The organism is Streptomyces hawaiiensis, from assembly GCF_004803895.1.
Classification (GTDB): domain Bacteria; phylum Actinomycetota; class Actinomycetes; order Streptomycetales; family Streptomycetaceae; genus Streptomyces; species Streptomyces hawaiiensis.
In genome coordinates this window covers 6,990,334-7,048,004 of sequence record NZ_CP021978.1, presented here as the reverse complement: position 1 = coordinate 7,048,004, position 57,671 = coordinate 6,990,334, and the positions used below count along the sequence as shown (strand labels likewise).

Genomic DNA, 57,671 nt, shown 5'->3' with positions numbered 1-57,671 from the left:
TCCACGCCCCCGCCCTGGACGGCTCCCGCCGGGTCACCCTGGACGAGGAGCCGCTGGGCGTCGCCACCCACACCGACGACGTCGCCGAGATCCTGCGCCTGGCCGACCTCTACGTGACCGATGTCGCGGACAGCGACCTCGTCGAATGGCAGGGCGGCGGCCCGGACGACTGGCCGGGCCTTTCGGAGCACCACGAGGCGTGAGTGCTCCTACGTCACCGGTCGTACCCTGCGTACGGCACCCTCAAATCAAGCTCTGCACCCGGCCCCGGGGGCTTCAACCGCCCCCGGGGCCGGGCACATTCTCGTCACAAGGGGCCCGCCGGCACGGGGGCGGCGGGCCCCGGTACGGGGGTGAAGCCATGAGCGACGGTACGGCGGTCCGGCTGGAGCCGCACGAGATCGCGCTGCTGGGGGAAGGCCCGCGGGCCGCCGTAACCGTCGCCGTGGTCGACCTGTATCTGCGGGGCCTGGTGGCGGCTGACCTGCCGGGGACGATCCGGGCGGATGCCGTGGACGACGCGTCGGCGCAGGAGCAGCCCGCTCCGCTGGCGGTCGCGGTGCGCGCCTGCCTGCGCAAGCCCGCCGCCCCCAAGGACCTGGTGAAGGATCCGGCCGTCCGGCTCGCGGTGGCCCTCATGCGCATTCCGCTCGCGGAGGCGGGGCTGCTGCGCTATCCCCTGCTCGGGCCGACCCGCGCCGCCCGCCGGCACGTCCGCGGCCTGCGGCAGGACCACCCCCTGCCGGCGAGCAGGCACGGTCTGACCGACGGCGAACGGCTGCTGCTGGTCGCCCTGCACGGCGAGGCGGCCCTGCGGCTGCTGGTGCCCCGCTTCGCCCTGCGGGCGGGTCTGGTCCGCCGGGCCGAGGTGGGCGGCAGGAGCCTGCTCAAGAACTCACCGCCCGGCAGGGGCGGCGGGGGCGGGGCTCACCACTACTGCGGCGCAGGCGGGGGCGGCTGCGGAGGCGGCGGGAGCTGACCCCGTGCGGGAGTGAGAGCGGTCATCCGCGGGGACGCGGTACGGACATGCGCGAGGGGCGGCCCGTCCCCAGGGACGGGCCGCCCCTCTGCTCCCCCGCGCGTCAGACCTTCAGCGTCCTGATCGAGGTCGGGGTGTGGCCGGGTTCGGTGGCGATCTCCTCGAACTCCACGACGTTGCCGATGTCGTTGGTCGTCGACATGGAGATGTTGGTGACGCGCTCCAGGATCGCCTCGACGACGACCGGGACCCGGTACCGTGCGGCGAGCTTCTTGGCCTGCTCGAAGGCGTCGCCCAGCTCGGCGGGGTCGGTCACCCGGATCGCCTTGCAGCCGAGGCCCTCGGCGACCTTGACGTGGTCGACGCCGTAGACGCCGAGCTCGGGCGAGTTGAGGTTCTCGAACTCCAGGTTGACCTGGAAGTCGATCTCGAACGCCCGCTGCGCCTGCCGGATCAGCCCCAGGTAGGAGTTGTTCACCAGGACGTGGACGTACGGGATCCTGTGCTGCGCGCCGACGGCCAGTTCCTCCAGCATGAACTGGAAGTCGTAGTCGCCCGAGAGCGCGACGACGGATGCCTCCGGGTCGGCCTTGGCGACGCCGAGCGCGGCCGGGATGGTCCAGCCGAGCGGGCCGGCCTGACCGCAGTTGATCCAGTGCCGGGGCCGGTAGACGTGCAGCATCTGCGCGCCGGCGATCTGCGAGAGGCCGATGGTGGAGACGTACCGGGTCTCCGGGCCGAAGGCCTTGTTCATCTCCTCGTAGACGCGCTGGGGTTTGATCGGGATGTCGTCGAAGTGCGTGCGGCGCTGGAGGGTCGCCTTGCGTTCCTGTGCGGCGGCGGCCCACTCGGAGCGGTCGGGGAGCCTGCCGGCGGCCTTCAGTTCCTTGGCGACCTCGACGAACAGTTCCAGGGCGGCCTTGGCGTCGGAGGCGATGCCGTAGTCCGGGGCGAAGATCTTGCCGATCTGGGTGGGCTCGATGTCGACGTGGACGAACTTCCGGCCGGCCGTGTAGACGTCGAGCTTGCCGGTGTGGCGGTTGGCCCAGCGGTTGCCGATGCCGAGGACGAAGTCGGACTCCAGGAACGTCGCGTTGCCGTAGCGGTGCGAGGTCTGCAGGCCCACCATGCCGGCGTTCAGCTCGTGGTCGTCGGGCAGCAGGCCCCAGCCCATCAGGGTCGGGACGACGGGGGTGCCGGTCAGTTCGGCGAACTCGACGAGGAGTTCGGCGGCGTCGGCGTTGATGATGCCGCCGCCGGCGACGATCAGGGGCCGCTCGGACGCGTTCAGCATCCCGATCGCCTTCTCGATCTGGGCGCGGGACGCGACGGGCTTGTAGACCGGGAGCGGCTCGTAGGTCTCCGGGTCGAACTCGATCTCCGTCAGCTGCACGTCGATCGGCAGGTCGATGAGGACCGGGCCGGGGCGGCCGGAGCGCATCAGGTGGAAGGCCTGCTGGAAGACGCCCGGGACCTGCGCGGCCTCCAGCACGGTCACGGCCATCTTGGTGACCGGCTTGGCGATGGAGGCGATGTCGACGGCCTGGAAGTCCTCCTTGTGGATCACGGCGGTCGGGGCCTGGCCCGTGATGCACAGGATCGGGATGGAGTCGCCGATCGCGGAGTACAGACCCGTGATCATGTCGGTGCCGGCCGGGCCGGAGGTACCGATGCAGACGCCGATGTTGCCCGGGCGGGTACGGGTGTAGCCCTCGGCCATGTGCGAGGCGCCCTCGACGTGCCGGGCGAGGGTGTGGGCGATGCCGCCGGAGGCTTTGAGCGCCGCGTAGAACGGGTTGATCGCCGCGCCGGGGACACCGAACGCGTCAGTGACGCCCTCGCGCTTGAGGATCTCAACTGCCGCGCGGGCAGCGGTCATTCGAGCCATCGAGTTACTCCTGCTTCGGCTGTCGGATTCGCACTCCCGTCGCGCCCCGCGGTGAGCTCTTCCGTATTGTGGAAATTGTTTTCTACTATCTGGAATGAATGTATGTGGGGTGGGTGAAGGGCGTCAAGAGACGGCAAGCGCCGGACAGGGCGGGGTCCGAGAGAGCACGATGGGCACGCCGTCCCTACGCGACACGGTTCTGGAGTGGCCATGGCCGAGACCGTTCCGGTGCGCTGCCCGGCCTGCCACCGCGAGCACCGCTACACGGCTCCCGCGTACCCCTGCGTGTGCGGCGCGCCGGTCGCACCGCCACTGGACCGCGACGGCTCGGCGACGCCCGTCGCGCACCGGGTCTGGCAGGACGACTGGGTGACGGTGCGGTGCGGGTCCTGCGGGCGACGCGGCGAGTGGCCGCGCCCGGAGGTGGGGTGCGCGTGCGGGGTGGTGCTGCGGGTGGCGGTGGTGGAGGGCCCGCGCACCGGCGGGGGTCAGGACGCGGCGGCCGGTGGGACGTCGCCCCCCGAGAGCAGGATGACCGGCCAGGACACGGCAGGCGGCCAGGGCAGGACGTCCGGCCAGGAGGCGCCGGCAGGCCAGGACAACACCTGCGAGCAGGACACGGCAGCGGACCAGGACGGCACCCACGACCAGCGCGCCGCCGCCGGCCTCGACCCCACGACCGGCCCGCGCGAGACCGCCGCCGCTCCCGCCGATGCCACTGCCCCCACCGGCATCGCCTCCGCCTCCGCCAAGCCGCCCTTCCGGTCCGTCACCATCCGCACCGCCCTCGACGCCGTCACCGCCACCGCGCTGTATCTGCGCTGGCTCGGCTACCGGGGTGTCCGCCGGGCGGACCAGCGGCCCCCGTCCGGCATCGGACTGGCCGCCCGCGGCGTCCTCGCACAGGTCGACCCGGCCGTGCGCCCGGCGACCCTGCGGGACGTGGAGTGCCTGTGGCTGACGGCCATGACCGAGTCCGCGGAATGCCTCTACTTCTCCCTCACCGGATACGCGGCCGACGCCCGGGCCCGCGCCGACGCCCTGGGCGTCCCGCTGTTCGTCCTGGACCTCACCGGCACACCGAGGCCGGTGAACACCCCGGCCGAGGCGCTGGCCTCCGGCGGCTCCGAGGACCGGGCACCCTGACCTCCGGCTGCACCGCACCGCATACTCACCGCATGCGCATCCGCCCCGCCGCCCCCGCCGAACTCCCGGCCCTCCAGGACATCGAACGGGCCGCCGGGGCCCCCTTCCGCGACCTCGGCATGCCGGAGATCGCCGACGACGAGCCGCCCGCGCTCGACGTCCTGGAGCGCTACCGCCGGGCGGGCCGCTGCTGGGTCGCGGCGGACGAGCGGGACCGGCCGGCCGCCTATCTCCTCGCCGAACCCGTGGACGGCGCCCTGCACATCGAGCAGGTCTCGGTCCACCCGCGCGCCGCACGCCGGGGCGTGGGCCGCGCCCTCCTGGCCCACGCCGCCGACCACGCCCGCGAGGAGGGCCTGACCGCCCTGACGTTGACCACCTTCACGGAGGTCCCGTGGAACGCCCCCTACTACGCCCGCCTCGGCTTCCGGCCCCTCCCCGAGGCGGATCTCACGCCCGGCCTGCGCGAGATCCTCGCGACGGAGGCCGCGCACGGCCTGGACCGCCGGCCTCGGGTGTGCATGCGAAAGCGTTTGTGAACGGGCTTCCGCCGCTGCGACGATGCGCCCCATGGGCGACACAGACCCCGGCGCGCTCACACTGCGCCGAGCCGACCCGGCCGACTGGACCGCACCGGCCGGGACGGACCCGATCGCGACCGGGGGCGACCAGGCCCGACGAGCGAGCATCCGGCGCTGGTGCGCAGCGGGCCTCGTCACGCTGGCAGAGGGGGCCCCGGCCCCGTCGGCTACGCCGTACTGGAATACACCTTCTTCGAGCAGGGCTTCCTCACCCTGCTGACCGTCGCACCCTGCGCCCGCCGGCAGGGAGTGGCCACCCGGCTCGTCACCGCCGTCGAGGCCGAGTGCGCCACTCCCAAGCTGTTCACGTCGGCCAACGTCTCCAACCAGCCCATGCAGCGACTGCTGCTGGCAGCGGGCTGGCAACCGGCGGGCCTGGTGCACGGGCTGGACGAAGGCGATCCCGAACTCTTTTACCTCTGCCCGCCGGAGAAGCGCTCCCGCAGCTCCACCTTGCGCACCTTTCCGGACACCGTCATCGGGAAGGAGTCCAGGATCCGCACGCCGCTCGGGACCTTGTAGTGCGCCAACCGCCCCTCGCAGTAGGCTCGGAGCTCCTGCAGGGTCGGCGGGTCGGCCGGGTCGCGGGGGATGACGCAGGCCAGGACCTCCTCGCCGTAGCGCTCGTGCGGGACGCCGACGACCTGGACGTCCTGGATCTTGGGGTGGCCGTAGAGGAACTCCTCGATCTCGCGGGGGTAGATGTTCTCCCCGCCCCGGATGATCATGTCCTTGATGCGGCCGACGATCTCGACGTAGCCGTCCTCGCGCATCACGGCGAGGTCGCCCGTGTGCATCCAGCGGCCGGCGTCGACGGCCTCGGCGGTCTTCTCCGGCTCGTTCCAGTAGCCGAGCATCACGCTGTAGCCGCGCGTGCACAACTCGCCCGCCGTGCCGCGCGGCCGGGTGACTCCCGTGGCCGGGTCGACGATCTTCACCTCGATGTGCGGCAGGACCCGGCCGACCGTGCCCGTGCGGTGCTCCAGGTCGTCGTCCCTGCGGGTCTGCAGCGACACCGGGGACGTCTCGGTCATGCCGTAGCAGATGGAGACCTCCGCCATGTGCATCTCGGCGACCACCCGCTTCATCACCTCCACCGGGCAGGGTGAGCCGGCCATGATGCCGGTGCGCAGGGAGGAGAGGTCGTAGGAGGCGAAGTCGGGGAGGTTCAGCTCCGCGATGAACATGGTCGGGACGCCGTAGAGGGAGGTGCAGCGCTCCCGCTGGACCGCGTCCAGGGTGGCCTTCGGGTCGAAGGACGGGGCGGGGATGACCATGCAGGCGCCGTGCGAGGTGGCGGCCAGATTGCCCATGACCATGCCGAAGCAGTGGTAGAAGGGCACCGGGATGCAGATCCGGTCCTGCTCCGAGTAGGCGACCAGCTCACCCACGAAGTAGCCGTTGTTGAGGATGTTGTGGTGGGAGAGGGTCGCGCCCTTCGGGAAGCCCGTCGTGCCCGACGTGTACTGGATGTTGATGGGGTCGTCGCAGGAGAGTTCGTCGTACGTCGCGTCGGGGGTCGCCCGCCCGAGCAGCGTCTCCCAGCTCGGGTCGCCGAAGTAGACCACCTCCCGCAACTCGGGGCAGCCCCCGCGCACTTGACCGACCATCGCACGGTAGTCGCTCGTCTTGTGGCTGAGGGAGGCGAACAGCAGGGACACGCCGGCCTGCTTCAGGACGTACTCCACCTCGTGGGTGCGGTACGCCGGGTTGATGTTCACCATGATCGCGCCGATGCGGGCGGTGGCGTACTGGACGAGCACCCACTCGGGGCAGTTGACCGCCCAGACGCCCACCCGGTCGCCCTGGGCGATACCGGAGGCGTGCAGGGCGGAGGCGAGCTCGTCGACCGCCGCGCCGAACTGGGCGTACGTCCAGCGCCGGCCGGACGGCACGTCGACCAGTGCCTCGCGGTCCGGCCAGGCGGCCACCGCCCGGTCCAGGTTGGCCCCGATGGTGTCGCCGAGCAGCGCCGCCTCGCCGGTTCCATGGCTGTACGAGCTCACCGGAAGTCCTCCTCGCGGTACTCGGCGTCCGACCCGGCCGCCGTGGCCTCACGCAGCTCGATCCGGCGGATCTTGCCGGAGACGGTCTTGGGCAGGTCGCCGAACTCCAGGCGGCGGATGCGCTTGTAGGGGGCCAGCACCTCGCGGGAGTGCTCGAACAGGACCTTGGCGGTGTCGGGGCCCGGCTCCCAGCCCTCGGCCAGCACGACGTAGGCCTTGGGGACGGAGAGCCGCAGCTCGTCCGGGGCGGGCACGACCGCCGCCTCGGCCACCGCTTCGTGCTCCAGCAGCGCGCTCTCCAGCTCGAAGGGACTGATCTTGTAGTCGGAGGCCTTGAAGACGTCGTCACTTCGCCCGATATAGGTCAGATATCCCTCTTCATCCCTGGAGGCGACGTCCCCTGTGCGGTAGTAGCCTCCGGCCATCGCCTCCGCCGTCCGGTCGGCGTCGCCGTGGTAGCCGGTCATCAGGCCGACGGGGCGGTCCGACAGATCGAGCGCGATCTCGCCCTCGGCCGCGCCCGGCGCGCCGGAGACGGGGTCGAGGAGTTCGACGCGGTATCCGGGGCTCGGCCGGCCCATCGAGCCGGTCTTGAGCGGCTGGCCGGGGCTGTTGGCGACCTGGACGGCCGTCTCGGTCTGGCCGAAACCGTCGCGGATGGTGATGTCCCAGGCGCGGCGGACCTGCTCGATGACCTCCGGGTTGAGCGGCTCGCCGGCCGCGACGACCTCGCGGGGCGGGGTGCGCAGCTGCGCCAGGTCGGCCTGGATGAGCATGCGCCACACGGTCGGCGGGGCGCAGAAGGTGGTGACGCCCGCCCGGTCCATCTCGGTCATGAGACGGACGGCGTCGAAACGCGTGTAGTTGTGCAGGAAGACGGTCGCCTCGGCGTTCCACGGGGCGAAGAGATTGGACCAGGCGTGCTTGGCCCAGCCGGGTGAGGAGATGTTCAGGTGCACGTCGCCGGGTTTCAGGCCGATCCAGTACATGGTCGACAGATGGCCGATCGGGTACGACGTGTGGGTGTGCTCCACGAGCTTGGGCCGGGCGGTGGTGCCCGAGGTGAAGTAGAGCATCAGCGGGTCGTCCGCCCGGGTCGGGCCGTCGGGAACGAAGCTCGCGGAGGCGCCGTAGGCGTCGTCCAGTGGCAGCCAGCCGTCCGGTACCGCACCGGCGGCGCCTGCGGCGATGCGTGTGTAGTCGCCGGGGACCTCGGCGAACTTGCCGGTGTCCTCGGGGCGCGCGATGACGTGCCGGACCCGGCCTCGCGCCACGCGGTCGCGCAGGTCGGCGGGGCCGAGCAGCGGGGTGGCCGGGATGACCACCGCGCGCAGCTTCATCGCGGCGAGGGCGGTGATCCACAGTTCGGCCTGGTTGCCGAGCATGACGAGGACGCGGTCCTCGGCGCGCACGCCCCGGGCGCGCAGCCAGGTGGCGAACTGCGCCGACCTTACCGACATTTCCCCGAAGGACAGCTGGGTCTCGCGGCCGTCCTCCTCGACGAGGTGCAGGGCGGTGCGGGCGTTGCCGTCGGCGACCTCGTCGAACCAGTCGAGCGCCCAGTTGAAGTACTCGGGGCGGGGCCAGCGGAAGCCCTCGTAGGCCGTCGGGTAGTCCTCGCGGTGTTCCAGCAGGAAATCCCGCGCGTCGCGGAACAGCTCCGTCGCCGATGTCATCTGTCCTCCTGGGTACCGGACCATTGCCGGACGGCTCTGAGCCATCGTGTAATCCGTGATGCAGGTCTCACTACCCCCGAACGGGGGGTGCGCCCGCACAGGAGCCGTAGCGAAGGGGCGAATCAGGTGACGGCAGACGCGTCCGACGAGGTCGAGATACGCAACGCGCTGCTGCGTCTGCGGCGGGGCACCGGCCTTCCGGTCGCCTTCGGCGGCTTGATGGAGGCCGGGCAGCAGATGCGCATCAGCGAACTGAGCGGCACGGCGACGCATGCCCTGCGTTCGCTGGTGGTGACGTCCGGAACCGGTCTGGGCGGCAAGACGGTGGCGTTGTCCCGGCCGTGCGTGGTGACGGACTACTCGGCGTCGCGGCAGATCAGCCACGAGTACGACGCCCCCGTGGCCGTGGAGGGGCTGCGCTCGGTGCTGGCCGTGCCGGTGGTGGTGCGGCACCGGGTGCGCGGGGTGCTGTACGGGGCGCTGCGCACGGCGCTGCCGCTGGGCGGGCGGATGCTGGACACGGCCGTCGAGGCGGCGCGGGACGTGGAGCGGGCGCTGGTCGTCCGGGACGAGGCCCGCACACTCGTCGCCGGGGCCGGTGCCGGGGTGGGGCCGGGGTGGGAGCAGGTGCGGGAGGCGCACGCGGCCCTGCGGGCGCTGGCCCCGAGGATCACGGACCCGGAGCTGCGCGCGGAGCTGCTCGGCGCGTGTGCGCTGCTGACGGCCGGAACGGGCCCCTCGGCCCGGGTCCGGCTCGCGCCGCGCGAGGTGGACGTGCTGGCGTGCGTGGCGGCGGGGGCGACGAACGCGGTCGCCGCGCAGCGGCTGGGCGTGACGCCCGAGACCGTCAAGGGGTACCTGCGGTCGGCCATGCGGAAGCTGCGGGCCCGCACCCGTGGCGAGGCCGTGGTCGCCGCGCGCCGGGCGGGGTGGTTGCCATAGGTTTGTGGTGCTTTCTGACGCGCTTGTTCGTTCGAGCTGCCGAGGGGTTCCCGACGGGGCGCCGGCCTCGTGTTCCGCCGCATTCGGGAGTCCGATGAATTCGCCCGCCGACACCTGTTGTTATTTCCCTCACCACGCCGTCCCTCCGAAATTCAAAGAGCTGTTGCCTAATATTGGCCAGGACACGACACAGGGAGGGGAGCGGTGACCGTTCGACGGGACTTCCAGGAGCCTCCCAGGAGCCGCCCCGACCTGGTCATCGGCCGGGAGGATCTGTTCGCATCGGCGCGTGAGCAGCTCGGCCGAGGGGGCAGCGTGCTGCTTCACGGCCCCGCCGGAATTGGAAAGTCGACGGTCCTGCGGGCGCTGGCGGCGGATTACGGCGGTGCGGGCCGGACGGTGTTGCGCTGCTCGGCGACCGAGTCCGAATCCCACCTGCCCTTCCTGGCGCTGGCCGACCTGTTCGGACTGGTCCTGGAAGACGTGTCCGGTGCGCTGCCCGGCGCCCAGCGCACCGCCCTGGAGTCGGCGCTCACCGGCCGCGGCGAGTCCACGCTCCAGCGCGACGGGCTCGCACTGCGCCTGGCGGTGCTGTCGGCGCTGCGCGCCCTCGCCGCGAAGGGCCCGGTGCTGGTGGTCGCCGACGATCTCCAGTGGCTGGATGCCGCCAGTGCGGAACTGCTCGGCTTCGCGGCCCGCCGGCTGGGTGACACGCCCGTGCAGATGCTGTGCGCGGTACGGACCGAGGGCCAGGAGTACGACCGTCACCTGCCGGCGTCTCCGCCCGACACGCTCGCCGTCCGGCTGGGCCCGCTGACCCGTACGCAGGTCTCGGCGCTGCTCGACCACCGCGGCTACACGCCCCTGTCCCGCTCCACGGTCCGCGACATCCACCGCACCAGCGGCGGCAACCCGCTCTTCGCGCTGGAGCTGGGCCGGGCCCTGGCCGAGAGCCCGGCCCGGCCGCGGCCCGGTGAGCCGCTGCCCGTGCCCACGTCGCTGCGGGCCCTGGTGCTGAGCCGGCTGGAGATGCTGTCCGACGAGGCGCGCCGCACCCTCCTCGTCGCCAGCGCCGGCGCCCGTCCCACGCTGGCGCTGCTGCACGCGGCCGGGCGGGAGCACGCCGAGGCCGAGACGGCCCAGGCGGCGGCGCTGGGCCTGCTGGCCACGGACCCCGAGGCACCGGCCCTGCGGTTCGCGCACCCGCTGATCTCGGCCGCGCTCTACGCCGAGGCCCCGGCGCAGGAGCGGCGGGCCGTGCACGCCGCGCTGTCCACGGCGGCCTCCGACCCGATCGAGCGGGCCCGGCACCTGGCCCTGGCTACCACCGGCACCGACCCGGACGTCGCTGCCAGGCTGGCCGAGGCCGGTGCGCTGGCCCGGGACCGCGGAGCCCCCTCCGTGGCCGCCTCGCTCGGGCTGCTCGCCGCGCGGCACACCCCGGTGGACAGCACCCCGGGTCCCGACGAGCGGCGTCTGCAGGCCGCGGAGGACGCGATCACCGCCGGCGAGGCCGATCTCGCCCGGGACATCGCCCGCGACGTACTGACGCGTGCCACCGTGCCCGCCGAGCGGGTGCGGGCGTGGATGGTCGTCATCGAGGCGGCCGGGCAGGCCCTCGGCGAGGTCGACGCGGTCTTCCCGCAGGTCCTGGCCGACGCGGGCGACGACCCGAGCCTCCTCGGCCTGGTCCACTACCAGCTGGCGTGGCGCGGCCTGGTCGTCGAGGGCGACTTCGCCGAGGCCCGCCAGGAGGCCGCGCACGCGGCGGAGCTGGCCGCCCGGGGCGGGGACCGGCGCACCGAGCTGATGGCGCTGTCGTTCCAGGCCTCCACCGAGACCCTGATGGGCCACCCGGACGCCCCCGTGACCGTCAAACGGGCCCTGAGGGAACCCCAGGACCCCTATGTGGCCTGCCACCACAACGGCGCCGGGTCGGCCCGGTTCCGCTGGCTGATCATGAGCGACCAGCTGCCGGAGGCGCGGGCGACCATCACCGCGCTGCTGCGCGAGGTGCGCCGGCGCGGCATGGTCGAGAGCGAGGTGCACTTCCTGCGCTTCCTCGCCGACACGGAACTGCGCTCCGGGCACTGCGGCCGGGCCCTGGACCTGGCCCGCGAGAGCCTGCGGCTGGCCCGGGACTCCGGGATCGGCGAGGGCGCCTCGGCCATGCTCGCCTCGCTCGCGGAGGCCTCGGCCGGGGACGTCGACCGGGCCCTGGCCCTCGCCCGGGAGGCGGCGGACCACGCCGAGGTCGACGGCGACCAGATGTACCTGTCCCGGGCCCTCGCGGCGCTGGGCTACGCCCAGTTGGTGGCCGGCGACCCGGCCGCCACCGTCCGTTCGCTGCGCCGGGTGCGGGAGCTGGAGCTGGGCCTCGGCATCAACGACCCCGGGCGCGGGCGCTGGCACGGCGACCTCGCCGAGGCCCTGGTCCGCATCGGCGAGCCGGGCGAGGCCCAGGACGTCATCGACACGACCCGGGCGCACGCGCTGCGGCTGGGCCGGCAGAGCGTGCTGGCCGTCCTCGACCGGGCTGAGGCGCTGGTGCGGGCGGCACGCGGCGAACACGAGGCCGCCGTCGTCCGGTTGACGTCCGTGCAGGACCGGCTCGGCCGGCTCGGGTACGGCCTGGAGGAGGCCCGGGCCGCCTTCGCGCTGGCCCGCCTGCGCACCCAGGCCGCCGCCTTCCCGCGCACCGGCGCCAGGCCCCTGCCGGGACCGGCGTCGTACGACGAGGCCGCCCGGCTGTTCCGGCGCTGCCGCGCGCTGCCCTGGCTGCGGCAGGTCGACGCGGCCGCCACGGCCGGTCCCACGGCGGTGGAACCGGCCCCCGCCGCACCGGCCGCCGCCCTCGACGCTCTGGATGGCCTCGCCGCGATGGAGCGTCAGGTCGCCTCGCTGGTGATGGAGGGCGCGACCAACCGGGAGATCGCGGCGCGCCTGTTCATCAGCGTCAAGACCGTCGAGGCGACCCTCACCCGGGTCTACCGCAAGCTCGGCATCCGCTCCCGGGTGGACATCGTCCGGCTGGCCGCGGGCCGCCGCACGACCTGACCCCACCTGGGTTTACGGGGCCCGACCGAGGGTTATCCCTGCCCAACTCCCCTAGGGGGTTCCCTCATTGGGGGCCTCGCCCGCCGGGCTCTAGCTTGGGGGCGTGCCGCTCGCCGGACACACGGAGATCCGAACAACGACGTGAGGGTCCCCGTGCACGACCACCCGCGCGACCCCCCACCGGCAACTCCCCAAGGAGACCCATGTTCGGGCTCAACGCTGCCAAGAAGGCCGCCGCCGTCGTCGCGGCGACCGCTGCCGCCGCCACGACCGCGCTGCTCGCCGCCCCCACGGCCGTCGCCGCGCCCCAGCCGATCGTCGGCGGTACCACGACCACGACGTCCGCGTACCCGTTCGTCATGCAGATCACGGACGCCTCGCAGAACCAGTTCTGCGGCGGCACGCTGGTCTCGCCCACGAAGGTCGTCACCGCCGCGCACTGCATGGTCGGGGAGACCACCAGCAGTGTGCGCGTCGTCGGTGGCCGCACCTACCTCAACGGCACCAACGGCACGGTCGCCAGAGTCAGCAAGATATGGATCCACCCGAGCTACACCGACGCCACCAACGGCGAAGACGTGGCGGTGCTGACGCTGTCGACGTCGATGCCGTACACCACGGCGAAGTACGTCTCCTCCTCCCAGACCTCGGTGTACGCGGCCGGCACCACCGCCCGCATCCTCGGCTGGGGCACCACCTCCTCGAACGGCAGCAGCTCCAACCAGCTGCGCACCGCGACCGTACCGACCGTGTCCGACTCCAGTTGCGCGGGCTCCTACGGCTCCGACTTCGTGCAGAGCGACATGGTGTGCGCCGGAAAGACCACCGGCGGCGTGGACACCTGCCAGGGCGACAGCGGCGGCCCCCTGCTCATCGGGGGCGTCCTGGCAGGCATCACTTCCTGGGGCGAAGGCTGCGCCCAGGCCGGTTACCCGGGTGTCTACACCCGGCTGACCACCTTCTCCAACCTGGTCACGACGCAGGTCAACTCGTGATCGGGCACTAACTCCTGAGTAACCCTCAGGTGAAAGACCAGGGGGCGTTGCGGGCCTCCACGAGCGGCCCGCAACGCCCCCTCTCCATGCCGTGAGGCTGCGTTCTAGGTCCGTACGGCACCGAACCCGATGTCGTACGACGACTGCGGGTGCATGACGCGCAGCATCCGCTCGCCCTCGGCGGTGACGTCGTCCCTCTCGCTCCGGGTGAGCCGGTCGAAGGGCTCGATCACGAGCGCGTCCTCCTCCAGTCGCCACAGCCCCGCGAGGAAGCCGTCGACGAGGAGCGTGCGGTAGGCCAGGTTCCCTTTCCAGGAACGGCCCCGGTGCTCGGGCGGGACGACGCGGGTGCGGTCGGCGTGCGAGAGCAGCAGGTTGTCGAACTCGGGGAGGAAGCGCGGCGGCGCCGGGGTGTCCGGGTCGGGGCGGGGGGCGTCCGGCAGGTCGAAGAGTTCGACGCCGTTCACGTCCCGGAAGGTCACGAGCTGCGGGCGGAGGCGTTCGAAGGCCTCGCGCAGGCGGGTCATTCCGGCCCAGGCCTGCATGTCCCGCACGGAGGCCGGGCCGAAGGCGGCGAGGTAGCGCAGGACGACCGCGTCGGGCGTGGGGGCCGGTTCCGCGGACCGGCCGAGCCAGTGCTCGGCGGTCGTGAGACTGACCTGCCCGCTCCGCCCCCACAGACCGCGCGGCGTCACCTGCACGAGCGGGAGACGGCAGCGGGCCGCCACGGCCAGGGCCTGCGGATCGGCGTCGGGCCACTCCTGGAGCAGGGCTTCGCGCAGTTGCCTCATGGTGCGGGGCTCGGTCTCGACGAGGTCGCGGGCGAGCACGGTGAGCCGGTCCAGGTCGACGCCGGCGAGTCCCTTGCGGAAGGTGACCAGTTCCCGGTCCCGGGCGGGCTGCACCAGCGGCCGCAGGGTGAGGCAGTCGTCCGCGGTGTGGGTGTGGATGGTGGAGCGCATCGTGACGATCCGCACGGCCTCGCGGTCCGCCATCAGCCGGGACAGCGCCTCGGGGGTGAACCCGTCCAGGCGGGCGGCGAGCGCGTAGTACGGAGGTTTGACGTTCTGCGCCTGGAGTCCGAGCAGGTGCTCGACCGCCGCCGCGACGGACAGCCGGGCGGGGCGCAGGAGCAGCTGCCGGTCGAGGGTCGCGCGGTTGAGCGCACGCGTGCCGAGCAGGGGTGCCGTGCCGGTGACGCTCCGCTTGGTGTTCGTCATGTGAGGCACGGTAGCGGGGCTTGCGGACAGGTTCTGTCCGCGACTGCGGGCTACCGCGGCCCTCCCCCGCCCGACGACCGCTCCCGTCGGGGAACGCCAGGACTCCGCAGTACGGGAACAGGCCGGGCCGCACGGGCACAGCAGAAAGGTGACCCGGCGGATCGCGTACCGGACGGAGCCGAGCCGTCCGCCGATCTCGCGGGTTCCGGTCCGGACGAGGCGGGCGAGTGCCTCGGACACCGGTGAACCGCCGCGGACACCGACTCCTGCGCGGGTGAGCCCCCGCAGGTCCTGCGGGACGTCGGAGAAGACCGCGATGAGCGTCTCGTGGCGCGCGGACTCGACGGGCACACCCGCCGGCCACAGGAAGGGCATACCGGGATCGTGGCCTCCGGGCTCCTCGCCCAGCGCGCGTCGTTCTGCCGGGTCGAGCGTGATCCCGGCGGGTTCCGCCTGGTTCAGGACGGTGATGCGGCCCGCGACACCCACGTCGAGGACGTTGGCATAGAGAGTGTCCCCGCCGGTACCGGCATGCGCGACGCTCACGCGCAATCGGTCGGTCAGGTGCAGCACGGCGCCGTCCGTGACGCGGCCGGCCTCGGCGGACACCGCGAAGTCGACCGGTGCCGACAGTTCGTCGACACCGTCGCCCAGGCTCCGCAACCGCAGCGAAGCAGCGAGATCGCGGACGTGGCCGCGGAGTTCGGCGAGATCGCCGGGATCCAGGGCGCGGCGGGTCCGGTAGAGCGGCAGGCCCGTCGAGTCGTACAGCATGTACGTGGGGCCGGCGAGTGCCACGGTGGCGATGTCGGTCGGGTGCTCGGCGGCGTCGGACCGCACGCCGATGCCGGGCAGCTCTGCGAGACCGGCGACGACCGGTTCCGTGGGGATCCCGTCGACCGCGGTGACCCGCACGTCGAGATCACGGCCCGCACTTCGCCACGGGTGGGCCATGGAACCGTCCGGTACCGGCCGGCCGTCGACCGGGTCCAGCAGGGCTGCGTCCCCGACCAGATGGGTGACCCGCACGACCGGCGCGACCGACTCTTCGGGAGCGCTTCCCGCGCGAGAGAGCAGGAACTGGTCCCCGGCCCTGATCCCGTGGAGCCGTGCACCGTCGAGCCACGCCTGGCCGGTGCCGAGGTCCGTTCGTACCGGGTGGGGCCGCTCCGTACGGCGCACGTCGAGCGTGAAGGGGATCCGGTCGACGGGCCCTTCCGCCTCGGGCCGCTGGAGCGGGGCCATGGCGAGGACCTCGTGACGGACACGGTCCATGACGGCCTGCCAGGTCGTGTGCGGGTCCGCCCGCAGCGCCGCGATCAGTGCGGCGGTGAACAGGCCGTGCGGCCCGCCGAAGTCGAACGAGTAGTCCTCGTGGGCGCGCTGGTGCGAGCCGCGCGCGACGAGTCGTACGGTGTGCGGGTTGGCGTCGAACCAGTCCGCATGGGGGTGCTCGTCGCGCAGCCGCCGGAACTCCGCCCGCGCGCTGTCCCAGCGGCGGGCCACAGCGGCCTTCGGCCACTTTGCGTCCCACCCGCGGACCCGCATCCCGTCGCGCACCGCCTCGCGCGCCATCCGGGCGCTGAAGCAACAGTCCAGAACGGTGGTCACGTCGGGTGTGCGCAGCGTCAGGCGCCATTGCAGGCTGCTCAGTTCCTCCGCGAGGATTCCGCGGAAGTCGTCCGCGTCCGTCCGAGCCACGTCCGTCGGCAGGATGAACCGCAACTCACCGGGTATCCCGGGAGTCGCGGTGGTGGAGCGGCTGCCGTGGCCGGCGTAGAACACCACGACGCTGTCACCCGGCTTCGTCACCCGGAGGGTCGGGCGGGTGGCGGGAGGGACGACGGTACCGACTCGATTCCTCCCGCTGCATCACCAATGCCGAAAGGGAACTCCGGTCAGCCGCCGTCCTCGGGGTCCACGACGAGGACGACCTGGCTGGCGGACGGCACCCAGTGCGGCGGCGGGGCGGCGGGGCCGAACCGTTCCCGGCGGGCCGCCAGAGCGTCGAACTCGGCTGCCAGCACGGCTCCGAGCGGAGCGTGGGCTTCGAATGCCCGGGCCACTTCGCGCGCCGCCGAGTCGATCGCCTCATACGTCTCGGGCGTCGACGTCTCCTCCGTGCCGCCGGCCGCGGAGACGTGCTGTGCGGTGTCCAGCGCCCGCAACGCCGTCAGAACATGTGACTCCAGGCGTTCGAGGTCGGCCCCGTGCACCAACTCCGCTGCCTTCGGCCACACTTGCGCGACTGCGGGAACGAGTGGTCCCCAGTCCTCCACGTTGCCCCCCATGACTCCGAGAAGACTCCCGATACGCGGACCGGATGACTCACGGCCCCCCTAGTACTCCAGCCGTAGTTCGTGATCTTCATGCCTGCGCGGCTTGTCGTCGGTAGTGGCTGGCCTGAGATCGGGCCTGGTGGCGGCGTCGCCAGTGGGACCAGCTGAGCCGGTGGGCTGTGTCGTGGACGGGTCGGATGACGACAGTGATGAACAGTCGCTGGATTTCGTTGCAGGTGAGCGGTATGAGGGCGTCTGGTGCGGGGTGGCGGGCGTGTTCGTCGGCGCGCACGACTGCGAGGAAGGCGTGGGCGAGCATGGCGAGGGTGACCCAGCGGGACCAGGACGCGTAGCGGCGGACCTGGTGCTCGTCCAGTCCGGCCAGACCCTTGCCGGACTGGAACGTCTCTTCCACTCGCCATCTTGATCCAGCGACTCGTACCAGCGTGGCCAGCGGCACTGGCGCGGGTGAGTAGCAGCGGTAGTAGGCGAGTTCGCCGGTGGTGCGATTGCGGCGGATCAGCAGCTGGCGGCTGCCTGTGGCGGGGTCGGGCAGGTCGATGGCGGCCCAGTCGTAGAAGCGGTGCCCCTTCGCCCCCGCTCCTGCGGACAGCTTCTGCCAGGCTCGCTTGGGCAGCTTCTTGACGAGGGTGTCCGCGCGGAACTTCCCGGCTCCGGTGGTGACTTCATGGGAGCAGGCCACGGCCAGCACGTAGCCGGTGCCGCGCCTCCAGCGCGGCACGCAGTGTCGGGTTGCCGCCGTAGACCTCGTCCCCCGCGACCCACGACGCGTGGTGGCCGGCCTCAAGGAACCGGGTGATCATGCGGGTGGCCAGCTCCGGTTTGGTCGCGAACCCGGCTTCCTCGCCCAGCCCGGCGGCCCGGCAGCGATCGGGGTCGGCCGTCCAGGAGCGCGGGATGTACAGTTCCCGGGCCACCGCCGCATGCCCGCGCCGACCGGCGTAGACCAGGTAGACCGCGACCTGCGAATTCTCAATCCTGCCCGCGGTACCGGTGTATTGCCGCTGGACGCCGACCGTGCGCGTGCCCTTCTTCACGTCCCCGGTCTCGTCGACCACCAGCACCGCCTGGTCGTCGCGTAGATGCTCCACCACGTACTCGCGCACGTCGTCGCGTACCTGGTCGGCGTCCCAGTTGCACGGCCCAGCAAGTGCTGCATGCCGTCCGGGGTGGTCTCTCCGGCCCACTCGGCGATGGTCCAGCAGTTCTTGCGCGGCAGGTCCGACAGCAGCCCGAGCGCCAACTGCCGGACATGACGCCGGGGTTCGACCCGTGCGAACCGTCCCGATATCCGGTCCATCAGGTCCTCGAATGCCTCCTGCCAGCGGGCAGGGTCTACGCTGTGCCCTACGGCCACCGCATGATCGTTTGTCTTCACACACCGATGATCAACAGTGGCCGCACCCTTGCCCGAACAGGCCCCCCACCAGCAAGATCACAATCTATCGTCGAGTCCCCGCCGGCCATTCCGCTTCGAGGATGCTGAACATCTCGGAGTCCCGCCAGCCGTCCCGGATCAACGCAGTGTGCCGATGCCGCCCCTCGTACGTCATGCCGAGCTTGCCCAGCAACCGAGACGACGCGAGATTGCGGGGGTCACAGGTCGCGTAGATCCGGTGGAGTCCCAATTCCCCGAACCCGCGCGACAGAAGCTCTTGTCCGATCGCCGTGCCCACGCCACGCCCCCAGGCCCTCGGGTGCACGATGTAGGCGATTTCACCCTGCCGATGGCGACGGCTACGAATGTGCAGCTCACCCATGCCGACGAGTTCGTTCTCGAAGCGAGCAATGTAGACGAACCTCTGCTGATGGGCGTGCGACCAGGCTTCGACGGCGGCTTGCACGAACGCGCGCGTCTGGTCCTCGGTGTTCGGCCCCCAAGGCTGGTAGCGACAAGCCTCCTCAAGGCTGGCCCAGGAGTGCACTGCTTGCCAGTCGTTGAGCGCGAGCTTGCGCAAAGTCACCATGGATTGGCTCACAAGCGGATCTTGCCAGATCTCGCAGGGGCACGAGCCCGGACTTCGGTATCCCGCCACCGCCGTCAGACCGAGCCCCACAGACCGGCGTCACCTTGCGCCAAGTCACGATCTACGGCTGGAGTACTAGGCATCATAAGGCGCGGGTCGGCCGCCTCGGAGGACAAGTGCACAGGTACCGAACCGCGGTCGCGGCCACGGTGCAGGAGTGCCCCTGAGTACCCGGCCTCATCGGGCTTGAGTAGTCGCTCGGATATCCCACCGCAGGTCAGCACGACAAGGTCGTTCTGGGCGACCCGATCCGAATACGCCCGACGAATGGCGCCCAGAGGCAAGAGGCGGGGAAATCCGATGAGCAACGCAGCCGAGCAGATGCACATGCGGGCACATCCGTTGGTGCAGCGTTTTCTGTCACTGGAACTCGACCCGGATCACTGCGCGGTTTTCGGGAGCGGCCCCATGCTGGCGCATGGACTCAAGATGTCGCTCGGGGACCTCGATATCGTCGCCCGAGGGCCTGCCTGGCAGAAGGCCTGCAAGGACGGTGCCCTCGGTGTCTCCACAATCGGTGGAGACCCTGTGGCTGCCTTTTGGGGCGGCAGAGTAGAAGTGTTCAACGTCTGGTTCCCCCAGGATGTCTCAACGGATGACCTGATCGACGCAGCCGACGTGGTCGCCGGAATCCGCTTCGTCCAGCTCCGGCACGTGCTCGCGTACAAGCGCCGGCTCCGACGGCCGAAGGACGTCCCGGACATCGCCGCACTGGAGCAGGCTCTCGGCGCACCTGCGCACGCCGGCAGCCCGCAGGCGGCCTGAGCGCGGCTCCACGCGGATCCGAAACCCGAGCGGGTCGTTAGGCCCGCGGCCCCCCGGGTACTCAGCAGTACATTCCCGGAACCCGCACCACCCGCACCACTCGGGAGATCCGATGCTCCGACGTCCACCCCCGCCGCATCTCACCGCACCCCATGAGTGACAGCACCGGACGGGCGGTGGAGGGCATGGAACGAGGCGCGGACCCGGCGCGGGCGGCTCTGATCGTGATCGACATGATCAATACGTACGACCACGAGGACGCCGAGCTCCTCGTGCCGTCCGTCGAGGGGATCGTGCCGGTCCTGACCGAGCTGCTCGGCCGGGCCCGCGAGGCGGACGTTCCCGTGATCTACGTGAACGACAACTTCGGGCTGTGGCGCTCGCACCACGGAGAGCTGCTGGACGCGGCCCTGTCCCAGCCGAACGCCCACCTGATCGAGCCCATCCGGCCCGACGACCGGTCGCTCTTCGTCATGAAGGCGCGCCATTCGGTCTTCTTCGAGACGCCCCTGTCCTACCTCCTGTGGAGCCTGGGCGTCGGGCACGTGGTGCTGACCGGCCAGGTCACCGAGCAGTGCGTCCTCTACTCCGCGCTGGACGCGCACATCCGCCATCTGGAGGTGACGGTGCCGAAGGACGCCGTCGCCTCCATCCATCCCCACCTGGCGTCCGCCGCCCTGGAGATGATGGAACGCAACATGGGTGCCCGGATCACCACGGCGAAGGAGACCGAGTTCGAGCCCCGGGGGAAGTGAGACCTGTCTTTACTCCCCCGCCATTACCTGACTAAGGTCAGACAATGACGAGGAAGCAGGTAGAGCAGGTACGGCGCTTCAACCGGACGGTCGCCGAGCGGGTGGGGGTGCTGAACGACCACTATCTGGGCGGGGCGCGCCCCTACGGCCAGGCCCGGCTGCTCTGGCAGATCGGCGACGGCGGCACGCACGACGTGCGCGGCGTACGGGAGCGGCTCGGTCTCGACTCCGGGTATGTGAGCCGGCTGCTGCGGGCACTCGAACGCGACGGTCTCGTGGCCGTCGAGCCCCACCCCCGCGACCGGCGGGTACGCACTGTGCGGCTGAGCGAGGCCGGGCAGCGCGAGCGGGCCTTCCTCGACGACCGCAGCGACGCACTGGCCGCCTCGCTCCTCGACCCGCTCGACGCCCGGCAGCGGGAGCGGCTGACCTCCGCCATGGCCGAGGTCGAGCGGCTGCTGACCGCCTCGATGGTCTCCCTGGAAGAACTCGACCCCGATCACCCGGACGCCGCGCACTGCCTGCGGTCCTACGCCGCCGAGCTGCGCGAGCTCTTCGACGGCGGTTTCGACCCCGGCAACAGCCTGTTGCCCGACCCGGGCGGGCTGCGCGCGCCGCGCGGGCTGTTCCTCGTCGCCCGCTTGCACGGCGAACCGGTGGGCTGCGCCGGGCTCAAGCTGCCGGCCGGGGCCCCCGCGGAGATCAAGCGGTTGTGGGTCTCCCCCGGGACCAGGGGACTCGGCCTGGCCCGACGCCTGCTGTCCGAACTGGAGGCACGCGCCGCCCGGCACGGCAGCGACCGGGTGCGGCTCGACACCAACCGAGCCCTGAAGGCGGCCACCCGCCTGTACCGCGCCACCGGCTACACCGAGGTTCCCGCCTTCAACGACGAGCCTTATGCACACCACTGGTTCGAGAAGCGGCTTTGAATCCTCCCCTTCCTGAAGGGAGGGGATTCCTGGCTCAGGCTGCCTCCTGGAGCAGCGCTCCAGGAGGTCTGAGCCTTTCTGCCCTGTCCGGCGTGGGGGAGGTCGTGCGCGTCGGAGGTGGTGGTCGCGATCTGTTTCACACCCCAGTCGACACCGAGCACAAGACCGGTTGAAGGCAGCGGCTGTATGACCGGCCACCCCCACCCCCAGCTGCGTCATCCCGCCTTCTCCTAGCCCCGGCCCCGGCCGAAATCACGTCCCGACCCCTGCAAAGGAACATACGCACGACCGCCGCATACCCGTACCCCGATCCCCAGGCCACCACCCCGACCTGCGACAGCTGGCACGCACGTTCGCACCAGCACGCAAACACAGGACCGCGATACGGGCCTACCGCGTCCCGAACGGGTTGCGTCGACGTTCCGCGTCGTAATCACCGAATGCGATTCCTCTCCGGCGTGAACACCGGGACACCCTCGCGACAAACAGGTGAACCGGCGCTCGTCGACTCAGCCGCAGCGGCGGCCGGAGTTGATGCAGCGGACGGCCTGCTTCATCAGCCGCTCGGGCATCGCGTTGATGAAGTCGCCGTGATCGGTGACGGGCTTGTGCAGCGACTCGGGGAAGCTGTCCACGGCGAAGGCGGTGCTGCCGGCCAGGCCGCTGTAGGTCAGGCGCTGTACGAGCTGCGGCACCGCCTTGAATCCGGCCGGGCACCTGCCCCGTGAGTCGGCGAAGGCGACATGACTGCGGTGGTTGGCGCTGTCGGTGTTCCGGCCGTCCCAGCAGCTCTGGAACCGTTCGGTGCGGACCAACTCGCTGCCGGCCGGGCAGATCGGGTACTTGTCCTTGAGCTGAACGCGGTTCTCGAAGCCGGTGCAGGACCAGGCCGCGTTGGCGTTGGCGCCGCCGTTCGCGTTGGCCTTGGCGTCACCGGTGATGATGCGCAGGAAGCGCGGCATCGCGACCACCTTGGCGGTGGGGCTGCCGACGAAGGCGAGGCCCACGGACGTAGGGGTGAGGATCTTGCCGATGTTCCCCTCGGCTCCACCGCCGGGACTGCCCGCGTCCGCCTCCTCGACTCCGCCACGGTCGCGCAGCACCGGCCAGTAGTAGGTCGACCGGTCGCCGTTGGTGCATGTGGTGGCGGCCGCGGCGAGGGTGTCGTCGGTGGTGAAGGCGTCGACGCCTATGGCACCGACGTAGTCGTGGGTGTGGTGGGCCCCGTTGCCCACCCCTGGGGCGACGATCACGTTGTCGGAGTTGTGCCGGCCCTCCGCGTTGACTCCGCAGCGGGTCTTGAAGGCACCCTTGGAGGCGTTGCGGTTGTTGCGCGGTGGGGCCGGCACGTTGGGGGCGACCTTGGTGATGTCCACGAAGTCCTCGGGCACCGGGCCGTTGCCGGCAGCCGGCGACGGGCTCGCTCCTTGCCCCTGCCCGGCACCGTTCAGTGTGCATGCGGCCAGGCTGCTCAGGCCCTGCGGCCGGGGTGCGCCCGTGCGGCTGATCGCGATGGCGATGCGGTCGACCGTGGCGGTCCGCTTGTCCTTGAGGGGGCCGAGAATGGCGTTGCGCGCGAAGTCCGGACCGCCCTGACCGCGCGTGGCGGCCAGCCGGTTGCCGGCCTCGGTGATCTGCGACTCCAGCAGTCGCAGATTGCGGTCGACCTCCGCACGCGCCTGATCGGGCACGTCCGGCAGCCGGTCGGCCACGGAGGGGCAGGAGAGGGGCGAGGCCGCGCGGGTGGTGGCCCGGGGGGCGTCGGTGGCGTTGGCCTGCATGTTGACCAACGCGAGTCCGACACCGCCCGCGGCCAGCCCGGCGACGAGGACGATCGCGTTGCGACGCTTCCGGTCGCGCCTGTGTCCCTGGTTCATGGTGGCCTTTCCGTTCATGTGTCAGGTGTGACCACCGTGGCCGCTGGGACGAAGATCGACCACCGGTTCCGACCGGGCGTCACCGTCGCGTAAGAACTGGCCCCTGCCGCATCGATTCCAGGTCTTACGGAGTCATGACGGACGGCCGCGCTCCCGTGGGACGACACCGATGGGCGCCTAGCGTGCCCGTATGCGCGTACTGGTCACCGGCGGTGCCGGGTTCATCGGGTCCCATGTGGTCGCCACCCTGCGGGAGCGGGGGCACGAGGCAATCGTGTTCGACGTGCGGGAGGATCCCGCAGCCGACGTGCGGGACCGCGCGGCGGTAGGCCGTGCCCTGGCCGGTGTGGACGCCGTGTGCCACCAGGCCGCGATGGTCGGGCTCGGCGACGGGGTCGCCGACGCGGCGGACTACGTCTCGCACAACGACCTGGGGACGGCCGTGCTGCTCGCGGCCATGGCGGAGGCGGGCGTACGGACCCTCGCGCTCGCCGGGTCGATGGTCGTGTACGGGGAAGGACGGTACGCGTGTGCGCGGCACGGGGTGGTGAGGCCCGGGCCGCGGGCCGTGGCCGCGCTCGACGCGGGCCGGTTCGAGCCCCCCTGCCCGGTGTGCGGGGAGGACCTCTCCCCCGGGCTGGTCCGCGAGGACGCCCCGGCCGATCCGCGCAACGTGTACGCGTCGACCAAGCTCGCCCAGGAGCATCTGGCCGCCGCCTGGGCCCGCTGCACCGGCGGGTCGGCGGTGTCGCTGCGCTACCACAACGTGTACGGGCCCGGCATGCCCCGGGACACCCCCTACGCCGGTGTCGCCTCCTTCTTCCGTTCGGCGCTCGCCCGGGGCGAGGCGCCACGGGTGTTCGAGGACGGGGGGCAGCGCAGGGACTTCGTGCACGTCCGGGACGTGGCGGCGGCCAACGCCGTGGCACTGGAGGCGCAGTCCGCCCCGGGTGTGCTCACCGCGTACAACACCGGCAGCGGTGACCCGCACACCGTCGGCGGGATGGCGCGGGCGCTGGCCGCCGCGTACGGCGGGCCCGAGCCGGTCGTCACGGGTGAGTACCGGCTCGGGGACGTACGGCACATCACCGCGGACTCCTCGCGGCTGCGGGCGGAGCTGGGGTGGAAGCCGGAGGTCGGCTTCGAGGAGGGCATGGCGCAGTTCGCGCGGGCCGGGATGCGCGGAGGGTAGGCGGCGCTGCCCGGGATGCCCCTGGACGCCGCCACGGGCCGGGATGCGCGGAGCGCAGGCGGCACTGCCCGGATGCCCCTGGACGGCCCCGTCGGTGGTCGCGGCTGGAACCGGAACTCGCGGGTGACGGCCTCGGCGGTCGGGGTGGAGAGTCGGTGCCCGGCGTGCGGCCCGGTGTGCGGCGCGGCTCCCGGGCTCTGGTGCCCCCGTGGGTCGCCGGCTGCGCCCCGGCCTCATGAACCGGTGGTACTGCCCGTCCTCATGAAGCGGCGGCGGGCAGTACCACCTCGAAGCGGCAGCCCCCGGGGATGTTGCGTACGCCGGCCCGGCCCTGGTGGGCCTCCACGATGCCGCGCACGATGGCGAGGCCCAGGCCCGCCCCCGCCGGGGGCGTCCGGGCGTGCGTGCCGCGCCAGCCGGTGTCGAAGACGCGCGGGAGATCCTCCTCGGGGATGCCGCCGCAGCCGTCCGTCACCGACAGGACGACGCCCTCGGGGGAACGCTCGGCTGCGATCGCGACCGTGCCGTCGGCCGGGGTCCGGCGGATCGCGTTGACCAGCAGGTTGCCCAGCACCCGGCTCATCTCCTTGCCGTCCACCTCCACCGGGACCGGCTCGATACGGCCGCCCACCAGCCGCACCCCGTACTCGCGGGCGAGGGGGTCGACGCCGGCGAGGGCGTCGCCGACCAGGTCGTACAGGGAGATCCGGGTGGGCGTCAGGGCCAGGGCCCCGGCATGGATGCGGGAGAGCTCGAAGAGGTCGCCGACCATGTCGTTGAGGCGTTCGACCTCGGTCCGCATCTGCCTGAGATAGCGGTTCGGGTCGGCGGCGACGCCGTCCTCCAGGGCCTCGGACATGGCGCGCAGACCGGCCAGCGGGGTCCGCAGGTCGTGCGAGATCCAGGCGACGAGTTCACGGCGGGAGGCCTCCAGGGCGCGTTCCCGCTCCCGGGACTCGGCCAGTCTGGCGCTGGTGGCCGCCAGCTCGCGGCTCACCGCGGCGAGTTCGGCGGTGGCCGGCCCGTCGGGTGCGGCGAAGCCCCCGCCGTCGCCGAAGGAGCGCGCGGCCACGGCGAGTTCACGGCTGCGGGCGACGACCCAGCGGCCCAGCAGCAGGGCGGTGGCAAGGGAGACCACGGCCGCCATGGCGACGACGGTGGTCACGACGGTCAGGTCGTGCGGCGACAGGAACATCGCCCAGGCGACGGCGAGCGTGCCCGCGAGCATCGCGACGACGCCGACCGCCGCCACCACCGCGAGCGAGACGGTCAGCGAACGGCGCCGGATCAGGCGCAGTACACCCGCTCCGGCCAGCCCCGACACGCCGGCACCGGCGAAGGCGTACAGGGCGATCAGGAGGTTGTCGCGCACGGTCAGTCGTCCCCTTCACCGGGCTCGAAGCGGTAGCCCACGCCCCAGACGGTCTGGATCAGGCGGGGCCGGGCCGGGTCGTCCTCGACCTTGCCGCGCAGGCGGCGGACGTGGACCGTGACGGTCGACAGGTCACCGAAGTCCCATCCCCACACCTCCCGCATCAGGTCCTCGCGGCCGAACGCCCGCCCCGGGTGCCGCAGGAAGAAGGAGAGCAGGTCGAACTCCCTCAGGGTGAGGGCGAGTTCGGTGCCGTTCTTGGTGGCCCGGCGGGCCGTCGGTTCGACGGTCAGACCGGCCGCTCCCAGCCGGTCCCCCGTGGTGGCGGGGCGGCTGCGGCGCAGCACCGACTCGACGCGCAGGACGAGTTCGCGGGGGCTGAAGGGCTTGGTGACGTAGTCGTCGGCGCCGACCTCCAGGCCCAGGATGCGGTCGTCCTCGTCGCCGCGGGCGGTGAGCATGATGACGGGCACGGGGCCCTGGGCGCGGATCCGCCGGCACACCTCCAGGCCGTCCATGCCGGGCAGCATCAGGTCGAGCACGACCAGGTCCGGCCGGCGCTCGGCGGCGCGGGCGAGGGCGGTCGGCCCGTCGTCGGCACGGTCGACGGCGTACCCGGCGCGGTCCAGATACCCGGCGACGACCTCGGCGACGGTCGGATCGTCGTCGACGACCAGGATCCTGGGGGGCCCGCCCACGGTCCTGAGGGGCTCGTACGGCTGCTGCTGCATGCCTCCAGCCTGGCATCGCGCCGCCGCCGGCGGGGGCCCGGGCACCCCTCTGGCCTCCGACGTCCGCGTTTCGTAAGGAGCGATGGTCCGGTATGCCCGATTCGCGTTCGTAGGGTGAAACCGTGACGACGACACCTTCGGACGTCGACGTGGTGCTGCCCTGCCTGAACGAGGCCGAGGCCCTTCCCTGGGTGCTCGAACGGATTCCGCCGGGCTGGCGCGCACTCGTCGTCGACAACGGTTCCACGGATGGCTCGGCTCAAGTCGCCCGCGCGTGGGGCGCGACCGTGCTGCACGAGCCACGGCGGGGCTTCGGCGCGGCCTGCCACGCGGGGCTGACGGCCGCCACCGCCGACGTGGTGTGCTTCTGCGACTGCGACGCCTCCCTCGACCCTGCGCTCCTGGCCCCCTTCGTGCGCGAGGTGCGCGAGGGCACGGCCGACCTGGTGCTCGGGCGGCGGCGTCCGCAGGGGCGCGGCGCGTGGCCGCCGCATGCCCGGGCCGGCAATCTCGCGCTCGCGCGGATGCTGCGCCGCCGCACCGGGCTGCGCCTGCACGACCTCGGTCCACTGCGGGCCGCCCGCCGGGAGCCGCTGCTCGCCCTCGGCCTCAGCGACCGGCGCAGCGGCTACCCGCTCCAGATGGTCGTCCGTGCGGCCGACGCCGGGTGGCGGATCGCCGAGCACGACGTGCCGTATCTGCCGCGCACCGGAGCCTCGAAGGTGACGGGCACCTGGCGCGGTACCTGGCAGGCCGTCCGGGACATGAGCCGCGTGCTGGCCGAAACGCCCGCGCATGAAGGGGGAACCCTCCGTTGACCACGCTCCTCGTCATCGCCAAGGAGCCGCGACCGGGGCGGGTGAAGACGCGGCTCACGCCGCCTTTCACGCCCGGGCAGGCAGCCGAACTGGCCGAAGCCGCCCTCGCGGACACGCTGCACGCCGTGGCCGCCACACCCGCCACCCGGCGCGTCCTCGTGCTCGACGGTGCCCCCGGTCCCTGGCTGCCGCCCGGTTTCGACGTCGTGGCGCAGTGCGCGGGCGGTCTGGACGAGCGGCTGGCGGAGGCCTTCGCACGCTGCTCGGGCCCCGCCCTGCTCGTCGGCATGGACACCCCGCAGGTGACCCCGGAGCTGCTCACCGTGGACTTCGCCGGCTGCGACGCCTGGTTCGGCCCGGCGGAGGACGGCGGTTTCTGGGCCCTGGGCCTGGCGTGTCCGGACCCCGCCCTGCTGCGGGGTGTGCCCATGTCGACGCCGGTGACGGGAGCCGTTCAGCGGGAGCGGCTGGTCGCCGCGGGCCTGCGCGTACGCGACCTGCCGCCGCTGCGGGACGTCGACACCGCCGCCGACGCGCACGCCGTCGCCGCGCTGGCACCGCGGGGGCGCTTCGCGGCCCGGCTGGCCCGCTGCACGGCGGCCGGGGGGCCTGTCACCGGGCCGGTCTCGCGCCCGGTCGGTCCCCGATGAGCGCCCCACCCGCCACCGCCCTTGCCTGGGCCGCCGCCGACCCCTACGACGCCGCCCTGCGCGCCGGCCGCGGCCCGCTGTTCCTGCGGCGCGCCGACGGCTGGCTGCTGCCGCTGGAGGTGGAGCGCTGGTGCGCCCGGGCCGACCCGGTCGACCGGGACGTCCTGGACCGCTGTGAGGGGGCCGTGCTGGACGTGGGGTGCGGGCCGGGGCGGCTGGTCGCGGAGCTCGCCGCCCGGGGGCGGCCCGCCCTCGGGATCGACGTCAGCGAGGCCGCGGTGGAGCACACCCTGCGGCTCGGGGGTCAGGCGCTGCGGCGGTCGGTCTTCGAGCCGCTGCCGGGCGAGGGCCGCTGGGACACCGTCCTGCTCATGGACGGCAACATCGGCATCGGGGGTGATCCGCGCGCCCTGCTGGAGCGGGTCGCCGAACTCCTGCGGCCGGGCGGTCTGCTGATCGCCGAGACCGCGCCCGCGGACGTCGACGAACGCGTGCGCGTCCACATCACCGACGCCCACGCCACCACCGGCGATCCCTTCCCCTGGGCGCGGCTCGGCACCCGCGCGCTGCTCCACAACGCGCGGGGCTGGGAGCCGGCCGGTCAGTGGACGGCCGGCGGACGGCGCTTCGCCGCCCTGCGCAGCCGCACCACCAACAGCAGCGCCGAGCCTGCGAAGAGGGCCGCGGTGATCAGCAGCCAGCGCGCCAGGAACACGTCGGCGGGCAGGCCGGTGGCGGACCGGTAGCGCTGCTCGACCATGCCGCTGATCAGCGGGAACCACACGAGGAGCAGCAGCCCGGAGAGGGCTGCCGGTACGCGCGCGTACGGCACCCACTCCCGGCGGCGGACCGCGCCGAGCCCCCGTACCACCGCCCGGTCCGCCGCCGCGTACAACGGCAGCAGCACGAGGTCGTGCAGCAGCGCCGCGCCCACGACCCACAGCGCCACGCCGAACCAGTCCCCGGCGAGCAGGCGCACTCCCGCGTAGGCCGCGAGGGCGAACGAGCAGGACAGCAGCAGCAGTTGCAGGGGGCTGCCGATGACGAAGCGTCCTCGCATCACAGGTCTCCGAACGTCATCCGGGCCACCCACTTGGTGTTCAGCACACCGGGCGCCGCGGGCACGATGATCCGCGCCGGGTAGCCGTGGTCGGGGGACAGCTCCTCGCCGTTGACGTACAGGGCGAGCAGGGAACGCGGGTCGGCCACCTGGTTGGCGCGCAGGGCGGCCTTCCGGAAGGCGCCGCGGGGCTGGAGGGATTCGACGAACACGTCCGGTGGGTCGTCCTCGTACCCGACGAGGGCCGCGAGGTCGCGCAGTCGCACCCCGCGCCACCACTGGTCCGGTGTGGACCAGCCCTCCACGCACGCGATGGGCAGCGACGCGCTGTACGAGGGGAGGCCGGCGAGCTGGGCGCGGCTGAGGCGGACCGTGCCGGTGCGCCCCGTCACGACGAGCCGCCACGTGTCTTCGGCCGCTTGCGCCGTGTCGATCCCGGCGTACGCGGCGGTCTTGTTGATCTGGAAGCCGTTCGGGCCGCTGCCGGGTTCGCCGCCGCCGTGCGGGGCGAGGAGGGCGGTGCGCCGCAGCGGGCCGCCGAAGTTCTGCCCCACGGTCGTGGCGAACAGCAGCAGCGAGCCGCCCCCGACGAACCACAGGGCGCCCCGCCGGGAGACGGTCGGCTCGGCGGGGCGCGGGGACACCAGGTCGTTCTTCTCCTCCCGCAGCCGCCGCAGGTTGCGCAGTGCCGTGGGCGTCTTCAGCAGCGCGTGGGCCACGAAGGCGGCGAAGAACACCCAGGCGCCGTAGAAGTGCAGGGGGTAGAACGAGCCCGGGAAGACGTAGTCGAGCTGGACGTTGAGGACGCCGGTCACGAACTCGAACAGCCCGCCGCCCACGAGCAGGAGCAGCGAGATCCGCTCCAGCGCGTGGGTGAGCGAGCGGGCGGGGGGCAGGGTGAACAGTCTCGGCACGACGGACCACAGCTTGGCCAGCAGGACGGGGATCAGGGCGATGCCGAGGGTGACGTGGACGCCCTGGTTGAGCCGGTACAGCCAGTGCGGGTTCGTCGGCCAGGCGAACAGGTAGAAGCCGAGGATCCCCTTGTCCGGGGTCTTGTCGTTGACCGGCGACAGGTCCGGGTTGTAGGCGGCGTACGAGAGGAGTCCCGTCACGAACAGCACTGTGATGCCGCCGAGCAGGACGAGGCCCAGCACCGAGGTGAACCAGGGGCCGCGCAGTGGGCTGCGCCAGAAGCCGGGGGATGTGGGGAGCCGCGGGTCGCGTGGGTCGTCTCGCATGAGCCGACGGTAGGCCGGGGCGGCCCCGTGAAAGGGTGCGCGACCCATGACGAAACGCTGACATCAGGCCCGGTCGGCGGCCGGCGACCCGCCGCGCGGCCTAGCGTGCCGGTGTGATCCGCACCCCGCCCTCCGCCCCACCGTCCCGAGGCCCGCGCCGCGACCTGTACGCCGCCGGGGCCGCCGTACTGCTCGTGACGGCGTCCGTGCTGGTCGGCCGCCACATCGAGGAGACCAGCCGGACGCTGTTCGTCGACTGGCCCCCGCTGCTGGCGTCCTGGGGACCGCATCTGGGCCCCGGCACCCCGGCCGCCGTCCTGGTGGCGATCGCCACCGTCGCCCACGGCCCCGCGCTGGCGGCCCGTCTCCCCTGGCGTGCCCTGCTCCCGGCCGCCTGGGGCACCGCCATGGCATGGATCTTCTCCCTCGCCCTGGTCGACGGCTGGCACCGGGGCATCGCGCGCAGGCTCACCACCCGCTACGAGTACCTCCAGGTCATCGACCGCTTCGACGACATCCCGGCAGCGCTGCGGGACTTCACCCAGCACATCCTGCTCGACTCCCCCGACAACTGGCCCGCCCACATCGCCGGGCACCCGCCCGCCGCCACCCTCACCTTCGTGCTGCTCGACCGGATCGGGCTGCGGGGCGGGGGGTGGGCGGGGATGTGGTGCATCACCGTCGGGGCGACCGCCTGCGTGGCCGTGCTGGTCACGATCCGCGCCCTGGCCGACGAGGCACTCGCCCGCCGGGCGGCCCCGTTCCTGGTCCTGGCCCCGGCGGCCGTGTGGATGGGCACCTCGGCGGACGCGTACTTCGCGGCGGTGGCGGCGTGGGCGGTGGCCCTGCTGGCTCTGGCGGTCACCCGGAAATCCCTGGGGTGGGCGGGCGCGTCCGGGCTGCTTCTCGGCCTGACCTGCTACTTGTCGTACGGCCTCACGCTGGTGGCACTGATCGCGGCGGCGGTGCTGGTGCTCGGCCGCCACGGGGTCCGGGAGCGCCCGGCCCTGATCGCGCCGTTGCTCGCCGGACTGACCGTGGTCCCCACGATGTTCACGCTCGCGGGCTTCGACTGGTGGGAGGCCTACCACCTGCTGGTCACGCGCTACGGCCAGGGTGCGGGCGGCATCCGCCCCTACGGCTACTGGGTATGGGCCAACCTGGCCTGCACGGTGCTCGTCACGGGACTGGCGACGGCGGCGGGGCTGCGGCGGACGGGCGCCGTGCTGCTCCGGCGTCGCACCGGGCCCCGGGCCGGCGTCCGCCTCGCGTTCCTCGTGTCCGCCGCGCTCCTCGCCCTGCTGGTGGCCGACCTGTCCGGCATGAGCAAGGCGGAGACGGAACGCATCTGGCTCCCCTTCGCCCTGTGGCTGCTCCCGGCATGCGCGTTCCTCACCCGCCCTCGCATCTGGCTCACCGCCCAGGCGCTGCTCGCCCTGTTCCTCAACCATCTGCTGCTCACCGGGTGGTGACCGCTGCCGGGAACAGGTCCCGTCGGCCGGGCGTCAAGCGGCGGGAACGGCCGTGACCGTCGCGCCGTGGTCGTCGTCCGGGGCGGGGCGCAGACGGGCGGTGATCTGCTTCCCGTGGCCGAGGGACGCGACGGAGACCTCGCTGCTGACCGCGTGCACGACGTGCATGCCGTGGCCGCCGAAGCGCTGCCCGTCGCGCTTCCTGACCACCGGCTGTTCGGTGGAGGTGTCCCACACGGTGATGGCCAGTCCGTCGCCGGACAGCTGAAGGATCATCCCGCAGGGGCCGGGAGCGTGCCGGATCGCGTTGGTGACCATTTCGCTGACGACCAGTTCGGCGTCGATCGCCAGCGGGGCCGGCACGGGTGTGCGGCCGGTACACGGTACGTGCGCCAGGAACGCGTGCAGCGCCCGGCGCGCCTCGACGGCGCACGCCGCGCCGTCGGCCCAGACCGCGCCGCAGCGCAGGGTGGCCTGCTCGTCCGCGCCCGGCCCATCTGCCGCCTGCTTCATAAGCGGGATGACCATAGGGGGCTCTTTCGTTGTTGTTCGTGTTGCTGAGTGGCCTTTCGGTCGTTCGTTTACCCCGGCACGGACCGCGCATACTGCCGGCGGCCCACCGTTGTGATGTGCTCTGCGCCGCACTCGCGTAGCGGCGTTCTCCGCGCCGGAGGACCGTCGGGCCGTGGGGCGCAAGCGGTGATGTCCGTACTGCGCCGAGCTGCTCAGTTCTTCGCCACGAGGTCCTTGAGCGCGATGTTGAGCGCGAGGACGTTCACGCGGGGTTCGCCCATGAAGCCCAGGGTGCGGCCCTCGGTGTGCAGGTCGACGAGCCGTTGGACCCGGGCGACGGAGAGGTGATTGCGTTCGGCGACCCGGTGGACCTGGAGGCCGGCGTACCGCGGGGAGATGTCGGGGTCGAGGCCGGAGCCGGAGGAGGTGACGGCGTCGGCGGGGACGTCGGCGGGGTTCACCTCGTAGTCGGCGGTCGAGTTGTCCTTCACCACCTTGGCCTTGGCCGCGAGCACCGATTTGACCAGCTTCTCGTTGTCGGCGGAGAGGTTGGTGGCGCCGGACAGGATCAGCTTGTACCGCGTGTTGACGAAGTTCTCGCCCAGGCCGTTCGCGGGGCGCGGTTGGAAGTAGTCCGGGCTGTACCCCTGTTGCCCGATCAGGGACGAGCCGACGACCCTGCCGTCCGCCCCGACCTCGGAGCCGTTCGCCTTGCCGGGGAACAGCCCCTGGGCGACGCCGGTGATGACCAGTGGGTAGAGGACGCCCGTCACCAGGGTCAGCACGAGCAGGGCACGCAGGCCCGCCCCGAGCAGCCGGGCGGTGTTCCTGACGGAGTTGTTCATGGCTGTCAGCCGATCCCGGGGATGAGCGAGACGATCAGGTCGATGAGCTTGATGCCGAGGAAGGGGGCGATCAGGCCGCCGAGGCCGTAGACCGTGAGGTTGCGGCGGAGCAGCTTGTCTGCGCTGAGCGGCCGGTAGCGCACGCCCTTCAGGGACAGCGGCACCAGGGCGACGATGATCAGCGCGTTGAAGACGACGGCCGACAGGATCGCGGAGTCGGGCGAGGACAGGCCCATGATGTTGAGTTTGTCCAGGCCCGGGTGGACCGCCGCGAACAGCGCCGGGATGATCGCGAAGTACTTGGCGACGTCGTTGGCGATGGAGAACGTCGTCAACGCGCCCCGGGTGATGAGGAGTTGCTTGCCGATCTCGACGATCTCGATGAGTTTGGTGGGGTCGGAGTCGAGGTCGACCATGTTGCCGGCCTCCTTCGCGGCCGACGTGCCGGTGTTCATGGCCACGCCGACGTCCGCCTGGGCCAGTGCCGGGGCGTCGTTGGTGCCGTCGCCGGTCATCGCGACGAGTTTGCCGCCCGCCTGCTCGCGCTTGATGAGGGCCATCTTGTCCTCGGGCGTGGCCTCGGCGAGGAAGTCGTCGACACCGGCCTCCTCGGCGATGGCCCTGGCCGTCAGCGGGTTGTCGCCGGTGATCATGACGGTCCTGATGCCCATGCGGCGCAGTTCCCCGAACCGCTCCCGCATGCCGTCCTTGACGACGTCCTTGAGGTGGACGACGCCGAGCACCCGAGCGCCCTCCGCGTCCTCGACGGCGACCAGCAGCGGGGTGCCGCCCGCCTCGGAGATCCGGGCGGCGAGCCCCTCGGCGTCCTCGGCGACGGTGCCGCCCCGCCCCTCGACCCAGGCGACGACCGACGCCGTGGCGCCCTTGCGGACCTTGCGGCCGCCGGCGTCGACACCGGACATCCGGGTCTGCGCGGTGAAGGCGATCCATTCGGCGCCGACGGGCTCGCGCTCGCGCAGCCCGTGCTTCTCCGTGGCCAGGACGACGACGGAACGGCCCTCGGGCGTCTGGTCGGCCAGCGACGACAGCTGGGCCGCGTCGGCGAGTTCGGCCTCGCTCACGCCGTGCACCGGAACGAACCCGGCGGCCTGCCGGTTGCCGAGGGTGATGGTGCCGGTCTTGTCGAGCAGCAGCGTCGACACGTCGCCCGCCGCCTCGACCGCCCGCCCGGACATGGCCAGCACGTTGCGCTGCACCAGCCGGTCCATGCCCGCGATGCCGATCGCCGACAGCAGCGCGCCGATGGTCGTCGGTATCAGGCACACCAGGAGCGCCACCAGCACGACCATCGTCAGCCGCGTGCCGGCGTAGTCGGCGAGGGACGGCAGGGTGGCGCAGGCGAGCAGGAAGACGATCGTCAGCGAGGCGAGCAGGATGTTCAGCGCGATCTCGTTGGGGGTCTTCTGCCGTGCGGCGCCCTCGACGAGGCCGATCATCCGGTCGATGAAGGTCTCGCCCGGCTTGGTCGTGATGCGGACGACGATCCGGTCGGACAGCACCTTCGTACCGCCGGTGACGGCCGAACGGTCGCCGCCGGACTCGCGGATGACCGGGGCCGACTCGCCGGTGATGGCCGACTCGTCGACGGACGCCACCCCCTCGACGACGTCCCCGTCGCCGGGGATGACGTCGCCCGCCTCGCAGACGACCAGGTCGCCGATTCTCAGCTCGGTACCGGGGACGAGCGTGCCGTCCACCTTGCGGGCCACGCTGTCCGTCTTGGCCTTGCGCAGGGTGTCGGCCTGGGCCTTGCCGCGGCCCTCGGCGACCGCCTCCGCCAGGTTGGCGAAGATCACGGTCAGCCACAGCCAGGCGCTGATCGCCCAGCCGAACCAGTCGCCCGGGTCTTCGAAGGAGAACACGGTCGTCAGGACCGAGCCGACCCACACCACGAACATCACGGGCGAGGTGACCATCACCCGCGGGTCGAGCTTGCGGAAGGCGTCCGGCAGGGACCTGATCAGCTGCCGGGGGTCGAACAGGCCCGCTCCGACGCGGGTCTCGGGGGCCTTGTGCCGCGTCGGCGTGTCCGGGCGGGGCACCAGGGCGGGAGTGGACATGGAGTCCTCGTGGGGTTCGGTGCGGGTGGTCATGACGCCAGCCCCTCGGCGAGGGGGCCCAGCGCGAGGGCCGGGAAGTACGTCAGACCGGTGATGATCAGCACGGCGCCGACCAGCAGGCCGGTGAAGAGCGGCTTCTCGGTGCGCAGGGTGCCCGCGGTGACCGGGACCGGCCGCTGCCCGGCGAGCGAGCCGGCCAGGGCCAGGACGAAGACCATGGGCAGGAAGCGGCCGAGCAGCATCGCGAGTGCGGTCATGGTGTTGAACCAGTCGGTGTTCGCGTTCAGGCCGGCGAAGGCCGAGCCGTTGTTGTTGGCGGCGGAGGTGAAGGCGTAGAGGACCTCGGAGAAGCCGTGCGCGCCCGGGTTCAGCATCGAGTGGGGCAGGGTCGGCAGAGCCATGGACGCCGCGGTGAAGACCAGTACCAGGGCCGGGGTGATCAGGAGGTAGCAGGCGGCGAGCTTCATCTCCCGGGCGCCGATCTTCTTGCCCAGATACTCGGGTGTGCGGCCGACCATGAGACCGGCGATGAACACCGCGATGACCGCCAGTATCAGCATGCCGTAGAGGCCGGAGCCGGTGCCGCCGGGGGCGATCTCGCCCAGCATCATCGAGAGCATGGCGAGGCCGCCGCCGAGGCCCGTGAAGGAGGAGTGGAAGGAGTCGACGGCGCCGGTCGAGGTGAGGGTCGTCGACACCGCGAAGATCGAGGACGCCCCGACGCCGAAACGGACCTCCTTGCCCTCCATCGCCCCGCCCGCGGCCTGCGGGGCCGGGCCGTGGTGGGCGAACTCCGTCCACATCATCAGGGCCACGAAACCCAGCCAGATCGTGAACATCGTGGCGAGGATCGCGAGGCCCTGCCTCACGTCGCCGACCAGCACGCCGAACGTGCGGGTCAGTGAGAACGGGATGACCAGGATCAGGAAGATCTCGAAGAGGTTGGTGAAAGGCGTCGGGTTCTCGAAGGGGTGGGCGGAATTGGCGTTGAAGTAGCCGCCGCCGTTGGTGCCCAGCTCCTTGATGGCCTCCTGCGAGGCGACCGCGCCGCCGTTCCACTGCTGGGAGCCGCCCATGAACTGACCGACCTCATGGATCCCGGAGAAGTTCTGGATCACCCCACAGGCGACCAGCACGACGGCGGCGACCGCCGCGGCCGGCACCAGGATCCGCACGGTGCCGCGCACCAGGTCGCACCAGAAGTTCCCGAGGTCGCCGGTGCGAGCGCGGGCGAAGCCCCGGACGAGGGCCACCGCGACGGCCATGCCGACGGCCGCGGAGAGGAAGTTCTGCACGGCGAGCCCGGCCGTCTGCACGACGTGCCCCATGGTCTGCTCGCCGTAGTACGACTGCCAGTCGGTGTTGGTCACGAACGACACGGCTGTGTTGAACGACTGCGCCGGGTCGAGCGACGCGAAGCCGAGCGAGCCGGGCAGGACGCCCTGGAGCCGCATGAGCAGATAGAGGAACAGCACGCCGACGACCGAGAAGGCGAGGACACCGCGCAGATACGCGGTCCAGGTCATCTCGGTGTCGGGGTCGGCGCCGATGGCCCGGTAGATCCACCTCTCCGCCCGCAGGTGCTGCTTCGACGAGTACACCCGGGCCATGTAGGTGCCGGCGGGGACGTACGCGAGCGCCAGTGCCGCGGTGAGGGCGAGCAGCTGGAGGACGCCGGCGAGGACGGGGCCCATCTCAGAACCTCTCCGGGAAGATCAGGGCGAGGACGAGATAGCCCAGCAGGGCGACGGCCACGACCAGGCCGGTGATGTTCTCCGCGGTCACAGCTTCGTCACCCCCTTGGCGACGAGGGCCACCAGCGTGAAACCCGCGAGCACGGTGACGACGAAGGCCGCATCGGCCATCGCGAACTCCTGGAGTGAGGTGTGGGGAAACGGACGCTTCGAGGAAAGCGCCCGGATGGCCGGATCGGATCGTCCGTTGACGGGTCCCTTACGGCGGTGGCCGCGGCTTTGACGGCACCTTGACGCGACGGGCCGCTGCGGGCGGATCGCTCGCCGGCACGGGCGACGATCCCGGCCGTGACGGCGGGGAGAGCGGGGTCACAGCCAGGGCGAGGGCAAGGTCACAGCCGTTCCCTCTGCTGCTCGTTCGTTAACGTGGCCTAACATCCGGGCATGACGGTCCTGCCTGACGACGGGCTTGAGCTGGCCGGCGAGTTCCCTGATGTGCCCCATGAGCAGTGGCAGCGCCTTGTGGCGGGCGTGCTGCGCAAATCGGGCAAGGACGTCGAGGGAGCCGAGGCCGAGGAAGCCCTGTCCACCGCGCTGGAGGACGGGTTGCGTACCCGCCCCCTCTACACCGCCCGCGACTCCGCGCCCGAGCCGGGTTTCCCCGGTTTCGCCCCCTTTGTACGCGGCGGCCGCGCCGAGGGGAACACGGTCGGCGGCTGGGACGTACGGCAACGGCACTCCGCGGCCGACCGTGACGCGGTGCTCGGGGACCTGGAGAACGGCGTCACCTCCCTCTGGCTGACGGTCGGGGAAGGCGGCATCGCGGTGCCGGACCTCGGCCGGGTCCTCGACGGCGTGTATCTCGATCTGGCGCCCGTCGTCCTCGACGCGGGGCGCGAGGCCGAGTCCGCCGCGCGGGAGTTGCTGCGGGTCTACGAGGAGCGGGGTGTCGCCCGGGACGCGGCGCGCGGCAATCTGGGCGCGGATCCGCTCGGGCACGAGGCCCGCACCGGGCAGCGGTGCGACACCGCGCCGGCGGCGGAGCTCGCGCGGCTGTGTGCCGGGGAGTACCCGGGGCTGCGGGCGCTGACCGTGGACGCACTGCCGTATCACGAGGCCGGCGGTTCGGCCGCCCAGGAGCTGGGCTGCTCGCTGGCCACCGGGGTGGCGTATCTGCGGGAGCTGACCGGGGCCGGGCTGGATGTCGAACAGGCCTGTGGGCAGCTGGAGTTCCGGTACGCGGCGACCGCCGACCAGTTCCTGACGATCGCCAAGCTGCGGGCCGCGCGCCGGCTGTGGGCCCGGGTGGCCGAGGTCTGCGGGGCTTCGCGCGCGGGGGCGCAGCTCCAGCACGTCGTCACCTCGCCGGTGATGATGACGCGCCGCGACCCGTGGGTGAACATGCTGCGCACCACCATCGCCACGCTGGCCGCCGGTGCGGGCGGGGCCGACGCGGTCACCGTGCTGCCCTTCGACCACGCCCTCGGCCTGCCGGACGCGTTCGCGCGCCGGATCGCCCGCAACACCTCCACGATCCTCATCGAGGAATCGCACCTGTCCCGGGTGATCGACCCGGCGGGCGGCTCCTGGTATGTGGAGCGGCTCACCGACGAACTCGCCCACGCGGGCTGGGAGTTCTTCCAGCGGATCGAGAGGGTCGGCGGCCAGGCGGCCGCCCTGCGTTCCGGGGATCTCGCGCGGGACCTGGCCGAGACATGGCAGGCCCGCACCGGCAGGCTCGCCAAGCGGCGCGAACCCGTCACCGGGGTCAGCGAGTTCCCGTTCCTCGCGGAGAAGCCGGTCGTCCGCGCGAGCGCGCCCGAGACCCGCTCCGGAGGGCTGCCGCGCGTACGCCGTGACGAGGCGTACGAGACGCTGCGCGCCCGCTCCGACGCCCACCTCGCCGCGACCGGCTCCCGGCCCCGGATCCACCTCGCCGCGCTCGGCCCGGCCGCCGCGCACACCGCACGCCTCACCTTCGCCTCCAATCTCTTCCAGGCGGGCGGCATCGAGCCGGTCACCGAGGGCACCTTCGCCGAGAGCGGCGCGACGGAGGCCGTGCTGTGCTCCAGCGACGCGCTGTACGCGGAGCAGGCCGAGGCCACCGTCCAGGCCCTGAAGGCCGCCGGCGCACGGCATGTGTTCCTCGCGGGCCGTCCCGGGGAGTATCCCGGTGTCGACGCGTACGTCTTCGCGGGCTGCGACGCCGTGGCCGTGCTGTCCGCGACCCTCGACCGCATGGGAGTGTCCTGATGTCCGCCCCTTCCGGCCCCTCCGTCCCCGACTTCTCCGGGATCGAGCTGGGCACCCCGGCCCCCGACGGCGGCGCCGACGAGTGGCGTACGGCGGTCAAGAACGCGTCCGGCGGGGACGACCTGCTCTGGGAGACTCCGGAGGGCATCGCCGTCAAGCCGCTCTACACCGGCCGTGACCTGGAGGGCCTGGACTTCCTGGACACGTACCCGGGCGCGGCGCCGTATCTGCGCGGCCCGTACCCGACGATGTACGCCAACCAGCCCTGGACCATCCGTCAGTACGCCGGGTTCTCGACGGCCGAGGAGTCCAACGCCTTCTACCGGCGCAACCTCGCGGCCGGCCAGAAGGGCCTGTCGGTCGCCTTCGACCTGCCCACGCACCGGGGCTACGACAGCGACCACCCGCGCGTGACCGGTGACGTCGGCATGGCGGGCGTGGCGATCGACTCGATCTACGACATGCGGCAGCTGTTCGACGGGATCCCGCTGGACAAGATGACGGTGTCGATGACGATGAACGGCGCCGTGCTGCCGGTGCTGGCGCTGTACATCGTGGCGGCGGAGGAGCAGGGCGTGCCGCCGGAGAAGCTGGCGGGGACCATCCAGAACGACATCCTCAAGGAGTTCATGGTCCGCAACACCTACATCTATCCGCCGAAGCCGTCGATGCGGATCATCTCCGACATCTTCGCCTTCACCTCGCAGCGGATGCCCCGCTACAACTCCATCTCCATCTCCGGCTATCACATCCAGGAGGCGGGTGCGACGGCCGACCTGGAGCTGGCGTACACACTCGCGGACGGCGTGGAGTACATCCGGGCGGGCCGCGAGGCCGGCCTGGACGTGGACGCGTTCGCGCCCCGGCTGTCGTTCTTCTGGGCGATCGGCATGAACTTCTTCATGGAGGTCGCCAAGCTGCGGGCGGCGCGCCTGCTGTGGGCGAAGCTGGTGAGGCAGTTCGACCCGCAGAACGCCAAGTCCCTGTCCCTGCGCACCCATTCGCAGACCTCGGGCTGGTCCCTGACCGCGCAGGACGTCTTCAACAACGTGACGCGCACCTGCGTCGAGGCCATGGCGGCGACGCAGGGGCACACGCAGTCGCTGCACACCAACGCCCTCGACGAGGCGCTCGCCCTGCCCACCGACTTCTCGGCCCGCATCGCCCGCAACACGCAGCTGCTGCTCCAGCAGGAGTCCGGCACGACCCGCGTGATCGACCCGTGGGGCGGCAGCGCGTACGTGGAGAAGCTGACGTACGACCTGGCCCGGCGGGCCTGGCAGCACATCGAGGAGGTCGAGGCCGCGGGCGGCATGGCCAAGGCCATCGACGCGGGCATCCCCAAGCTGCGCATCGAGGAGGCCGCGGCCCGCACACAGGCCCGGATCGACTCGGGCCGCCAGCCCGTCATCGGCGTGAACAAGTACCGGGTGGAGACCGACGAGCAGATCGACGTGCTGAAGGTCGACAACTCCTCCGTGCGGGCGCAGCAGATCGAGAAGCTGCGGCGGCTGCGCGCCGAGCGGGACGAGCGGGCCTGCCAGGACGCGCTGGACGCGCTGACCCGGGCCGCCGGCGGCGCGGGCAACCTGCTGGAGCTGGCGGTGCACGCGGCCCGCGCGAAGGCCACGGTCGGGGAGATCTCCGACGCCCTGGAGAAGGTGTACGGCCGGCACGCGAGCCAGATCCGTACGATCTCCGGTGTGTACCGCAACGAAGCAGGCGAGTCCCCGTCCGTGGACCGCACCCGCGCGCTGGTGGACGCCTTCGACGAGGCCGAGGGCCGCCGCCCGCGCATCCTGGTCGCGAAGATGGGCCAGGACGGCCACGACCGCGGCCAGAAGGTGATCGCCACCGCCTTCGCCGACCTCGGCTTCGACGTGGACGTCGGCCCGCTGTTCCAGACGCCCGCCGAGGTGGCCCGGCAGGCCGTCGAGGCGGACGTGCACATCGTCGGCGTCTCCTCGCTCGCGGCCGGTCACCTCACCCTCGTCCCGGCGCTGCGCGAGGCGCTGGCCGAGGAGGGGCGCGAGGACATCATGATCGTGGTCGGCGGCGTGATCCCGCCGCAGGACGTGCCCACCCTCCTGGAGATGGGCGCGGCGGCCGTCTTCCCGCCCGGGACGGTGATCCCGGACGCGGCGTACGACCTGGTGCGGCGACTGTCGGACGGCCTCGGGCACGACCTGTGATCGATGTCGACGCGTATGTGAAGGGCGTGCTCGACGGGAAGCGGGCGCTCATCGCCCGGGCCATCACCCTCGTCGAGTCGACCCGGCCGCAACACCGGATCCTGGCCCAGGAGTTGCTGACCGCGCTCCTGCCGCACAGCGGCCGGGCCCGGCGGATCGGCGTCAGCGGGGTGCCGGGCGTGGGCAAGTCGACGTTCATCGACGCGTTCGGCACGCTGCTCACCTCGCTGGGGCACCGGGTGGCGGTGCTGGCGGTCGACCCGTCCTCCAGCCGTACGGGCGGTTCGATCCTGGGGGACAAGACCCGGATGGAGCGCCTGGCGGTGGACCCGGCGGCGTTCGTGCGCCCCTCCCCCACCGCGGGCACGCTGGGCGGGGTCGCCAAGGCCACCCGCGAGTCGATCGTGGTGATGGAGGCGGCCGGCTACGACGTGATCCTGGTGGAGACGGTCGGCGTCGGCCAGTCCGAGACCGCAGTCGCGAACATGGTCGACACGTTCCTGCTGCTCACCCTCGCCCGCACGGGCGACCAGCTCCAGGGCATCAAGAAGGGCGTGCTGGAGCTGGCGGACGTGATCGCCGTCAACAAGGCGGACGGGCCGCACGAGCGGGACGCCCGGGCCGCCGCGCGGGAGCTGTCGGGCGCGCTGCGGCTGATGCACGGCAGGGACGCGTTCTGGACGCCGCCGGTGCTGCACTGCAGCGCCCGCGAGTCGACCGGCCTCGACACCGTCTGGGAGCGCCTCGAACAGCACCGCGCCCTGCTGGACTCCACCGGGCGGCTCACCGCCAAGCGCCGCGACCAGCAGGTCGACTGGACCTGGACCATGGTCCGCGACGAACTCCTGGGCCGGCTCCACGCCGATCCGGCCGTGCGGGCTCTGGCGCCCGTGCTGGAACAGCGGGTCCGGGAGGGCGAGCTGACCGCGACGCTGGCCGCCGAGCGGATCCTCGGCGCGCTCGGCGGCTCAGAGGCAGCGGATTCCTGAACCGAAGCAAGCGGAACGGGGAATTCACATACCCGGCTTGCATGACTATGCAAAGTGATACATACTCTTTCTATGTCCAAGGTCCTCACCTCCCTGCCCGCCGGCGAGCGCGTCGGCATCGCCTTCTCGGGCGGTCTCGACACCTCCGTCGCGGTCGCGTGGATGCGCGACAGGGGCGCCGTCCCGTGTACCTACACCGCCGACATCGGCCAGTACGACGAGCCCGACATCGCCTCGGTGCCCGGCCGCGCCAAGACGTACGGGGCCGAGATCGCGCGTCTGGTCGACTGCCGTGCCGCGCTCGTGGAGGAGGGCCTGGCCGCGCTGACCTGCGGCGCGTTCCACATCCGCTCGGGCGGCCGGGCGTACTTCAACACCACCCCGATCGGCCGCGCCGTCACCGGCACGCTCCTGGTCCGGGCGATGCTCGAGGACGACGTCCAGATCTGGGGCGACGGCTCGACCTTCAAGGGCAACGACATCGAGCGGTTCTACCGCTACGGCCTGCTCGCCAACCCGCACCTGCGCATCTACAAGCCCTGGCTGGACGCGGCCTTCGTGACGGAGCTCGGCGGCCGCAAGGAAATGTCGGAGTGGCTGGTCGCGCACGGGCTTCCCTACCGGGACAGCACGGAGAAGGCGTACTCCACGGACGCCAACATCTGGGGCGCCACGCACGAGGCCAAGACCCTGGAGCACCTGGACACCGGCGTCGAGACCGTCGAGCCGATCATGGGCGTCCGGTTCTGGGACCCGTCGGTCGAGATCGCCGCCGAGGACGTCACGATCGGCTTCGCCGAGGGCCGCCCGGTGTCGGTCAACGGCAAGGAGTTCGCCTCCCCCGTCGACCTGGTCATGGAGGCCAACGCCATCGGCGGCCGGCACGGCCTGGGCATGTCGGACCAGATCGAGAACCGCATCATCGAGGCCAAGAGCCGCGGCATCTACGAGGCCCCGGGCATGGCTCTGCTGCACGCCGCCTACGAGCGCCTCGTCAACGCGATCCACAACGAGGACACCCTCGCCCAGTACCACACCGAGGGCCGGCGCCTCGGGCGGCTGATGTACGAGGGCCGCTGGCTGGACCCGCAGGCGCTGATGATCCGCGAGTCGCTCCAGCGCTGGGTCGGCGCCGCCGTCACCGGCGAGGTGACGCTGCGGCTGCGGCGCGGCGAGGACTACTCGATCCTCGACACCAAGGGCCCGGCCTTCAGCTACCACCCGGACAAGCTGTCCATGGAGCGCACCGAGGACTCCGCGTTCGGCCCGGTGGACCGCATCGGTCAGCTCACCATGCGCAACCTCGACATCGCCGACTCCCGCGCCAAGCTGGAGCAGTACGCCGGCATGGGCCTGATCGGCACCGGCAGCCCCACGATCGGCGCCTCCCAGGCCGCCGCGACCGGGCTGATCGGCACCATGCCGGAGCTGCCGCAGGGCGGCGCCCAGGCCATCGCCTCCCGGGGCGCGGTCTCGGAGGAGGACGCCTGGCTGGACCGCGCGGCGATGGAGTCCGGCACGGACTGACCGCCCCGGCGGTACCCGCACGAAGGGCCGGCTCGACGACGTCGAGCCGGCCCTTCGCCGTGTCCGGCCCGGCCGGGCCGGGATGCCGGCGCGGGTGGGTGCGAGCCGCGCCGGACGCCCCGCCGGACGACCCGGCGGGGCAACGCCGTCACCGCGACGTGCCGGCCATCTCCCGGACCGGTGCGTCCAGGGAGTCGAGGCCGCGCAGGATGTCCTCGACGCGCTGCCTGGCGTCGCCGAAGAGCATCTGGGTGTTCTCGCGGAAGAACAGCGGGTTCTGCACGCCCGCGTAGCCGGCGGCCATGGACCGCTTGAAGACGATCACGTGGGCCGACTCCCACACGTGCAGGACCGGCATCCCGGCGATCGGGCTGGACGGGTTGTCGGTGGCGGCCGGGTTGACCGTGTCGTTGGCGCCGATGACCAGGACGACCGAGGTGGCGGCGAAGTCGTCGTTGATCTCGTCCATCTCCAGGACGATGTCGTACGGCACGTTGGCCTCGGCGAGCAGCACGTTCATGTGCCCGGGCAGCCGGCCGGCCACGGGGTGGATGCCGAACCGCACCTCCACGCCCCTCTCGCGCAGCTTGCGCGCCAGTTCGGCGACCGGGTACTGGGCCTGGGCGACGGCCATGCCGTAGCCGGGCGTGATGATGACCGAGGTGGCGTCGCGGAGCAGTTCGGCGGTCTCCTCGGCGTTGATCTCCCGGTGCTCGCCCTGTTCGCCGTCGTCGGCGGCCGCCGCCGGAGTGCCGAACCCGCCCGCGATCACCGAGATGAAGGAGCGGTTCATCGCCTTGCACATGATGTACGACAGGTAGGCACCGGAGGAGCCCACCAGCGCGCCGGTGACGATGAGCAGGTTGTTGGAGAGCAGGAAGCCCGAGGCCGCGGCGGCCCAGCCGGAGTAGCTGTTGAGCATGGAGACGACCACCGGCATGTCACCGCCGCCGATGGAGGCGACCAGATGGGCGCCGAGGGCGAGCGCGATCACGGTGACGGCGATGAGCAGACCCATGCCGGGGCGTAGGACGAACGCCACCGTCAGCCCGACGAACGCGACGAGCGCGCCGACGTTGAGGACGTGCTTGCCCGGCAGCGTGAGCGGGCGGGAGTTGATGCGTGCCGAGAGCTTCAGGTAGGCGACGACGGAACCCGTGAAGGTGACGGCGCCGATGAACACCCCGATGAACACCTCGGCGTGATGGATGCCCAGCAGCGAACCGGAGAGCTCGGCGTCGACGTCCAGGTAGCCGTTCCAGCCGACGAACGTGGCGGCGAGGCCGACGAGGCTGTGCATGATGGCGATCAGCTCCGGCATGCCGGTCATCTCGACCACCCGGGCCCGCCACAGGCCGATGCCCGCACCGGCGGCCGTGGCGACGGCGATCAGCACGAGCCCGGTCGCGGTGATGCTGCGGGAGGCCAGCCCGACCGTGGCGGCCAGGGCGACGACCATGCCCGCGATACCCCAGACGACCCCCGAACGGGACGTCTTGTGCTGGGAGAGGCCGGCGAGGCTGAGGATGAACAGCAGCGCGGCGACGACGTAGGCGGCCTGGGCGGCCGTGTCTGTGGTCATCGTGATCAGCCCTTCGAGAACATGCCGAGCATGCGGCGGGTGACGGCGAATCCGCCGAAGATGTTGATGCTCGCCAGCAGGATCGCGGCGAACGACAGCACGGTGACGGCGGTGTCCCCCTGCCCGATCTGCAACAGCGCGCCGACCACGACGATGCCGGAGATGGCGTTGGTCACCGACATCAGCGGGGTGTGCAGCGCGTGGTGCACGTTGCCGATGACGTAGAAGCCGATGACGATCGCCAGGACGAACACCGTGAAGTGGCCGAGGAGTTCACTCGGCGAGAAGGCCGTCACCAGGAACAGCGCGAGCGCTCCGGCGGCGACCAGGGCGTACGAGGACCAGGCCGGGCGGGAGGGCTTCGCCGGTGTTTCGGCGGGGGCCGGTTCCGGCTCCTTCGCCCCGGCCGGGGCGGGTGCGGCGGACACCTGGACCGGGGGCGGTGGCCAGGTCTTCTCGCCCTCGCGGACCACGGTCATCGAGCGCTGCACCACGTCGTCGAAGTCGAGGACGAGCCGGCCGTCCTTGCCGGGGGTGAGCAGCTTCAGCAGGTTGACGATGTTCGTGCCGTACAGCTGCGAGGCCTGGGCGGGGAGCCGGCCGGGCAGATCCGTGTAGCCGATGATCGTCACGTCGTTGTCGGTGACGACGGCCTTCCCGGCGACCGTGCCCTCGACGTTGCCGCCCTGGGCCGCGGCCATGTCGACGATCACGCTGCCGGGCTTCATGCGCGCGACGTCCTCGGCGGTGATCAGCCGCGGCGCGGGGCGGCCCGGGATCAGCGCGGTGGTGATGATGATGTCGACGTCGGCGGCCTGCTCGGCGTAGAGCTGCGCGGCGAGCCGGTTGTAGTCCTCGGAGGTGGCCTTGGCGTAGCCGTCGGTGCTCACCTCCTGCTCGGCGGTCACCGTGAGGAACTCCCCGCCCAGGGAGCGCACCTGCTCGGCGACCTCGGGACGGGGGTCGGTGGCGCGGACCACGGCGCCGAGACTGCGGGCCGCGCCGACGGCCGCGAGCCCGGCCACCCCGGCCCCGGCCACCAGCACCTTGGCGGGCGGCACCTTGCCGGCGGCGGTCACCTGGCCGGTGAAGAAGCGGCCGAAGGCGTGCGCCGCCTCGACCACGGCCCGGTAGCCGGCGATGTTCGCCATCGAGCTGAGGACGTCCAGGGACTGGGCGCGCGAGATGCGCGGGACGGCGTCCATGGCGAGCACGGTGATCGGCCGCCGCGCCAGTTCCTCGACCAGTTCCGGGTTGTGGGCGGGGCCGATCAGCGCGATCAGTGTCGCCCCGTCGGGCAGCCGGCCGGTCTCCTCGCTGGAGGGGGCGTTGACCTTGAGCAGGATCTCCGCCTGCCACGGGTCGCCGAGCCGGGCTCCCGCCTCCTCGTACGCCGCGTCGGAGAAGCGGGACGAGGCTCCCGCTCCCGGTTCGACCACCACGTCGTACCCGAGCGCGACAAGTCTCCCCACGGTGGCGGGCGTGGCCGCCACCCTGGTCTCGCCCGCAGTGGATTCGGCCGGTATGCCGATCCGCTGGGGTTGCGGTTCCGCTGGGACCATCGTCTGCCTCTCCCGTCGTTCGACTGCCTGTCCTCCTTGGTGCCCGCATCCTGCACGTTCGACGCGGCATCCGTGGCGGGCCGTGGTCACATGGCCGAGGAGGCTGTCCTCACACCGCCCAGGGGTTGCCAGGGAGGCGTTTCGGGGGTATCAGTGTGACGCCCGGGGCGGAGGAGTCCTGTGATGCGACACCCCACGGCCGGGCGCAGACTGATGGCGTGAGCAGCACGCGCCCGGGGCGCGGCGAGGCCGCGGCCCCCTCCCGATCCGCACCGCAGCAGACTGTCGCGCTGGCGGCGATGATGTTCGCCGTCGCCATGACGTTCATCGACCAGACCATCGTGTCGATCGCGGCTCCGGACATCGTCCGCGAACTGGGTCTGTCGTCCTCCGGCATGCAGTGGGTGGTCAACGCCTACCTGCTGGCCCTCGCGGCGTTCTTCGCCCTCGGCGGCCGTCTCGCGGACCTCTACGGACCGCGCCGGATCGTCGTGATCGGCACGCTGGTGTTCGTCGTCTCGTCGGTGCTGTGCGGCTGTGTCCCCGAGGGCGGCGCCGCACAGGCCTGGCTGATCATCTTCCGCGCCACCCAGGGGCTGGGGGCGGCGCTGCTGTTCCCCGCTGCGCTGGCCGTGGTGGTGGCGGTGTTCCCGGTGGAGCGGCGCGGGCGTGCCCTCGCCCTGTTCTTCGGGGTCACCGGCGCGCTGACCGCCATCGGCCCGCTGCTGGGCGGCTGGCTCACGAACTGGACGTGGCGCGCCGTGTTCTGGGTCAACGTCCCCGTGGCGATCGTGGCGCTGGTCCTCACGGCCCTGGCGCACATCTCCGACCGGCGGCGGTCCGGCACCCTGGACGTCCCGGGAGCCGCCCTGATCGCGGCCGGCATGGGCCTGAGCGTCCTCGGCTTCCAGCAGGCCTGGTCCTGGGGCTGGGACAGCTGGGCGACCTGGGTGTGCATCGCGGGCGGCCTCGCGATACTCGCCGGGTTCGTCCGCTTCGAGCGGCAGGTGGAGCAACCGCTGATCGACCTGCGGGTCTTCCGGGACAAGGCGTTCACCGTGGACGCGGCGGTGCTGTTCTTCTCGATGCTCGCCTTCGTCCCGCTGTTCTTCTTCACCTCCGTGTACGCCCAGGTGTCCCTGAGCGCCTCGCCGAACCAGGCGGCGCTGTTCCTGCTGTACTTCTTCGTGGGCTTCGCCATCGCCTCGCAGTGGGGCGGCCGGATCCTCGACAAGAAGGGCGCGCGCCCGGCGCTGAAGCTGGGCACGGCCGTGGGCTGCGTCGGTTTCGCCCTGTGGGCGGGCAAGCTCACCGACCTGTCCATGCACGACCAGTGGCCCTACGCGGCCCTGGCCGGAGCCGGCATCGGCTTCGTCCTGGCGCCGGCCTCCACGGACGCCGTCAACCGGGCCATCGGCGCCTCGTACGGCGAGGTCACCGGCATCACCCAGACCGTGCGCAACTACGCGGCGTGCGTGGGACTGGCCGTCTACGGCACGATCCTGACCCACGTCACGACCGACAACGTGGTGGGCACCCTGACGTCCCGGGGCATGTCCGCCGCCGACGCGGACACCGTGGCCCGCGACGTCACCGAGTCGATCACCGGCAGCGGCGACTCCCGGCCGCCCACCGGCACCGGCCCCGCCGCCGAGGCGACCCGGGAGTCGATGTCCGCGATACGCATGGACTTCGCCGAGGCCAACCAGTGGGTGTTCTACGGCATGGCCATCGCTCTGGGCATCGGCTTCCTGTGCGCCCTGCGGCACCCGGGCGGCAAGGTGGACGCACACGCCGAGGTGGCGGAACCGGCCGGGCAGGCCCGCTGACGCCGGCCGTCAGGTGAACAGTTCGTCGGTACGCCGCTGGATCTCACCGGGCGTCAGGTCCTCGATGGTCTGGGAGATCATCCAGAGATGGCCGAACGGGTCGGCGAGGCGGCCGCCGCGCTGCCCGTAGTGCTGGTCGGCGACGGGGTACACCACCGTCGCCCCGCGCCTCAGCATGGCCTCGGCCACGGCGTCGGCGTCGGACACGTCGAGCGCCATGATCACCGGGCTGCCGCCGAGGGACGTGGGCGCCGGGTCCGCGGGGTCGGCGTCCTTGACCGCGATCGCGGCCCCGCCGAGGCGCAGCATGGCGTGCACGATGGTCCCGTCGGGGCCGGTGTACCGCTCGGTCTCCTCGGCGCCGAGCGCGTCCCGGTAGAAGTCGACGGCCCGGGCCGCGTCGCAGACCACGAGCCGTGCGTAGAGGCGGGTGACGGCGGGTTCGCCGGTTGCGTTCGTCATGCCTTCACGATCGCGGGTCCCGGGGGGGCGTGGATTGTAGAAAACGGCCGGCCGGGTGGAATCCGTCACCCGCCGAGCGGAACGTGGTTGCGTTCGAGCGGCGAGCGCGGTGCGTACGCGGTCGGCGTGATCCCGGCGAGGGCGCGGAACTCGTGGATGAGATGGGCCTGGTCGTGGTAGCCGCAGTCCGCGGCGAGGACCGTCCAGTCGGGCGCCCCGTGCCCTGCGTTCACGCGGCCCAGCAGCCGCTGGAAGCGCCGGATGCGCGCATACCGCTTGGGCGGGAGCCCCAGCTGTTCGGTGCATCTGCGGGCCAGCCGCCTGGCGGTCCAGCCGAGCCGGTCGGCGACCTCGGCGACGGGCGTGCCGCGGTCGAGCAGCGCCGCGGCGAGGCGGACCGCCGGGTCGGGCTCCAAGGGGTGTTCCGCCCGCGCCAGCAGGGCCGCCTCCAGCTCCCGCAGCCCGGCCGCCGGGCCACCGGCGGCCATGGCCGCCAGCAGCCGCTCGCGCAGCACCGCGCCGTCCGTTCCCCACAGCTCGTCGAGCCCGACCAGCTCGTCGCGGACCGCGGAGACCGGGGCGGTCAGGAAGGGGTGGGCCCCGCCGGGCCGGAACGCCACCCAGACGACGGCCCGCTGCTGCGCCGGGTCGATCAGGGCCGGCTCCGTGTAGGGCCCGTGCACGGCCGCGCCCCGGGTACGCCGGTCCGCGCCCTTCAGCGGGGAGGAGGACAGGGAGTCCCCGTCCAGGTTCACCAGCAGTTGCGCCGCGCCGGTCGGCAGGGCGAGCTCGGCGGAGTGCGCGAACCTGCCCTCGGCGTAGCCCATCGCGCCGATCAGCGGCAGCAGGGCGCCTACCGACGGCCGGACCGTGAGCGAGACCGGTGTCCGCTCCGCCGGACGAGCCGTACCAGCCGTACGAGGAGCCATGGCACCAGCGTACGGCCCGGGCGGCGCGGTTCCCGGCGTCTACACCGTCAGCCACACCGCCTGGTCCGGCGCCAGCACACCGCCCTCGAGCGGGCCGCTGGAGACCAGGAGCGCGGAGTGTCCGGGCAGCTCGTACGGCTCGGTGGAGAGGTTGACCACGCAGACGAAGCCCGGCTCCCGGCTGAAGGACAGCACCCCCTCGGGAGCGTCCCGCCAGGTCATGGTGCCGTCGCCGAGGGCGGGGTGGGCACGGCGGACGCGCAGGGCCGTGCGGTAGAGCTCCAGCATGGCGGCCGGGTCTGCGGTCTGGGCCTCGACGCTGAGGTCCGCCCAGTCGTCCGGCTGCGGCAGCCAGGGCCCGGCGCCGGCGCCGAAGCCGTAGGGGGCCGTTACGCCGGACCAGGGGATCGGCACGCGGCAGCCGTCCCGGCCCCGGTCGGTGTGGCCGGAGCGTTCCCAGATCGGGTCCTGGAGGGCGGACTCCGGCAGGTCCTCGACCTCGGGCAGACCCAGTTCCTCGCCCTGGTAGACGTAGGCGCCGCCGGGCAGGGCGAGCATCAGCAGGGCGGCGGCCCGGGCGCGCCGGACGCCCAGGGCGAGGTCGAGGGGCCCTTCGGGTTCATAGCGCGCGTCGACCGTCCAGCTCCGGGCCGGTGTACGGCCGTAGCGGCTGGGGTGGCGCATGACGTCGTGGTTGGAGAGCACCCAGGTGGCCGGTGCGCCCACCGCGCCGAGCATCGCGAGGGAGTCGTCGACGACCGCCCGCAGGTCCTTGGCGTCCCAACCGCACATGAGGAAGTCGAAGTTGAAGGCGGTGTGCAGGCCGTCGGCCCGGACGTAGGCCGCGAGACGCTCGGGGGTGTCCGCCCAGGCCTCGGCGACGAAGGAGCGCTCGCCGGGGAACTCGTCGGCGACCTTGCGCCAGGCCCGGTATATCTCGTGCACCTCGTCGCGGTCCCAGTGCGGATGGTCGAGGTGCGGGTGGATCTCGTCTCGGCGGGTGAGCGGGCCCACCACCGCCGGTTCCGCGCGCGGGGGCAGGTCGGGCAGTTCCGGGTGCTTGATCAGCCCGTGGGCGACGTCGATACGGAAGCCGTCCACGCCCCGGCTGAACCAGAACCGCAGAATCGACTCGAACTCCTCCCGCACCTCGGAGTGTTGCCAGTTCAGGTCGGGCTGCTCGGGTGCGAAGAGGTGCAGGTACCAGTCGCCGTCGGGCAGCCGGGTCCAGGCCGGGCCGCCGAAACAGGACACCCAGTCGTTCGGGGGCTCCGACCCGCCGGGTCCGCGACCGGGGCGGAAGACATAACGCGCACGCTCCGGACTGTCCGGGCCGGCCCGCAACGCCGCCTGGAACCAGGCGTGCTGGTCTGAGGTGTGGTTGGGGACGAGGTCGGGGATCACCCGGATCCCGTGCGCGTGCGCCTCCTCGATGAGCCGCTCGGCGTCGGTGAGCGTCCCGAACAGCGGGTCGATGTCCCGGAAATCGGCCACGTCGTAACCGTGGTCGGCCATGGGCGACTTGTACCACGGGTTGATCCAGATGGCGTCCACGCCCAGCGACTTCAGATACGGCAGGCGCGTGCGGAGGCCGGCGATGTCGCCGATGCCGTCGCCGTTGCCGTCGGCGAAACTGCGGATGTAGACCTGGTAGATGACGGCACTGCGCCACCAGGGTGCGGTGAGGTACACGGCGGATCTCGCTCCTTGGGCAGCGGGTGTCTACTTGGCCGCGCCGGCGGTGAGCCCGGCGACGATACGGCGCTGGAAGAGCAGCACCATGACCACCAGCGGAATGGTCACGACGATTCCGGCCGCCATCTGGCTGCCGAACGGCGTCTGGTAGGTCGTGGCGCCGGAGAACTTGGAGATGGCGACCGTCGCGGTCTGCATGCCGGGCTTGTTGGTCATCGACAGGGCGATGAGGAACTCGTTCCAGGCCGCGATGAAGGTGATGATCGCGGTGGTGAAGATGCCCGGCGCCGCCAGCGGCACGATGACCTTGCGGAAGGCCTGGCCGCGGGTGCAGCCGTCCACCATCGCGGCCTGCTCCAGCTCGTCCGGCATCTGCCGGAAGAACGTGGTCAGATTCCACACCGCCAGCGGCAGCGTGAAGGACATGCTGGGCACGATCATCGACTGGTAGGTGTTGATCCAGCCGATGTCCGTGAACAGCTTCAGCAGCGGCACCACGATCGACACCACCGGGAACATCGACGTGGCGATGATCAGGGTCAGGATCAGCCGTTTGAAGCGGAACTCCAGCCGGGCCATCGCGTACGCGGTGAACGTGGCGAGGACCAGCGACAGCGCGGTGGTGACGCCCGCGACGATCAGGCTGTTGAGCAGAGCCTTGGTGAAGCCCTGCGCCGGGCTGAACACGGAGCGGTAGTTCGCGAAGGACAGCGGGGAGGGGAACAGGGACGTGCTGAAGATGTCGTCGGTGCCGCGGAGGCTGGAGACCAGCATCCAGTAGAAGGGGGCCAGGCAGTAGGCCACCACCAGGGCGATGCCGAGATACGGCAGCCACTGCCGCCACTTGGCCGTGAGGGTCATGCCGTCACCTCCCGCACGCGGCGGCGCGCCACCCTGGATCGGCGGCGCCCGCTCTTCCCCGTGCCGCCGGCGTCCCCGGTCAGGTCGGCGCCCAGCAGCCGCACGAAGGCGAGCGCGATGAGGAAGACGTAGAGGAAGAGGAGGACCGCGTAGGCGGAGGCCGGGCCGAAGCGGACGTTGGACGCCTCGTTCTGGGCGAGCATCGACAGGGTCTCCACGGAGCCCTTCTGGGCGCCGATGAGGATGTAGGGCAGGTCGAACATGCGCAGCGCGTCGAGGCAGCGGAACAGCACCGCCACCAGCAGGGCCGGCTTCACCAGGGGCAGGGTGATGCGCCGGAACTGCTGGAAGGCGCTCGCCCCGTCGAGCCGGGCCGCCTCGTAGACCTCCTTGGGGATGACCTGCAGGCCGGCCAGGACGAGGAGTCCGACGAAAGGGGCGGTCTTCCACACGTCGGCGATGACGACCGCGACCTTGGCGGAGAAGCCGTCGGCGGTCCACAGCACCTGGTGTCCGAGGAGGACGTTGGCGATGCCGTCGGCGTTGAAGATCCATTTCCAGAGCAGTCCGGAGATGGCCGTGGGGATCGCCCAGGGCACCAGGATGCTCGCCCGGACCAGGCCGCGGCCCCGGAACGCCCGGTGCATGATGAGCGCCATGGCCACGCCGATCATCGTCTCCAGGGACACCGTGACGACAGTGAAGAAGGTGGTGTTCCAGAAGGCGTTCCAGAAGCGGTCGCCGGCCTGGGTGAAGATGTCGGTGTAGTTCTTCAGCCCGACGAACGGCTCGGTGGCGCTGATGAACCCGGTTTTGGGGTCCAGGCCCTTCACCCCGTACAGGGACTCGTCGAGCGCCATGAGCGTCGGGTAGATGACGACGATCGTGAGGACCAGCAGGGTCGGGGAGACCAGGAGCGCGGCGAGGCGGCCCGTGCCGGCGGTGGCCCGGGAGCGGCGTCGCGGTCGCGAGGACGCCGGGGGCCGCCCGGGGCGGCGGGTGGCCGTCGTCCCGGGACGGTGCGCGGCGGTTCGGGGCGGGATCGCGGTGTCGGCCATGACCCGCGCCCTCACTGGGCCGTCAGCTTGCGCAGGTCCGACTGCAGGTCCTTCAGCGCCTGTGCGCTGCTCTTCTTGCCGGTGAGGGCCGGGTAGACCTCGTTCTGGATCGCGGCGGTCACATCGCCGTACTGCACGACGCGGGGGCGGGGCACGGCCTTGGTGATGGACTGCTTGAGGTCCGGCAGGTACGGGAACTGCTTGTCCAGCGAGGCGTTGTCGTACAGGTCCGCGTACGGCGAGGCGAGGGAGGCGTTCTTCAGGAAGTAGGTCGAGCTCTCCTCGCTGGTGAAGAACTTCATGAAGTCGAGCGCGGTGGCCTTGTTCTTGGCGAAGGACGACAGGGCCAGGTTGGAGCCGCCGAGGCTGGAGGCACCGGGTCCGTCGAGACCGGGCAGGGGCGCGACGGCGAACTTGCCCTTGATGGCGCTCTTCTGGGCCAGGGAGTACACGTAGGGCCAGTTGTCGAGGAAGACCAGCTTGCCGGACTGGAAGGCCTGGCGCCCGTCCTCCTCCTGGTAGGTGATGGCCTCCTTGGGGATCGTCCCGTCCTTGAAGGACTTGACGAGGAAGTCCAGGCCCTTCTTCGCCTGCGGGGTGTCGACGTCCGGCTTGCCGTTCGCGTCGACGATCCGGCCGCCGGCGGAGTTGACGGCCTCGGCGAAGTTGACCGTGAGGCCTTCGTACTTCTGGAACTGCCCGGCGTAGCAGGACATGCTCTTCGCCTCGGGGAGCTTCTTCACCTTGGCGCAGTCGGCGGTCATCTGCGCCCAGGTGGTGGGTGGCTGAGTGATGCCGGCTTTCTTGAGCAGGTCGGTGCGGTAGAACAGCAGGCCGCCGTTGGAGCTGGCGGGGACCGCGTACAGCTTGCCTCGGTACTGGCCCGTCTCCACGACCGGCTTGAGCATCTTGCCGAGCGGGAACTGGCTCGCGGGCAGCGGTTCGATCCACTGGTGGGCGGCGAACTCCGACGTCCACACGACGTCGGTGGCGAGCACCGTGTAGGCGTCGGACTTCGTCTCCGCGTTCTGGATCATCTGCTGGCGCTGCGAGTCGGCGTCCGTCGGCAGCTGGATGAAGGTGACCTTCTCCTTGGGGTGGGCCTTGTTCCAGCGGTCGATGACGGTCTGGACGGTGCCGGTGGTGTCCTTGCCCGCGGCGTAGGTGATGGGGCCGCGGCCCTTGAACGCCGCCGTCGACGCCGTCTGCGCGGACCCGCCCGAACCGCTGCCGCCGCCTGATGAGCCGCAGGCGGTGAGGAGGAGTCCGGCGGCGGCGAGCGCTGCGGAACACTGAATCGCTCTGGCGGTGCTGCTCTTCACTGTCTCTCCTGGTCTGACGAACCGAAGTCGTGACTGTTCCCCCGGAATGGCTTTGGTCATGAGATTGCGTTGCCACGGCATTCCACTGATAAAAACAGCTGGTCACAGCGGTTAAGAGGCGTCCCTCCGGGGCGACTTCGAAGCTGTCGAGACAACGTTTGCACGCTAGGAGTGCCCCATCGGGAAGTCAATGCGCGCCGACGTCGTAAAAGGGCAAGAATCAGGTGAGACAGCGCTGCCAGCGGCTTGCATCGGATGCGGCGTCGCTGTGCTAGCGTCCGGCGCATGCCACCAGGTCAGCGGCACCCCACGATGGCTGACGTAGCGGAACGCGCCGGGGTCTCCACCTCCACGGTCTCGCGCACTCTGCGCGGCCTGTCCACCGTCTCACCCGAGGTCCGTGCCCGGGTCGAACAGGCGGCCCGGGAGCTGGACTTCGCCGTCTCCCGCCATGCCGCGAGTCTGGTGACGGGCAGGACCCGCAATGTCGCGGTGCTCGTGCCGACGCTCAGCTCGTGGTTCATGGGTACGGCCCTGTCGGGTCTCGCCCTCGTCCTGCGGGCGGCCGGCATGGAACTGACGGTGTATGTGATCCCCGGCATGGCCGAGCGCACCGCGTTCTTCGAGCGTCTGCCGGCCCGGCGCAACGCGGACGCGCTGCTGGTGTTCTCCTTCGACCTGACCGAGGAGGAGACGGCCCGGCTGGACGACCTGGCCATGCCGGTCGTCTACGTCAGCCAGCACGTCGCAGGTCGCCCCAGCGTCTACGTCGACGATGTGGCCGGCGCCCTGCACGGCACCCGGCATCTGCTGAACCTCGGCCACCGCCGGATCGCCCATGTGCGGACGGTGGGCGCCGACGGCTTCTCCTTCAGTTCTCAGGAGCGGCTGACCGGCTACCGGCGGGCGCTGAGCGAGGCGGGCCTGCCCCTCGACGACGATCTGGTGGTCGCCACCCCGGCGGGAGACAAGCGGGGCGCCGCCGAGGCGGTCGGCAGGCTGCTGGGCCTGCGGGAGCCGCCCACCGCGGTCTTCGCCGAGCAGGACGAGGTGGCCGTCGCCGTGATCTGGACGCTGCGCGCGACGCGGATCGAGGTGCCCGGGCAGATGTCGGTCGTCGGCTTCGACGACCAGCCGGTGGCGCAGTGGTTCGACCTGACCACCGTGGCCCAGTCACCCTCACGGATCGGCCGGGAGGCCGGTGAGCTGGCTCTGTCGCTCATCGACGAGCCGGGCGCGGACCGGGAACGGCACCTCGTGCTGCCGACCCATGTGATCCCTCGGGCCACCACCGCCCCACCGCCCGCCCCGCGGAGCGTTCCAGAGTCCCAACCGCCGTCTGCCTGAAGGAAATCGCGACACCCCGGCTTCTGCGAGAAGGGCGCGCCCGGCGGTCGGCAGTCGGCGCTCCGCCACTCCGGGACCCGCGTCCGGCTTGTCCGAACCGTTGACGACGGTAAGAGCCCCCCTTATCTTCTGACCACTTCATGGCCGAATTCACGAACCACGTTCGAAATAACGGACAGAGGCGGCTCGTCCCCATCCCTTGGTCACCGTTGATCACCCCCCGATCACCCGCTGGAGAACCCCCTTGAGACGCATAGCCGTTCGGTTGCTCCTGGCCGTCCTGATGGCCCTCGCGACCTGCCTCGCGGGAGCGCCCGCCCAGGCCGCCGTGCCCGACTCCCCCGCCGTCACCTACACCAACCCCATCGCGGAGAAGCGGGCCGACCCGCACATCTTCAAGCACACCGACGGTTACTACTACTTCACCGCGACCGTCCCCGAGTACGACCGGATCGTGCTGCGCCGGGCGACCACCATCCAGGGGCTGAAGACGGCCTCCGAGACCACCATCTGGACCAAGCACGCCAGCGGTGTGATGGGCGCCCACATCTGGGCGCCGGAGATCCACTTCATCGACGGCAAGTGGTACGTCTACTTCGCCGCCGGCGCCACCAACGACGTGTGGGCGATCCGGATGTACGTCCTGGAGGGCACCGGCGCCAACCCGCTCACCGCCTCCTGGACGGAGAAGGGCCAGATCAAGACCCAGTGGGAGAGCTTCTCACTCGACGCCACGACCTTCGTCGTGAACGGCGTGCGCTACCTGGCCTGGGCGCAGCGCGACCCGTCCGTGAACAACAACACCGACGTCTACCTGGCGAAGATGGCCAACCCCTGGACGATCACCGGCACTCCGGTGATGCTGTCGCGGCCCACCTACTCCTGGGAGACCGTCGGCTACAAGGTCAACGAGGGCCCGGCCGTGATCCAGCGCGGCGGCAAGATCTTCATGACCTACTCCGCGAGCGCCACCGACGCCAACTACTGCCTGGGCATGCTCACCGCCTCCGCGGGCGCCGACCTGCTCAGCCAGGCGTCCTGGAGCAAGAGCCCCACCCCGGTGTTCGCCAGCAGCGCCGCGACCAGCCAGTACGGTCCGGGCCACAACTCGTTCACGGTCTCCGAGGACGGAAAGAGCGACATCCTCGTCTACCACGACCGCAGCTACAAGGACATCACCGGCGACCCCCTCAACGATCCCAACCGGCGCACCCGCGTGCAGAAGGTGTACTGGAACGCCGACGGCACCCC

The 57,671-nt window shown here is 71.7% G+C and carries 46 protein-coding genes and 3 pseudogenes (2 of these 49 only partly in view); 23 read left to right on the top strand and 26 right to left on the bottom strand.

The window, feature by feature from the left end; genetic code table 11:
* Positions 1–203: the 3' portion of a hypothetical protein gene (locus tag CEB94_RS32335; protein ID WP_175435546.1), read on the top strand. 34 nt of this gene lie to the left of the window's left edge; the window shows 203 of its 237 coding nt (coding positions 35–237); the start codon falls outside the window, past its left edge; the stop codon is at positions 201–203.
* A gap of 158 nt (positions 204–361) precedes the next feature.
* Entirely contained in the window at positions 362–979 is a 618-nt protein-coding gene (locus CEB94_RS32330; protein WP_175435545.1) for a TIGR04222 domain-containing membrane protein, read from the top strand.
* 103 nt (positions 980–1,082) lie between these two features.
* Here CEB94_RS32330 and gcl read toward each other — a convergent pair whose 3' ends face one another.
* Positions 1,083–2,867, bottom strand: coding sequence for a glyoxylate carboligase (gcl, locus tag CEB94_RS32325; RefSeq protein ID WP_175435544.1), 1,785 nt, complete (start codon positions 2,865–2,867; stop codon positions 1,083–1,085).
* A gap of 210 nt (positions 2,868–3,077) precedes the next feature.
* Between gcl and CEB94_RS32320 the strand changes: the two genes are divergently transcribed.
* The 3 genes from CEB94_RS32320 (at position 3,078) to CEB94_RS32310 (ending at position 5,116) form a co-directional block, all read left to right on the top strand.
* Complete coding sequence (locus CEB94_RS32320; protein WP_175435543.1) at positions 3,078–4,013, top strand: hypothetical protein; 936 nt, start codon at positions 3,078–3,080, stop codon at positions 4,011–4,013.
* Positions 4,014–4,045: 32 nt separating this feature from the next.
* Positions 4,046–4,552: a GNAT family N-acetyltransferase gene (locus CEB94_RS32315; protein ID WP_175435542.1), complete on the top strand. Its 507-nt coding sequence runs from the start codon at positions 4,046–4,048 to the stop codon at positions 4,550–4,552.
* A 159-nt stretch (positions 4,553–4,711) separates the two neighbouring features.
* Positions 4,712–5,116 (top strand): GNAT family N-acetyltransferase, encoded by a 405-nt coding sequence (locus CEB94_RS32310; RefSeq protein WP_246111976.1) that lies wholly within the window; start codon positions 4,712–4,714, stop codon positions 5,114–5,116.
* On the opposite strand, the gene CEB94_RS32305 is transcribed toward CEB94_RS32310, so the two are convergent.
* Positions 5,008–6,600: an AMP-binding protein gene (locus CEB94_RS32305; protein ID WP_175435541.1), complete on the bottom strand. Its 1,593-nt coding sequence runs from the start codon at positions 6,598–6,600 to the stop codon at positions 5,008–5,010. The genes CEB94_RS32310 and CEB94_RS32305 overlap by 109 nt on opposite strands.
* Entirely contained in the window at positions 6,597–8,276 is a 1,680-nt protein-coding gene (locus CEB94_RS32300) for an AMP-binding protein (protein ID WP_175435540.1), read from the bottom strand. Before CEB94_RS32300 ends, CEB94_RS32305 begins: the two co-directional genes overlap by 4 nt.
* A 126-nt stretch (positions 8,277–8,402) precedes the next feature.
* On the opposite strand from CEB94_RS32300, the gene CEB94_RS32295 reads away from it, so the two are divergent.
* From CEB94_RS32295 to CEB94_RS32285, 3 genes are all read left to right on the top strand, one after another.
* The gene (locus CEB94_RS32295) at positions 8,403–9,218 is read left to right on the top strand and encodes a helix-turn-helix transcriptional regulator (RefSeq protein WP_175435539.1); all 816 of its coding nucleotides are present in this window, start codon (positions 8,403–8,405) and stop codon (positions 9,216–9,218) included.
* A 204-nt stretch (positions 9,219–9,422) separates the two neighbouring features.
* On the top strand, positions 9,423–12,275 hold the full coding sequence (locus CEB94_RS32290; protein WP_175435538.1) for a helix-turn-helix transcriptional regulator: 2,853 nt from the start codon (positions 9,423–9,425) through the stop codon (positions 12,273–12,275).
* A gap of 203 nt (positions 12,276–12,478) precedes the next feature.
* Positions 12,479–13,270, top strand: a complete 792-nt coding sequence (locus tag CEB94_RS32285; RefSeq protein WP_175435537.1) for a S1 family peptidase — start codon at positions 12,479–12,481, stop codon at positions 13,268–13,270.
* A 104-nt stretch (positions 13,271–13,374) separates the two neighbouring features.
* Here CEB94_RS32285 and CEB94_RS41215 read toward each other — a convergent pair whose 3' ends face one another.
* The 5 genes and pseudogenes from CEB94_RS41215 to CEB94_RS32260 form a co-directional block, all read right to left on the bottom strand.
* Positions 13,375–14,490 (bottom strand): winged helix DNA-binding domain-containing protein, encoded by a 1,116-nt coding sequence (locus CEB94_RS41215; RefSeq protein ID WP_175437242.1) that lies wholly within the window; start codon positions 14,488–14,490, stop codon positions 13,375–13,377.
* Between the two features lie 1,260 nt (positions 14,491–15,750).
* A pseudogene (locus CEB94_RS41210) lies at positions 15,751–16,302 on the bottom strand (caspase family protein); the annotation flags it as partial.
* A gap of 86 nt (positions 16,303–16,388) precedes the next feature.
* Entirely contained in the window at positions 16,389–16,781 is a 393-nt protein-coding gene (locus CEB94_RS32270; protein WP_175435536.1) for a hypothetical protein, read from the bottom strand.
* A 76-nt stretch (positions 16,782–16,857) separates the two neighbouring features.
* Positions 16,858–18,090: pseudogene (locus tag CEB94_RS41960) on the bottom strand (IS701 family transposase).
* 142 nt (positions 18,091–18,232) lie between these two features.
* Positions 18,233–18,769: a GNAT family N-acetyltransferase gene (locus tag CEB94_RS32260; protein WP_246111973.1), complete on the bottom strand. Its 537-nt coding sequence runs from the start codon at positions 18,767–18,769 to the stop codon at positions 18,233–18,235.
* 348 nt (positions 18,770–19,117) lie between these two features.
* Here CEB94_RS32260 and CEB94_RS32255 point away from each other — a divergent pair, with 348 nt between their 5' ends.
* The 3 genes from CEB94_RS32255 to CEB94_RS32245 all read left to right on the top strand — a co-directional run bounded on the left by CEB94_RS32255 (position 19,118) and on the right by CEB94_RS32245 (position 21,266).
* The gene (locus tag CEB94_RS32255) at positions 19,118–19,582 is read left to right on the top strand and encodes a hypothetical protein (protein ID WP_175435535.1); all 465 of its coding nucleotides are present in this window, start codon (positions 19,118–19,120) and stop codon (positions 19,580–19,582) included.
* Positions 19,583–19,767: 185 nt separating this feature from the next.
* On the top strand, positions 19,768–20,337 hold the full coding sequence (locus CEB94_RS32250) for a cysteine hydrolase family protein (RefSeq protein ID WP_175437240.1): 570 nt from the start codon (positions 19,768–19,770) through the stop codon (positions 20,335–20,337).
* 44 nt (positions 20,338–20,381) lie between these two features.
* Complete coding sequence (locus tag CEB94_RS32245; RefSeq protein ID WP_175435534.1) at positions 20,382–21,266, top strand: bifunctional helix-turn-helix transcriptional regulator/GNAT family N-acetyltransferase; 885 nt, start codon at positions 20,382–20,384, stop codon at positions 21,264–21,266.
* A gap of 68 nt (positions 21,267–21,334) precedes the next feature.
* Here the strand turns inward: CEB94_RS32245 and CEB94_RS41195 are convergent.
* Positions 21,335–21,454: pseudogene (locus CEB94_RS41195) on the bottom strand (RNA-guided endonuclease TnpB family protein); the annotation flags it as partial.
* Positions 21,455–21,775: 321 nt separating this feature from the next.
* Positions 21,776–23,143 carry a DUF1996 domain-containing protein gene (locus tag CEB94_RS32240; RefSeq protein WP_175435533.1) on the bottom strand — a complete coding sequence of 456 codons (1,368 nt, stop codon included), beginning with the start codon at positions 23,141–23,143 and terminating at the stop codon, positions 21,776–21,778.
* Positions 23,144–23,333: 190 nt separating this feature from the next.
* Here CEB94_RS32240 and CEB94_RS32235 point away from each other — a divergent pair, with 190 nt between their 5' ends.
* On the top strand, positions 23,334–24,335 hold the full coding sequence (locus tag CEB94_RS32235) for an NAD-dependent epimerase/dehydratase family protein (protein ID WP_175435532.1): 1,002 nt from the start codon (positions 23,334–23,336) through the stop codon (positions 24,333–24,335).
* A 259-nt stretch (positions 24,336–24,594) separates the two neighbouring features.
* On the opposite strand, the gene CEB94_RS32230 is transcribed toward CEB94_RS32235, so the two are convergent.
* Both CEB94_RS32230 and CEB94_RS32225 read right to left on the bottom strand, forming a co-directional pair.
* Positions 24,595–25,707 (bottom strand): sensor histidine kinase, encoded by a 1,113-nt coding sequence (locus CEB94_RS32230; protein ID WP_175435531.1) that lies wholly within the window; start codon positions 25,705–25,707, stop codon positions 24,595–24,597.
* Positions 25,708–25,709: 2 nt separating this feature from the next.
* The gene (locus CEB94_RS32225) at positions 25,710–26,438 is read right to left on the bottom strand and encodes a response regulator transcription factor (RefSeq protein ID WP_175435530.1); all 729 of its coding nucleotides are present in this window, start codon (positions 26,436–26,438) and stop codon (positions 25,710–25,712) included.
* A gap of 122 nt (positions 26,439–26,560) precedes the next feature.
* On the opposite strand from CEB94_RS32225, the gene CEB94_RS32220 reads away from it, so the two are divergent.
* Genes CEB94_RS32220 through CEB94_RS32210 form a run of 3 tightly spaced genes read left to right on the top strand, consistent with a single transcriptional unit; the run spans position 26,561 to position 28,652 of the window.
* Complete coding sequence (locus tag CEB94_RS32220; RefSeq protein WP_175435529.1) at positions 26,561–27,256, top strand: glycosyltransferase family 2 protein; 696 nt, start codon at positions 26,561–26,563, stop codon at positions 27,254–27,256.
* Positions 27,253–27,906, top strand: coding sequence for a TIGR04282 family arsenosugar biosynthesis glycosyltransferase (locus CEB94_RS32215; RefSeq protein WP_175435528.1), 654 nt, complete (start codon positions 27,253–27,255; stop codon positions 27,904–27,906). The genes CEB94_RS32220 and CEB94_RS32215 overlap by 4 nt, the downstream gene beginning before the upstream one ends.
* On the top strand, positions 27,903–28,652 hold the full coding sequence (locus CEB94_RS32210) for a class I SAM-dependent methyltransferase (RefSeq protein WP_175435527.1): 750 nt from the start codon (positions 27,903–27,905) through the stop codon (positions 28,650–28,652). Before CEB94_RS32215 ends, CEB94_RS32210 begins: the two co-directional genes overlap by 4 nt.
* A 313-nt stretch (positions 28,653–28,965) precedes the next feature.
* Here CEB94_RS32210 and CEB94_RS32205 read toward each other — a convergent pair whose 3' ends face one another.
* Positions 28,966–30,207 (bottom strand): molybdopterin-dependent oxidoreductase, encoded by a 1,242-nt coding sequence (locus tag CEB94_RS32205; RefSeq protein WP_175435526.1) that lies wholly within the window; start codon positions 30,205–30,207, stop codon positions 28,966–28,968.
* A gap of 116 nt (positions 30,208–30,323) precedes the next feature.
* On the opposite strand from CEB94_RS32205, the gene CEB94_RS32200 reads away from it, so the two are divergent.
* A complete protein-coding gene (locus tag CEB94_RS32200; protein ID WP_175437239.1) occupies positions 30,324–31,679 on the top strand; it encodes a hypothetical protein in 1,356 nt (451 codons plus the stop codon).
* A gap of 33 nt (positions 31,680–31,712) precedes the next feature.
* Here the strand turns inward: CEB94_RS32200 and CEB94_RS32195 are convergent, their stop codons facing one another.
* From CEB94_RS32195 to kdpF, 5 genes are all read right to left on the bottom strand, one after another.
* On the bottom strand, positions 31,713–32,207 hold the full coding sequence (locus CEB94_RS32195) for an ATP-binding protein (protein WP_175435525.1): 495 nt from the start codon (positions 32,205–32,207) through the stop codon (positions 31,713–31,715).
* Positions 32,208–32,404: 197 nt separating this feature from the next.
* Entirely contained in the window at positions 32,405–33,037 is a 633-nt protein-coding gene (locus CEB94_RS32190; protein ID WP_175435524.1) for a potassium-transporting ATPase subunit C, read from the bottom strand.
* Positions 33,038–33,042: 5 nt separating this feature from the next.
* Positions 33,043–35,151, bottom strand: a complete 2,109-nt coding sequence (gene kdpB, locus CEB94_RS32185; RefSeq protein ID WP_175435523.1) for a potassium-transporting ATPase subunit KdpB — start codon at positions 35,149–35,151, stop codon at positions 33,043–33,045.
* Positions 35,148–36,812 carry a potassium-transporting ATPase subunit KdpA gene (gene kdpA, locus CEB94_RS32180; RefSeq protein WP_175435522.1) on the bottom strand — a complete coding sequence of 555 codons (1,665 nt, stop codon included), beginning with the start codon at positions 36,810–36,812 and terminating at the stop codon, positions 35,148–35,150. The genes kdpB and kdpA overlap by 4 nt, the downstream gene beginning before the upstream one ends.
* A gap of 1 nt (position 36,813) precedes the next feature.
* On the bottom strand, positions 36,814–36,903 hold the full coding sequence (gene kdpF / locus CEB94_RS32175) for a K(+)-transporting ATPase subunit F (RefSeq protein WP_175435521.1): 90 nt from the start codon (positions 36,901–36,903) through the stop codon (positions 36,814–36,816).
* 353 nt (positions 36,904–37,256) lie between these two features.
* Between kdpF and CEB94_RS32170 the strand changes: the two genes are divergently transcribed.
* From CEB94_RS32170 to argG, 4 genes are all read left to right on the top strand, one after another.
* Positions 37,257–39,065: a methylmalonyl-CoA mutase family protein gene (locus tag CEB94_RS32170; protein WP_175435520.1), complete on the top strand. Its 1,809-nt coding sequence runs from the start codon at positions 37,257–37,259 to the stop codon at positions 39,063–39,065.
* Entirely contained in the window at positions 39,065–41,257 is a 2,193-nt protein-coding gene (gene scpA, locus CEB94_RS32165; RefSeq protein WP_175435519.1) for a methylmalonyl-CoA mutase, read from the top strand. Before CEB94_RS32170 ends, scpA begins: the two co-directional genes overlap by 1 nt.
* Complete coding sequence (gene meaB / locus CEB94_RS32160) at positions 41,254–42,246, top strand: methylmalonyl Co-A mutase-associated GTPase MeaB (RefSeq protein ID WP_175435518.1); 993 nt, start codon at positions 41,254–41,256, stop codon at positions 42,244–42,246. The genes scpA and meaB overlap by 4 nt, the downstream gene beginning before the upstream one ends.
* 72 nt (positions 42,247–42,318) lie before the next feature.
* Positions 42,319–43,773, top strand: a complete 1,455-nt coding sequence (gene argG / locus CEB94_RS32155) for an argininosuccinate synthase (RefSeq protein ID WP_175435517.1) — start codon at positions 42,319–42,321, stop codon at positions 43,771–43,773.
* A 148-nt stretch (positions 43,774–43,921) separates the two neighbouring features.
* On the opposite strand, the gene pntB is transcribed toward argG, so the two are convergent.
* On the bottom strand, positions 43,922–45,355 hold the full coding sequence (gene pntB / locus CEB94_RS32150) for a Re/Si-specific NAD(P)(+) transhydrogenase subunit beta (protein ID WP_175435516.1): 1,434 nt from the start codon (positions 45,353–45,355) through the stop codon (positions 43,922–43,924).
* Positions 45,356–45,360: 5 nt separating this feature from the next.
* Entirely contained in the window at positions 45,361–46,917 is a 1,557-nt protein-coding gene (locus CEB94_RS32145) for a Re/Si-specific NAD(P)(+) transhydrogenase subunit alpha (protein ID WP_175435515.1), read from the bottom strand.
* A gap of 299 nt (positions 46,918–47,216) precedes the next feature.
* Here CEB94_RS32145 and CEB94_RS32140 point away from each other — a divergent pair, with 299 nt between their 5' ends.
* On the top strand, positions 47,217–48,746 hold the full coding sequence (locus CEB94_RS32140) for an MFS transporter (protein WP_175437238.1): 1,530 nt from the start codon (positions 47,217–47,219) through the stop codon (positions 48,744–48,746).
* 9 nt (positions 48,747–48,755) lie between these two features.
* Here the strand turns inward: CEB94_RS32140 and CEB94_RS32135 are convergent, their stop codons facing one another.
* From CEB94_RS32135 to CEB94_RS32110, 6 genes are all read right to left on the bottom strand, one after another.
* Positions 48,756–49,208, bottom strand: a complete 453-nt coding sequence (locus CEB94_RS32135) for a VOC family protein (RefSeq protein WP_175435514.1) — start codon at positions 49,206–49,208, stop codon at positions 48,756–48,758.
* Between the two features lie 65 nt (positions 49,209–49,273).
* Positions 49,274–50,137 carry a helix-turn-helix domain-containing protein gene (locus tag CEB94_RS32130; RefSeq protein ID WP_175435513.1) on the bottom strand — a complete coding sequence of 288 codons (864 nt, stop codon included), beginning with the start codon at positions 50,135–50,137 and terminating at the stop codon, positions 49,274–49,276.
* Positions 50,138–50,176: 39 nt separating this feature from the next.
* Positions 50,177–51,829, bottom strand: coding sequence for a glycoside hydrolase family 13 protein (locus tag CEB94_RS32125; RefSeq protein ID WP_175435512.1), 1,653 nt, complete (start codon positions 51,827–51,829; stop codon positions 50,177–50,179).
* 30 nt (positions 51,830–51,859) lie between these two features.
* Complete coding sequence (locus CEB94_RS32120) at positions 51,860–52,693, bottom strand: carbohydrate ABC transporter permease (RefSeq protein ID WP_175435511.1); 834 nt, start codon at positions 52,691–52,693, stop codon at positions 51,860–51,862.
* Positions 52,690–53,751: a carbohydrate ABC transporter permease gene (locus tag CEB94_RS32115; RefSeq protein WP_175435510.1), complete on the bottom strand. Its 1,062-nt coding sequence runs from the start codon at positions 53,749–53,751 to the stop codon at positions 52,690–52,692. Before CEB94_RS32115 ends, CEB94_RS32120 begins: the two co-directional genes overlap by 4 nt.
* An 11-nt stretch (positions 53,752–53,762) precedes the next feature.
* Complete coding sequence (locus tag CEB94_RS32110) at positions 53,763–55,073, bottom strand: ABC transporter substrate-binding protein (RefSeq protein ID WP_175435509.1); 1,311 nt, start codon at positions 55,071–55,073, stop codon at positions 53,763–53,765.
* Positions 55,074–55,385: 312 nt separating this feature from the next.
* Here CEB94_RS32110 and CEB94_RS32105 point away from each other — a divergent pair, with 312 nt between their 5' ends.
* Positions 55,386–56,420: a LacI family DNA-binding transcriptional regulator gene (locus CEB94_RS32105; RefSeq protein ID WP_175435508.1), complete on the top strand. Its 1,035-nt coding sequence runs from the start codon at positions 55,386–55,388 to the stop codon at positions 56,418–56,420.
* A 244-nt stretch (positions 56,421–56,664) separates the two neighbouring features.
* Positions 56,665–57,671: the 5' portion of a family 43 glycosylhydrolase gene (locus CEB94_RS32100; RefSeq protein WP_246111972.1), read on the top strand. It continues 436 nt past the right edge of the window; 1,007 of the gene's 1,443 nt are visible here — the first part of the coding sequence; its start codon is at positions 56,665–56,667; its stop codon lies off the right edge, out of view.

Bases quoted from the DNA above. Each gene is read 5' to 3' on its own strand.
- gcl (WP_175435544.1), bottom strand. From the start codon at position 2,867: ATGGCTCGAATGACCGCTGCCCGCGCGGCAGTTGAGATCCTCAAGCGC.
- CEB94_RS32255 (WP_175435535.1), top strand. From the start codon at position 19,118: ATGAGCAACGCAGCCGAGCAGATGCACATGCGGGCACATCCGTTGGTG.
- CEB94_RS32225 (WP_175435530.1), bottom strand. From the start codon at position 26,438: ATGCAGCAGCAGCCGTACGAGCCCCTCAGGACCGTGGGCGGGCCCCCC.
- CEB94_RS32130 (WP_175435513.1), bottom strand. From the start codon at position 50,137: ATGGCTCCTCGTACGGCTGGTACGGCTCGTCCGGCGGAGCGGACACCG.
- CEB94_RS32285 (WP_175435537.1), top strand. From the start codon at position 12,479: ATGTTCGGGCTCAACGCTGCCAAGAAGGCCGCCGCCGTCGTCGCGGCG.
- pntB (WP_175435516.1), bottom strand. From the start codon at position 45,355: ATGACCACAGACACGGCCGCCCAGGCCGCCTACGTCGTCGCCGCGCTG.
- CEB94_RS32300 (WP_175435540.1), bottom strand. From the start codon at position 8,276: ATGACATCGGCGACGGAGCTGTTCCGCGACGCGCGGGATTTCCTGCTG.
- CEB94_RS32140 (WP_175437238.1), top strand. From the start codon at position 47,217: ATGATGTTCGCCGTCGCCATGACGTTCATCGACCAGACCATCGTGTCG.
- CEB94_RS32145 (WP_175435515.1), bottom strand. From the start codon at position 46,917: ATGGTCCCAGCGGAACCGCAACCCCAGCGGATCGGCATACCGGCCGAA.
- kdpB (WP_175435523.1), bottom strand. From the start codon at position 35,151: ATGACCACCCGCACCGAACCCCACGAGGACTCCATGTCCACTCCCGCC.
- CEB94_RS32170 (WP_175435520.1), top strand. From the start codon at position 37,257: ATGACGGTCCTGCCTGACGACGGGCTTGAGCTGGCCGGCGAGTTCCCT.
- scpA (WP_175435519.1), top strand. From the start codon at position 39,065: ATGTCCGCCCCTTCCGGCCCCTCCGTCCCCGACTTCTCCGGGATCGAG.
- CEB94_RS32330 (WP_175435545.1), top strand. From the start codon at position 362: ATGAGCGACGGTACGGCGGTCCGGCTGGAGCCGCACGAGATCGCGCTG.
- CEB94_RS32195 (WP_175435525.1), bottom strand. From the start codon at position 32,207: ATGGTCATCCCGCTTATGAAGCAGGCGGCAGATGGGCCGGGCGCGGAC.
- CEB94_RS32270 (WP_175435536.1), bottom strand. From the start codon at position 16,781: ATGGGGGGCAACGTGGAGGACTGGGGACCACTCGTTCCCGCAGTCGCG.
- CEB94_RS32105 (WP_175435508.1), top strand. From the start codon at position 55,386: ATGGCTGACGTAGCGGAACGCGCCGGGGTCTCCACCTCCACGGTCTCG.
- CEB94_RS32205 (WP_175435526.1), bottom strand. From the start codon at position 30,207: ATGCGAGACGACCCACGCGACCCGCGGCTCCCCACATCCCCCGGCTTC.
- CEB94_RS32235 (WP_175435532.1), top strand. From the start codon at position 23,334: ATGCGCGTACTGGTCACCGGCGGTGCCGGGTTCATCGGGTCCCATGTG.
- CEB94_RS32240 (WP_175435533.1), bottom strand. From the start codon at position 23,143: ATGAACCAGGGACACAGGCGCGACCGGAAGCGTCGCAACGCGATCGTC.
- CEB94_RS32190 (WP_175435524.1), bottom strand. From the start codon at position 33,037: ATGAACAACTCCGTCAGGAACACCGCCCGGCTGCTCGGGGCGGGCCTG.
- CEB94_RS32250 (WP_175437240.1), top strand. From the start codon at position 19,768: ATGGAACGAGGCGCGGACCCGGCGCGGGCGGCTCTGATCGTGATCGAC.
- kdpA (WP_175435522.1), bottom strand. From the start codon at position 36,812: ATGGGCCCCGTCCTCGCCGGCGTCCTCCAGCTGCTCGCCCTCACCGCG.
- CEB94_RS32120 (WP_175435511.1), bottom strand. From the start codon at position 52,693: ATGACCCTCACGGCCAAGTGGCGGCAGTGGCTGCCGTATCTCGGCATC.
- argG (WP_175435517.1), top strand. From the start codon at position 42,319: ATGTCCAAGGTCCTCACCTCCCTGCCCGCCGGCGAGCGCGTCGGCATC.
- CEB94_RS32210 (WP_175435527.1), top strand. From the start codon at position 27,903: ATGAGCGCCCCACCCGCCACCGCCCTTGCCTGGGCCGCCGCCGACCCC.
- CEB94_RS32135 (WP_175435514.1), bottom strand. From the start codon at position 49,208: ATGACGAACGCAACCGGCGAACCCGCCGTCACCCGCCTCTACGCACGG.
- CEB94_RS32320 (WP_175435543.1), top strand. From the start codon at position 3,078: ATGGCCGAGACCGTTCCGGTGCGCTGCCCGGCCTGCCACCGCGAGCAC.
- CEB94_RS32115 (WP_175435510.1), bottom strand. From the start codon at position 53,751: ATGGCCGACACCGCGATCCCGCCCCGAACCGCCGCGCACCGTCCCGGG.
- CEB94_RS41215 (WP_175437242.1), bottom strand. From the start codon at position 14,490: ATGACGAACACCAAGCGGAGCGTCACCGGCACGGCACCCCTGCTCGGC.
- CEB94_RS32315 (WP_175435542.1), top strand. From the start codon at position 4,046: ATGCGCATCCGCCCCGCCGCCCCCGCCGAACTCCCGGCCCTCCAGGAC.
- CEB94_RS32245 (WP_175435534.1), top strand. From the start codon at position 20,382: ATGACGAGGAAGCAGGTAGAGCAGGTACGGCGCTTCAACCGGACGGTC.